Consider the following 55878-nt stretch of genomic DNA (forward strand, 5'->3'; position numbering starts at 1 on the left):
GTCTTGCCATCATGGCTCCGAATGAAGGCCGCGCGCGCAGGCGGTTGAAATAGTCGGCAACCGGACCTTCGCTCGGTTGATCGAACTTGGCAACCATCGCCCAGCCGGAGCAATGTCCGATGATGATGTCGGCAATTGTGAAGGTGTCGCCCATGACGAAGGGGCCGTCTCCCAGGCGCTTCTCAAGGGTCTTCAGAGCGGTGTCAAACTCCCTCTTGCAAACCGGCTTGATCGCCGTGACACGGATGTCCTCCGGATGAATGAAGCTGTTCTTTGCAGCGGTCCAGAGTGCGCCTTCCAGTTCATCGACAGCAAACTGGGTGAAGCTATCCTGCCGGGCCCGGCCGATGGTTCCGGCCGGAAAGGTCAGCTTGCCGTGCTTGTCGGCGAGATAGGTGCAGATGGCAACGGAGTCGGTCAGAACGGCATCTCCGTCGATCAGGACGGGAATCTTGCCGGACGGGTTAAGGGCCCGCACCTCCTCGGAGCGCGGATTATGCGGAATCAGCTCATAGGGCTCACCAAGCTCTTCCAATGTCCACATCACGCGCATGACTCGCGACTGAGGATGGCCGATCACCTTGTACATCTGAAATCCTCTCCCTATTCGCCGCTCTTTGTGAGGGCTTGTGCCTGAAAGATTCCACCGGCACTGCGATGGGGTCTCAGGCTTTGTGTTGATTTTTCGCTCACGCTTTTCAAGGCGGGGATGATACGGTGGTCCGCGCTCTCGATAAATTCGACGAGAGCCCGCGTATCTGCGTCCTGTTTGGTATCCCGGAGGCTTAAAAGGTGGCCGATCATCGCGACGTCGCACCAGAGGCTGTCCGTGGCTTCAATCGGCGTCCAGATCGCCTTTGGGCCTGTTAAACGACCCCTGAAGGCGGCCGCTTGCCGATCTTCCGGCCCGCTATCCCGTCCCCATTCCCCGGTGGAGACGAGCAATTCCACGAAACCTTCTGCTCCGAACTGCCAATCAGCAAAGTAGATCGCATGGGGAATGCCGTTGCGAGATACGTAGCCTTGGGGAAAGCAGGCTGCCGGATCACAGCACGGGCACCCTCCGGAAGGGTCGCTACCCAGTTCGATGGTGAATTCCGCCTGTGCCATTTTCCGTTTGCCGATCAGGTGCCCGTCGCTCAATCCTAGAACAGGAAATAGCGCTGGGCCATCGGTAGCACTTCCGCTGGTTCGCAGGTTAGCAACTCTCCATTCGCGCGCACTTCGTAGGTCTCGGGATGAACCTCGATCGCGGGGGTCGCATCGTTCAGCACCATCGACTTCTTGGAGATACCGCCACGTGTGTTTTTCACTGGCAGAACGAGGCTGTCGAGTCCGGCCTTGTCCTTGACGCCGTTATCATAGGCGGCCTTGGACACGAAGGTGACGCGGCTCTGTGTCATGGCCTTGCCGAAGGCGCCAAACATCGGGCGATAGTGAACCGGCTGAGGCGTCGGGATCGACGCATTCGGATCGCCCATGGGTGCCGCGGCAATGGTCCCGAGCTTCAGCACCATATCCGGCTTTACACCGAAGAACTTCGGGTCCCACAGCACCAGATCGGCCAGCTTCCCGATTTCGACTGAGCCGATGTGCTCGTCGAGACCGTGAGCGATCGCCGGGTTGATAGTGATCTTGGACATGTAGCGCTTGACGCGGAAGTTGTCGTTTTCGCCGGCTTCCTCAGACAGGCGGCCACGTTGGACCTTCATCTTGTGGGCGGTCTGCATGGTGCGGATGATCACTTCACCGACGCGGCCCATGGCCTGGCTGTCGGAAGCGATGATCGAGAAGGCGCCCATGTCGTGGAGAATGTCTTCCGCCGCGATGGTCTCCTTGCGGATCCGGCTCTCGGCGAAGGCAACGTCCTCGGGAATGGAGCTGTCCAGGTGATGACAGACCATGAGCATGTCGAGATGCTCTTCCAGAGTGTTGACCGTGTAGGGCCGGGTCGGATTGGTCGATGACGGGATGACGTTGGTCTCGCCGCAGACCTTGATGATATCGGGCGCATGTCCGCCACCGGCACCTTCGGTATGGAAGGCATGGATCGTACGGTTCTTGAAGGCCGCTGTGGTGTTTTCAACGAAACCGGATTCATTCAGGGTGTCCGTGTGGATCATGACCTGAATATCGTATTCGTCGGCAACCGAAAGACATGTGTCGATGGCCGCAGGGGTCGTTCCCCAGTCCTCATGCAGTTTCAGCGCACAGGCGCCTGCAAGGATCTGCTCTTCCAGCGCAGCCGGCAGCGACGCGTTGCCCTTGCCTGCAAAGGCCAGGTTCATCGGGAAGCTGTCCGCCGACTGAAGCATCCGGGTGATGTGCCAGGGACCGGGTGTGCAGGTGGTGGCGTTGGTTCCGGTGGCAGGGCCGGTGCCGCCGCCAAGCATGGTGGTGACGCCGGAGGTCAGAGCGTCATCGATCTGCTGCGGGCAGATGAAGTGGATATGGACGTCAAGCGCGCCGGCGGTGAGGATCTTGCCCTCCCCTGCGATAGCCTCTGTACCCGGACCGACGATGATGTCGACGCCGGGCTGAACGTCCGGGTTCCCGGCCTTGCCGATACCGACGATGCGCCCATCCTTCAGACCGACATCGGCCTTGACGATGCCCCAGTGGTCAACGATCAGGACATTGGTGATGACCGTATCTACGGCACCGGCGGAGCGTGGGTGCTGGGACTGGCCCATGCCGTCACGGATCACCTTGCCGCCGCCGAATTTCACTTCCTCACCGTAGGTGGTGAAGTCCTTTTCGACCTCGATGATCAGATCGGTGTCGGCGAGACGCAATCTGTCTCCGGTTGTCGGTCCGAACATGTCCGCATAGGCGGCGCGGGGCATCTTGTAAGGCATCCAATTTCTCCTGGTCGCATCAAGAGCGCGAGGCTCGTCCGCGCAAATTCAGTTGCCGAGGCCTTCGGCGAGTTCGTTCAATTCGTCCGTGCGCTTTTTGGTCAGAGTCGCGAGGCAGCCGTAGATCAGCATGGGTTCCATGGTTCCGCCGCGGGCTTGGAAACCGTAGGCCTCACAAGCCTTGTCCCTGTAAGGGATCCAGGCGCGCTGGGCATCGCGCAGAGAGTCCGCAGCACCTTTCAGACGGCCATCCAGATACTCGTCCATCTCGCGCATCCTGGTCATCGCGGCCTTGTAGGCGGCATTCAGCTCGGTATCGGCCGCCTGCCAGGATTGTTCGGCGCAATAGGTCATTTCCATCTGGTTCAGCGGATATCCGCAGTCGATTGCATCGGCAGCGCTCTGATCGAGTGCATTGCCGGAACCTGCAAGCAGGAGAGAGACTCCTATTGCCAATGCCAGTTGCCGGATGACTGCCATGGTCCACACTCCCTGACGCGTCAGAGCGCGCCCATGACCTTCTGGTTGAAACCGTAGACAGTGCGGTCGCCTCTATAGGGCACAAGCGTCACGGACCGCGTCTGACCGGGTTCGAACCGCACCGCGGTGCCCGCCGGAATGTCGAGGCGCATTCCGCGGGCAGTTTCGCGGTCGAAGGAAAGACCCGGGTTTGTCTCGGCAAAATGGTAGTGGCTTCCCACCTGAATCGGGCGATCCCCAGTGTTGGACACATCCATGGTGACGGTCTCAAGTCCGGCATTCAGCTCGATTTCTCCGTCTGCGGGGAAGATTTCTCCAGGGATCATTCTCCGCCCTCCTTGCGCCGTTTCACCCATGCAATGGTGCCGCCGATGGACAGCCCGAGGGCGAAGATGACCAGCGTCTCGATGGTGAAATAGCTGGCGGCATCCGTGTGGGGGTGGGCGTGTTCCTGCAGGCTCGGATGTGCCAGTGCGGAACCGGCGCAAGCGGTGAGTGCGACAAGGCCGGAAAGAATCGTTTTCATGAAATGCTCCCTTGAAAAATCAGCGGATCGGCTCGTGAACGGTGACGAGTTTCGTGCCATCTGGAAAAGTGGCTTCTACCTGCACGTCGTGGATCATCTCGGCGATACCTTCCATCACCTGGTCCCGCGTGATCACCTTGGCTCCTGCCTGCATGAGATCGGCGACCGTGCGTCCGTCGCGGGCGCCTTCAACGACGAAATCGGTAATCAGCGCAATCGCTTCCGGGTAATTGAGCTTCACGCCCCGCTCGAGCCGGCGGCGCGCGACCATGGCGGCCGTGGCAATCAGAAGCTTGTCCTTTTCACGCGGTGTGAGATTCAAAACGACCTCCCCTTCCAAGACGAATAATGTGTCAGCAGTGCCATACGCGGGGCAACTCAGCCGAACGATAGGTTTTCAGGAATGACATGAGACGAGACCGCAGGGCCTGACCGTCGTTGGCCACGAAGCGGGCAATCAAAAGACCGTTCCAGGCACTTGCGGCTGCATGAACCGATGCTTGCCCGGCGCAAGTCCCCAGAGCGGACCGGGCAAGGTCGATCCGGTCCTCGGCATCAACCGCGCAGTCGAAGAAGGTCGCAAAAGCAATCTTTCCGGCCGTTGTGGCGATGCCCTTGAGACTTTCGGTCGGGTCGCCTTCCAGGCGAACGTCGTCGGCAAAGACCAGCTTGCCGTCCCGGCGAATCCGCCAGCGGTCGCGATAGGAAAGCGTGTCCACCCTCTCGCCCATGGCACTTCTACCGAGCACCACGGATTCCAGTGCGAGGAGACGCGAATTGCCTGCGAGATCGGCGGTAAGCGAGCGGTGCAGGGCTGAAGCGTTGAACAGGATCGCTTCCTGTGGCAGCCACTCGAGCGTGGCCCCTGCGGCAACGGTCAGTCTTGTCGCGACACTACCCACTCCTGAGGTCCGTCGGTAGGCACGCTCTGCCGTCTGGGTCGTGACGAGGGCATGGGCATCTTCACCGAGTGAGGCTTCGTAAGAAAGCCGGTCACCGCCGGTGATGCCGCCGGCCGTGTTGATCAGGACCGCGGCAGGAACGCCATCGTAGACCTTGGGCAGCCGTACCTTGGCGGAGCCACTCTGGTAGAGGTCATCAAGCCGGGTAGCGGTGCCGTCGAACTGGTAAGAGACTCGCGCAGCACCCTTCACGCGCTGCATTGGCGCGCTTACGTTGTTCGAATGTTTGCCGTCATCGGCGTCGAACATCTGGAGACTGCCCCACCCTATTGTCGTTTGCCGGCACTGTGATCCGGTGCATTCGGCGCCAACTTGAAACTGCCGACCGATGGATTGCAAGTGGCCGGATGACGTAGATCGCCGTAAGCTGTTGTTTGCCCGGCGTTGATGCAAAGCAAAGGCCACATGGGGCGGTCAGCAATCGGGATGCGACAATCTTAGAGTCAGCTTATTCGGTGCGTAGTCCTCGGCCTGCTGATGGACGTCGTTTTGCCTAAAATACATGCATGTTGCGCTTTTATTAGGCCCTTGCAACTTCCCCGTAGGCGGGGAAAATTTTGCATGTGGCCGGTCTCTCGGCTATGGATATTGCCCAAGGGGCAAGTTGGAACCATCAGATCAGGGCCTGACCAAGCGAGGGTATCCGTGTTCGCAAATGTAATTGGCAGCCTATCGCGCGGCATGAGTGCGCTTGTCCTCATCGCTGCGAGTTGTCTGGTCACTGCGCCTGCTGTGGCCGAGATCGGCAGCTACATCGTCGTGGATGCCAAGACCGGTGATGTGCTGGATGAAAAGGACGCCACGCGTCAGTGGTATCCTGCGTCGCTGACCAAGATGATGACCGCCTATGTCGCCTTCAAGGCGATCAAGGAGGGCCGGGCAAAGCTCACCTCGACCGTGACACAGTCGGCGAACTCCTTGTCAGAGCCGCCGAGCAAGATGGGGTTCAAGGTCGGAACAACACTAACGGTCGATGCGGCCTTGAAGATCATCATGATCAAGTCGGCAAATGACGTCGCGGTCGCCTTGGGTGAAGCGATCGCCGGGTCCGAAGCTGCATTCATCGCGATGATGAACGCCGAAGCCCAGCGACTTGGCATGCGCGATACGGTTTTCGTCAATCCGCATGGCCTGCCGGATAATCGTCAGGTATCGACGGCCCGGGACATGGCGATTCTGGCCATGGCCTTGCGCGAAGATTTTCCCGAAGCTCGCAATTACTATCGGCATCCCGGACTGAAATTCGGGAAGAAGACCCTGCGCTCCGCAAATCGGGAGTTCCTGTTGCGTGTGCCGGGGGCCGACGGCATGAAGACCGGTTTCATCTGTAATTCAGGCTATAACGTTGCTGCATCGGCGACGCGCCGAGGGCGCACTATAATAGCGGTTGTTCTTGGCGCCGCGTCGGGGCTTGAGCGTATTGCCTTCACCCGTGAGGCTCTCGACAAAGGGTTCAAGAAGCGATCCGGCTCCGCGAACGTCGCGACCATGCGCGGCAAGGGTGGAAATCCGCCAGCCGATAGATATTGCAAGCGCAATGCGAAGCCCGGTGCGGAGGGCATCATGGCCCGCTACGACATGAAGAACAGCAGGAGCAATCTCTTGTCGTTCGGTGCGGGGCGGGAACCAGGCAGCGTGATCATTCCCGGCCTGCGGACGTCAACCGGCGACAAGGAGCTCCCGGGCGGTTCCGTCAAGCTTCCAAATGGCAAGATCGACTGGGGCAAGGTCATGGATCGTACGATCGGCCCGGTTCGTGTCGCCTATGCACCGATTGTCGTGACCACCGGGGTGCCGGCAGGCTCGACCGCTCCTGCTGCTGCGGACAACGTCATGGCCGCGCCGGTCGTCGACGAAAGCGTGCCTTTGCCGGTTGCCAATCCGGTGAGGTTGGTCTCCGCATCTGAAGCCCTCCCGGAAACTGCCACGGAAAGCGCACCGGCGGGGAAGGTTTCAGCCAATGATAACCGGGCGCCTGGCTCGTTGTTCCGCAAGGGCGCCGGATTTTCTGTCCCGGTGCCGCAACCCAGTCCATCCAATTGATGCAAGGTATGCACCGGACCGGTTCTTAAAGAATTATTAACTGTAAAACTTGACAATGCGGACACCATTTCGGCTGCCCGTACCGCCACAGTCTCGCCCTGACCGTGTGCTCTCGTGCAGTGACCGGATGCTAGGACTGCAGTCGGTTGAATGCCGTGATTTCCGCAGGAGTTGTCTTGGAATGATGATCGAACCGAAAAGCTCTGCGACAATCCTTGCCCTCGCTGATCTGGCCGATCTGTCTGCCAAGCAGCTCGAGGAAGGCCGTTCGATTGAAGAGGTCATCGCGACCCTGCGCTCGGCGGCAGAAGCAGTGCGTAGCGTCATCGATCCGAGCGACCGCTTCCCTCCGAAGGAAGCCTCCGAGGAAGATATTCTTGATGCCGATATGGCTGCCACTGACAAGGCAGACGAGGCCGAAAGCACGCCCGACGAAATATCTGCCTGAGCGCGATCTCGCGCTGGGCTGCCATTGAAAACCACCCGCCCGATCTATAGGTGTTGAGCCGATACCGCCGGAATGACCCGGCGACGATCCAGGGTGCCCGCATGACCGATCCCAGCTCTTCCGAAAAACCGCAGCGAGGCCCAAAGCCGCCGATACCGCTTTCGGTGATCACCGGGTTTCTCGGATCCGGGAAGACAACCCTGCTCAACCGGATCCTGAAGGATCCGGCCATGGCCGATACCGCTGTCATCATCAACGAGTTTGGTGAAATCGGCCTCGATCACCTGCTGGTCGATCAGGCGAGTGACGGCATTCTTGAGCTTTCCTCCGGCTGCCTGTGCTGCACGATCCGCGGCGATCTGGTCAACACGCTGGAAGACCTGCTCCGCCGCATCGACAACGGCCGGATGGATCGTCTTGCGAGAGTGGTCATCGAAACCACCGGTCTCGCCGACCCTGCTCCGATCCTGCATACGATCATGCTCCACCCGTATCTTGTGATGCGCTATCGCCTTGAGAGTGTTGTTACCCTCGTGGACGCCATCAACGGACTTGAAACAGTCAATACCCACGGGGAGGCACGCCGGCAGGTTGCCGTTGCAGACCGTCTGGTGCTGACCAAGACCGATCTTGTCGAGTCGGATGAGCAGAAGGAGGCGTTTTCACGGTTGAAGGATCGCCTCGCGGATCTGAACCCGGGCGCGCGGCAGCTGGACGGTGCGACCGGTGAAGCCGTGCCTGCGAAATTGTTCGATGCCGGCCTTTATGACCCGGCAACCAAGATCCCCGATGTTGCCAAGTGGTTGAACGCGGAAGCTTATGAAGGCGGTCATGGCCATCATCACCACGAACATGGGCATGGAGCCGAGGCCCACGGACACCATGATCACGGCCATCACCATCACGATGTGAATCGTCACGATGACAAGATCCGCGCCTTCACGCTGGCGACCGACCGACCGATCCCGGCGTCCGCTCTGGAGATGTTCATCGACCTGTTGCGCTCGGCGCACGGTCCCAAGTTGCTCCGGGTTAAGGGAATTGTCCAGATTGCCGAAGACCCCGAACGCCCGGTGGTGATCCACGGCGTTCAGCACGTCTTCCATCCGCCTGCGACGCTGGAAGCCTGGCCGGACAGCGATCGCCGTACGCGGATGGTTTTCATCACCTATGATCTGCCCGAGGGGTTCGTTCGAAGGTTGTTCGAATCCTTTTCCGGCGCGCTTTTGCCCGACACGCCGGACTCCAAGGCGATGACCGAAAACCCTCTCGCGATCTCAGGCTTCACCAGCCCGCTCAGGGATTGAGGCGAGCCGGGTTCGAAGCGGTCAGGTGCCTGGTTTTGCAACCTTGCGGATGAGGCCCTCTTGCGCGGTTGAAGCGATCAGCTTGCCGTCGCGCGTGTAGAGCGTTCCGCGGTTCATGCCGCGCGATCCGGCGGCCGTCGGGGTGTCCTCGGAATAGAGCAGCCATTCGTCCGCGCGGAACGGCCGGTGGAACCACATTGCGTGGTCCAGGCTCGCGGCCTGAATGTCCGGGCTGAAGACCGATTTGCCATGCGGGAACAGCGAGGTGTCCAGAAGCGTCATGTCCGAGGCGTAGGCCAGGACACATTGATGGATTCTCTGGTCGTCCGGCAGGGCTCCACTCGCACGGACCCATACGTATTGGGTCGGCGGAAGTGGTTTGTCGGAGAAATAGTGGGTCAGGTCGACCGGCCTCAATTCGATCGGGCGTTCGCGCTCCCAATAGGTCCTGATATGCGCCGGCGCGACTTTCAGGAACTTGTCCTTCAGCTCCTTTTCGCTCGGAAGCTCTTCCGGCATGGGAACCTTGGGCATGTCGATCTGGTGTTCCAGGCCTTCTTCCTGAACCTGGAAGGAGGCGGACATGGAGAAAATCGCCTTGCCATGCTGGATTGCGACCACGCGGCGGGTGGTGAAGCTGCCGCCATCACGGATGCGATCGACTTCGTAGATAATTGGGACCGAGGGATCGCCCGGACGCATGAAATAGCCATGCAGGGAATGAACGTTGCGGTCCTCGACTACGGTGCGGGAGGCCGCGACAAGTGCCTGGCCGATGACCTGACCGCCGAAGACGCGCTGCCAGCCGACCTGGGGGCTGCGACCACGGAACAGGTTGTGTTCCAGCGGTTCCAGGTCGAGAATTTCAAGAAGTGTGTCAATGGCCGTGTTCATCGGCGCGATCCCTGCTAAATAGGACTATTGAGGACAAGCTTTATGGTGCCATGCGGGAATGGCCTTACGGTGACTTGGACGTGCCTTGACGTTTAAGTCAAGTTACCCATACGGAATGGGTGTGAACAAAGCCCGGGAGAACGAGATGGCCAAGGCGGCTGAAAAGGACACCATGTATGACGTAGCCATCGCTGGCGGCGGCTACGTTGGCTTGTGTCTTGCGCTGGCGCTGAAGAAGGCTGATCCGGCCATGGGCGTCGTGGTCATCGACCCCAAGCCGATGCATATCCTCAACAAGGATCCACGCGCTTCGGCAATTGCAGCGGCCGCAAGCCGCATGCTCGATCAATTGGGCATCTGGCAAGGTATCAAGGACAAGGCGCAACCGATCCATGAGATGATCGTTACCGACAGCAAGTTGCGGGACGTCGTGCGCCCGGTGTTCCTGACATTTGGCGGCGAGGTGACCGACGGCGAACCGTTTGCTCACATGACTCCCAACGGTGTGATGCTGCCTGCGCTTTATGACGCATCAAAGTCGCTCGGCGTCGAGTTCGCCGCACCGGACAGCGCGGCGACTTTCCGCACGTCTGCAGACAACGTGACGATTGAGCTCGCAAGCGGCGGCACGATCAAGGCGCGCCTCCTGGTCGCGGCCGATGGCGTGCGCTCCAAGCTCAGGGATCTTGCCGGCATCCGCACCAACCATTGGGACTATGGCCAGTCCGGCATCGTGACGACGGTCAAGCATGAGCGGCCTCACGACGGCCGTGCTGAAGAGCACTTCCTTCCTGCCGGTCCGTTCGCCATCCTGCCGCTGACCGGCAATCGGTCGTCACTGGTGTGGACCGAAAGCACTGCCGACGCGAAGCGTCTGGTCGAGAGCGACGATTTCACCTTCGAGCTTGAGCTGGAGCGGCGGTTTGGCCTTCATCTCGGCAAGCTGGAGCTGGACGGCCCGCGCAACGCCTACCCGCTTGGACTGACGCTGGCGCGAGATTTCATCAAGCCGCGCTTTGCCCTCGCTGGCGATGCGGCCCACGGTATCCATCCGATTGCGGGACAAGGCCTGAACATGGGTTTCAAGGACGTGGCCGCCCTCGCCGAAGTGCTGGTTGAGGCCCGGCGGCTTGGTCAGGACGTCGGAGCCTTCGACGTTCTCGAGAGATACCAGCGTTGGCGCCGGTTCGATGCGTTCCAGATGGGTGTCGTTACTGATGTCCTCAATCGTCTGTTCTCCAACGACAATGATGTGCTGCGTGCTGCACGCGATTTCGGGCTTGGCCTCGTTGAACGCATGCCTGGTCTGAAATCCAGATTCATCAAGGAAGCGGCCGGTTTTGCGGGTCCCTCACCAAAGCTTCTCTCGGGTGAACCAATCTAACGGAGCCGCCGGCACCACCCATGTCTGATGAAAGCCTGATGTTTACAAAACCCCGGACAGTCCTGATGACGGGGTGCTCTACTGGCATTGGGGCCGCCGCCGCCCGCCTTATGCGTGGTCGGAACTGGCGTGTTTTCCCCACTGCGCGCAAGTTGGAAGACGTGGAAAGGCTCAAGCAACAGGGGTTTGAGGCGTTTTTGCTCGACTACGAAAAGCCGGATACGATCAAGTCCGCGCTTGATGTGGTTCTCGAGAAGACGGATGGCAAGCTCGATGGCCTGTTCAACAACGGCGCCTACGCTATTCCGGGTGCGCTCGAGGATATTCCGGTCGAAGGCATGCAGGCGCTGTTTCAGGCCAATTTCTTCGGCTGGCATGATCTGACCCGTCAGGTGGTGCCGGTGATGCGTGCGCAGGGATCCGGAAGGATCGTGCAGTGTTCCTCTGTCCTCGGCTTTGTGGCGATGAAGTACCGCGGCGCCTATACGTCATCGAAATTTGCCCTTGAGGCCTACTCGGATACCCTGCGCCAGGAGCTCAAGGGAAGCGGCATCGAGGTCTCGCTTATCGAGCCGGGCCCGATTGCCACGAATTTCACGAGCAATGCCCTGCTGAATTTTGATCGCTGGATCGGGTCTGAAGGTCTGATTACCTCAAACCATCGTAGGACCTATGAAAAACGCCGGGTGCGAATGGAAAATGGAGAACCCGGACCGTTCAAGCTTCCGCCGGAAGCGGTGGTCAAGCCGTTGATACACGCGCTTGAGGCGAAAAAACCGAAGGCGCGCTACTATGTCACGATCCCGACGTCAGTGCTGGGTGTGGCAAAACGGTTCCTGGGTACCCGGACACTGGATCGAATTTTGATCAGGGCCGCGGATTCCGAGGAATGAGACAGGGGTCCGGCAGGACCATCAATTGGGAATTGGAAATGGCTGAAATGTGGGATTTGGCGGTCAAGATCGGCATGGGCGCCGTCCTGATCGTTCTTTTGCTGGGCGTTTGGAACATGTTTCGGGGCGGTCCGGGAAACCGCTCGCAAAAGCTGATGCGCTGGCGTGTCGGCCTTCAGTTTCTGGTGGTTGTCCTCGTGATGTCCGGGCTCTACTTCTTCGGCCAGGGACGTTAACGGGGGCATCATGGTCGTTCTGAACAAGATCTACACAAAGACCGGCGACGACGGTACGACGGCGCTGGGCTCGGGAGAGCGCCGGCCGAAGAACGATCTGCGGATCGAGGCCTATGGCACTGTCGACGAGACCAACTCCGTCGTCGGCTTGGTGCGCCTTCATGCCGCCGAGACGGATGCGGAACTCGATGCAGTGCTGGGCCGCATACAGAACGATCTTTTCGATCTTGGGGCGGACCTTGCCACGCCGGATACAGGTGAAGACCTCGGCTACGAACCCCTGCGTATAACCGACGCGCAGGTGTCTGCGCTCGAAGAAGCTATCGATCGCTTCAACGCGGATCTGTCGCCCTTGCGTTCTTTCGTGCTTCCCGGCGGGACGCCGGCCTCTGCGCATCTTCATCTGGCACGCACGGTCTCCCGCCGCGCGGAACGCCTGATGGTCGAACTGGCCGGGCGTGAGAAGGTGACCTCCGCGGCGGTCAAATACATGAACCGTCTGTCGGACTTCTTCTTCGTGGCATCCAGATATCTGAATGCCAAGGGCGACGGCGACGTGCTATGGGTGCCGGGACAGAACCGCTGACGTGAGCGGTTTGCCAACGCGGAGCCGGCCTTATGTTCATCCCCCTTCACGACCATAACGGGCTGGCACATGTCACGCGGCCGGTGGTCACCTGGGGGCTGATAGCAGCCAATGCGATCGTGTTCTTCGTCTATCAGCAGGCAGGCCTGAGTGATGTCATCAACGCATCGGCCTATTCGTTCGGCCTCATTCCGTCGGTTTTCTTCGACCTCAAGGATTTGACGCCGGAACTGCAAGTGGTTCCCGAGGGGGCGACCATCGTCACCTACGCCTTTCTCCATGGCGACTTCATGCATCTGGCCGGCAACATGCTTTTCCTATGGGTCTTCGGCGACAACGTCGAAGATGCGATGGGGCATGTGCGGTTCGTGATTTTCTATCTCGCCTGCGCGGCGGCGGGGGGACTTGCCTATTCGCTGGCCAATTTCGGATCCGATGTTCCTTTGGTCGGGGCGTCAGGAGCCGTTGCCGGCATTGTTGCCGCTTATCTGATGCTGCATCCGAAGGTGAAGATCTGGATCCTGGCCTTGGGGCGTCTGCCGCTGCGGTTGTCGGCGCAATGGGTGCTTGGCGCCTGGGTGGTCTACCAGGTGGCGAATGCGCTCCTGTCCCAGACGGGAAATGTGGCGTGGTCCGCGCATATCGGCGGGCTGATCGCCGGCGCACTTTTGATCATCCCTTTGCGGCGTCGCGGGGTCCCCCTGTTTGACCGCGGGCTTTGACGAAACAGGCCTCTTAATTCCGTCAGGTCAGGATCTCATTCCGTCCCTTTAGCAATTCTGCCAAGTTCCCTTGCGCCATCGTTGACAGCGGCAAGCCGGATCTTTACCGTCCCGCGGCATGCGCAGGAATTGGCTGAAAACCGCCATTTACGCCACTTGGCTGTTTTGTCGGCAAAGCCTGATATTGCGGCGCGGCATAAAATGCCGCCCTAGCGGAGGTTGAACCTTATGAAGATCCTTGTGCCCGTGAAGCGGGTAATCGACTACAATGTCAAAGTGCGCGTGAAGCCGGACGGGTCCGGAGTCGACCTGGCGAACGTCAAGATGTCGATGAACCCGTTTGACGAGATTGCCGTTGAAGAAGCCCTGCGACTCAAGGAAGCAGGCAAGGCAACCGAAGTGATCGTCGTTTCCGTTGGTCCCCAGCAGGCGACCGAGACCCTGCGCACGGGCCTGGCCATGGGCGCCGACCGCGGCATCCTCGTCAAGACTGACGACACCACCGAACCGCTCGCTGTCGCAAAGATTCTTAAAGGCATCGTCGAAGCTGAAGAGCCGGGTCTTGTGATCCTCGGCAAGCAGGCGATTGACGACGACTGCAACCAGACGGGCCAGATGCTCGCCGCCCTGCTCGGCTGGGCGCAGGGTACGTTCGCTTCCAAGGTCGACCTCGGTGAAGGCACCGTGGACGTGACCCGCGAAGTCGATGGCGGTCTGCAGACCGTAAAGCTGAAGCTGCCGGCGATCGTGACCACGGACCTGCGCCTCAACGAGCCGCGCTATGCGTCCCTGCCGAACATCATGAAGGCGAAGAAGAAGCCGATCGACGAAAAGGCCCCGGCCGACTTCGGCGTCGACACCGCGCCGCGCCTGACGGTTCTGAAGACCGCCGAACCGGCAGCTCGCCAGGCTGGCGTCAAGGTTGGTTCCGTGGCCGAACTGGTCGACAAACTGAAGAACGAAGCCGGCGTCCTCTAAGGACCCGTCACAGGAGGATAAACACCAATGACGACACTTCTTGTGGCCGAACACGCTGGCGGCGCTCTGAACGATGCCACTGCCAAGGCCCTCACCGCAGCCGTAGCAATGGGCTCTGATGTTCACGTGCTGGTCGCCGGCAAGGACGTCAAGGCCGTAGCCGACTCAGCTGCCAAGCTTTCCGGCGTTTCCAAGGTTCTTGTCGCCGACAACGACGATCTTGCTCATCAGCTTGCCGAACCAATGGCCGCGCTGATCCTCGATCTGGCCGGTGGCTACGACGCGATCCTGGCTCCCGCAACGGCCAACGGCAAGAACATCCTGCCGCGTGTTGCAGCGCTGCTCGATGTCATGCAGATCTCGGACGTTACCGCTGTCATCGACGCCGAGACCTTCGAGCGCCCGATCTACGCCGGCAATGCCATCCAGACCGTCAAGTCTTCCGATGCGAAGAAGGTCATCACGGTTCGCACGTCGACCTTCGCAGCTGCTGAAGCCGCCGGATCGGCCGCCATCGAAGACGCTGCAGCTCCCGCTGCTTCCGGCTTGTCCGAGTTCGCGGGTGAGGAACTTTCCAAGTCGGACCGGCCGGAACTGACCTCCGCCAAGATCATCATCTCGGGCGGCCGTGCTCTCGGTTCGGAAGAGAAGTTCCAGGAAGTCATCATGCCGGTCGCCGATGCGCTTGGTGCCGCCGTTGGTGCATCACGCGCTGCTGTCGACGCTGGCTACGCCCCGAACGACTGGCAGGTCGGCCAGACCGGCAAGGTGGTTGCCCCGGATCTCTACATTGCCTGCGGTATTTCCGGTGCCATCCAGCACCTGGCCGGCATGAAGGACTCCAAGGTGATCGTTGCGATCAACAAGGACGAGGAAGCGCCGATTTTCCAGGTCGCGGACTACGGTCTTGTTGCTGATCTCTTTGACGTTCTGCCGGAGCTGAAGGCAGCTGTCGAATAAGCCTTCGGGCAATAAATGATGCTTCCTCGGGGCGGAAATGCAATTTCCGCCCCGAGGTTCTTGCCGTCTCGCGCCAGACTTGCCAAAAATAGCCCGGCAGGCGGTTAGTGTGACCGTTATTCAAGGATCGGAATGGACGATGGTGGTCGAAATCAAAAAAATCGGCGTAATTGGCGCGGGCCAGATGGGCAGCGGGATCGCGCATGTCTGCGCACTTGCGGGCTACGACGTGGCGCTGAGCGATATTTCGATGGACCGCATCGAATCCGGGTTGGCCAACATCAACGGCAACATGGCACGGCAGGTCCAGAAAGGTCAGATCTCTGAAGACGTCCGCAGTGCCGCCCTTGACCGGATCTCCCCGGCAGAAGACCTGGATCTATTGAGCGACGCAGATCTCGTTATCGAATCCGCCGTCGAGAACGAGCAGGTCAAGCGCAAGATCTTCTCGCAACTGTGTCCGATCCTGAAGCCGGAAGCCATGCTCGCGACGAACACGTCGTCGATCTCGATCACGCGTCTCGCAGCGTCCACCGACCGTCCGGAGCGTTTCATCGGCATCCACTTCATGAACCCGGTTCCGATCATGGAACTGGTCGAACTGGTGCGCGGTATCGCAACGGAAGACGAGACCTTTGAAGCCGCAAAGGGCTTTGTTGCCAAGGTTGGAAAGACGATTGCGGTAGCGGAAGATTTCCCGGCCTTCATGGTCAATCGTATCCTTCTTCCGATGATCAATGAGGCGATCTACACGCTCTATGAAGGCGTTGGTTCCGTCGAATCCATCGATACGGCGATGCGCCTTGGTGCGAACCATCCGATGGGCCCGCTGCAGCTCGCCGACTTCATCGGGCTGGATACCTGCCTGTCGATCATGCAGGTGCTTTACGAAGGCCTTGCCGACACCAAGTACCGTCCGTGCCCGTTGCTGGTGAAATACGTGGAAGCAGGTTGGCTCGGCCGCAAGACCCAGCGCGGTTTCTACGACTATCGCGGCGACGTTCCGGTTCCGACCCGCTAATCCGGATTTCATGAATCTCGCACGTTATTGCCTGACCAACGCCGGGGCTGATCCGTCTGCCGTGGCGCTGGAGGTGGTCGGTGCCGGCGGAGCGCTGCTTGAGCGCTGGACGTTCGGCGAAATCGAGGATGCGGTTCTTCGGATCGCCGCCGGTCTTCAGGCTGCTGGCCTGAGACGTTTCGATCGCGTTCTGCTGCGACTGGGCCATTCAAGCGATTTCCCGTTGCTTTACTTCGGAGCGATTGCCGGCGGCTTCGTTCCGATACCCACCTCCGAAATGCTGACCGCGTCTGAAGCAGGGGCCATTCTTGTCGATAGCGGCGCGACCGCTGTTATTCATGACGCCAAGACGGTGCTGCCCGAGGGCGATTTACTGTCGCTTGGGCCGGACCGTATAGCTGCGATGAAATCCGGTCCGCGCGGCGACTACGCCGTCACCGAGGCGGACGACCCGGCGTTTCTCATTTATACCTCCGGTACCAGCGGAACACCGAAGGGTGTCCTCCACGCCCAGCGAGCCGCTTCCGGCCGCTACCCCATGTATCAGGGCTGGTACGGTATTTCCTCTGACGATCGTTTGCTTCACGCCGGGGCATTCAACTGGACCTACACGCTCGGTGTCGGTCTGATGGACCCTTGGGCCAATGGCGCAACCAGTATCGTCTATGATGGTCCGCGGGACGCCGAAGTCTGGCCTGAGCTTCTCGACAAGAGCGGGGCGACGTTGTTTGCCGCCGTTCCGAGCCTGTACCGGCGCATCCTGAAATATTCCGATGTGAGTGCCTCGTCCTTTCCCGAATTGCGGCATGGCTTGACTGCCGGAGAGGCCTTGCCGGCGGACCTGCACAGGACCTGGACGGAAAGGACCGGCCGGCCGCTCTATGAGGCGCTCGGTATGAGCGAGATCTCTACCTACATCTCGAGTGGCCCGGATGTTCCAACGCGACCCGGTTCGCCGGGCAAGCCTCAGGCCGGTCGAAAGGTTGCCATTCTCACCGAGGCCGGAGCGGGTGAGGAGTTCGCGGCAGTCGGCGAGGCCGGGTTGCTCGCGGTTCACTGCAGCGAGCCGGGTCTGATGATCGGCTACTGGAACCGGCCGGAAGAGACGGAAGCGGTGTTTCGTACCGGTTGGTTTCTGACTGGCGACCGTGCCCGACAGGATGAGGACGGCTACTTCTGGTACGAAGGCCGGGCCGATGACTTGATGAACGCCTTCGGCTACCGGGTGGCGCCTGAAGAGGTCGAGCGGGTAGTCGGCGCTCATCGGGCCGTTTCAGAGGTCGCGGTGACAGCCGTCGAAATGCGGGCCGGCGTAAGCCTGATCACGGCGTTTGTGGTTCCGGTCGATCCGAATTTCCGCGACGAGACCGAGCTGGCGCAGTGGGCCGCAGAAAATCTGGCGGAGTACAAAAGGCCCAAGGCCTACAGGTTCCTGGACACGCTGCCGCGAACGCCTTCGGGAAAGGTCCGGCGCAAGTCCCTCCGATTGGCCGAAGTTTAGCGGTTCCGGAAAGGATCTGTTAAGGCAGTCTTAACGGATCTTAACTACGCTTGCGAAATCTCTAGGAGGTTTCATGGATTCGATCGCACTCGCCAGCGCATATGTTGCAACGACCCAGGCACAGACCGGGGCGGCGATTCAGACCGAGATCATGAAGATGGCCGCTGCGCAGGAAGCCAGCGTCGTCGCGTTGCTGGAAGCCGGAGCGCAGAGCCTGGAAGCGGCTCAGGCAGCTCCTGCTCCGGGCCTTGGACAGTCAATAGACGTTGCTGCCTGACTGAAATCCCGTTTGTGGTTAATAATTTAATGCAGATGCCCATAAGGCATTATTGCAAGTAAAATCATACGCCTATGAATTTATGGATAAAACTTTAGTCAATATTGAATCTCATCATTCAAAGCATGTGAAGCCCGTTTTTATTCGCTGTCTTTATTGAGATCTTTGCGGCCACTTTTTGAGTCATAGTTTCCTCTGCGCAATCTTACCCAGCAGAGGGAGAGCTTCATGCCAGAAGGAATTGGCTATGGCAGCCCTCCGAGGCTGGTTTCGGTTGAAACCGGCTTCGGGAAAGGACAGGCAAGCGCCGCTGATACGCTTCAGCGGCAAAATGCCCGTCAGGAAGAGGTCGTTGCGAAAGCAATAGAGCAGCAGTCCGAACGGAGCGGAGAACGCGCTGACCGGCTCGCTCGTCAGGCCGACCAGGTCGAGAACCGGAGTGACACCCGGGTCCAGCTGGCGGGGCTTGGTCAGCGGGTAGATATAAGCGTCTAGGCAGGTCGCCGCTCAACGGACAAACAGGAGTACGTGAATGCCCAGCATTTCGGGTGAATCATCCGCCGCCTACAGCGTGAACGCAAACAGGGCGGAGTTCGCAAGCAGTGCAATTCGACAGGCCAACGAGCAGGACCGTCAGGTTGCCGACCGTCTGGAAGAGGCTCAGGAAACTACGCAGCAGACCCGTCGTGAGGCTCGTCAGATTCCGGGTCTGGGAAATGCGGTAGACATCACCGCCTGAATGATCTGCGGACCAGAAAATGCCCTCGGCTCACGTGCCGGGGGCTTTCTGTGCTCCAAGCGCAGCATTGATCAGTGCCTTTGCGTCGCCCGACGCCCATTCGGCCGGACCATACATCGTGCCGACTTCGCAGCCGTCCGGTCCGACGAGTATCGTTGTCGGAAGTCCCGTTGCACGGCCTTTTGCCCTGAGGTCGGTCATCATCTTGTTCGATGAATCATGGAAGAACCTGAGATGAGACACACCGATCTCGTCCAGGAAGGCTTTCGGTTTTTCGCTGCCGCCCCTGTCCAGATTTACAGTCACAACCTCGAATGTCTCGTCGCCCAGGTCGGCCTGAAGTTCGTCCAGAGCGGGCATTTCCTTTCGGCACGGCGCGCACCAAGTTGCCCAAAGGTTCATGAGGATGGTGCGGTCCTTGAAGTCCGCAAGGCTTGTTGGTGTATTCTCGGGCGTATTGAAGCTGACCTCCGACAAGGGCAATGGACCCTGGGCAGGCAGGAAAGCGGCAACCTCACCTGTCGCAAGCGGCTTGATGGCCTCTGCTATATCGAGCGAGAGGGCGCAGCTTTGCCCGCTGTTTGAGTTGCCATTTGGGCCAACGATCACGTATACCGCCGCTACAGCGGCCAATGCGCCTGCCATACCCAACGCGGCCAGACGCCGGGTCGGGCGGTGTGCGGGTTCGGTCGGTTTCGTCATTCTTCTAGACCTCGCAAGGGGCACCTCTCAGGGGACAGGGCATGAGCAATCGTATGTGGGGCGGCCGGTTCGCCGAAGGACCGGATGCCATCATGGAGGAGATCAACGCCTCCATCGACTACGACCGCAAGCTATATAGGCAGGATATCGCGGGTTCGAAAGCCCATGTGGCCATGCTTGCGGCTCAAGGAATCGTTACGGCGGACGATGCCGCCCAGATCGCTCAAGGTCTAGACACGATCCTGTCAGAGATCGAGAACGACGAGTTCAAGTTCTCCCGTGCGCTCGAAGACATTCACATGAACATCGAGGCGCGGCTGGCCGAGTTGATCGGTCCGGCTGCGGGACGTCTGCACACAGCTCGTTCGCGAAACGATCAGGTTGCGACGGATTTCCGGCTCTGGGTTCGCGACACGCTCGATACGCTCGATGAACAGCTTACCGACCTGATGAAGGCCCTTGCGGACAAGGCGGAAGTCCACGCCGGGGACGTGATGCCGGGTTTCACGCACCTTCAGTCCGCACAACCGGTAACGTTCGGCCATCACCTCATGGCCTACGTCGAAATGTTCGCGCGTGACAGAAGCCGCGTCCGGGACGCCCGCAAGCGCATGAACGAGAGCCCGCTCGGCTCCGCAGCGCTCGCAGGGACGTCTTTCCCGATCGACCGCAAGGCGACCGCAGAAGCCCTTGGCTTCGACCGTCCGACCGCCAACTCCCTTGATGCGGTGTCTGACCGTGACTTCGTCATCGAAGCGCTCTCCGCGGCCTCGATCTGTTCGATGCACCTTTCGCGCCTGGCGGAAGAAATCGTGATCTGGTGCTCGGCCCAGTTCGGTTTCATCAAGCTGTCGGACAAGTTCTCGACCGGTTCGTCCATCATGCCGCAGAAGAAGAATCCGGATGCGGCGGAACTGGTGCGCGCCAAGACCGGCCGCATCTATGGCTCGCTACAGGCGCTTCTGACCATGATGAAGGGGCTTCCGCTGGCCTATTCAAAGGACATGCAGGAAGACAAGGAACAGGCCTTCGACGGTCTGGCCAGCATCTCGCTTGCCCTGGCCGCAATGACCGGCATGGTCAAGGATCTGGAGCCGGTCACCAAGGTGATGAAGAAGGCTGCCGGATCGGGCTATTCGACGGCGACGGACCTTGCCGATTGGCTGGTTCGTGTTCTTGGCCTGCCGTTCCGCGATGCCCACCATGTGACCGGCAAGATCGTCGGTCTGGCCGTGGAGAAGGGCATTGAGTTGCACAAGGTTTCCCTCGAGGAGATGCAGGCTGTCGAGCCCAAGATCACCAAGGAAATCTACTCGGTTCTTTCAGTCGATAAGTCGGTTCGTTCGCGGACCAGCTATGGCGGCACCTCGCCCGTGAATGTCCGCAAGCAGGCGCGCCGCTGGCAGAAAGAACTGGCAAAGGGCTGAGGACCTTGATCCTCGCGTGATCGACACAAATCCGTAGTCGTCCAAAAGATGCTCTGGCGGGCTTGCCGTCAGGCATCGGTCATGCGAGGAGAGACTGTCGAACATGTTGGAACGGATGCGCGGCCCATGGCAATTGACTTCAAGGCTATGAACTCCAAAGCGGCACTCATCGGGGCTGTCGGACTATGCCTCGCGGTGGCCCTGTCGGGCTGCGGGCGCCGGGGCAGTCTCGAAGCTCCTCGTGCTGCATCGCCTTCGCTCGATCCTGCCGTTGCCGCCTCCCCGGAGCCGACACCGCAAAAATCCGGCTTTATCCTGGACGCCCTGATCTGACGGGCTGAGTTATCGAGGACTATCGTGCATCATTTTGAGTTTCGCGGCGGCAAGCTTTTCGCCGAGGATGTGCCGATCGAGAAGATCGCCGCAGAAGTCGGTACGCCCTTCTACTGCTATTCTTCCGCGACGCTCGTGAGGCACTATCAGGTCTTCAAGAGTGCCTTCGAGGGTGTGGACTCGCTCGTTGCCTTTGCGGTCAAGGCGAACTCGAATGTAGCAGTGCTCAAAACCCTTGCCGACCTTGGCGCCGGAATGGATGTGGTGTCCGAGGGTGAACTGCGCCGTGCACGCGCCGCAGGTGTTCCGGGCAGCCGGATTCTCTTCTCGGGTGTCGGCAAGACCGAAGGTGAGCAGGCCTATGCCCTGGGCGAGGAAATTCTCTGCTTCAACGTAGAATCGCTTCCCGAACTTGCCCAGCTGTCCCGGGTTGCCGGGGAAGTCGGCAAGACGGCCCGGGTATCGCTGCGCATCAATCCGGATGTCGACGCCAAGACCCACTCGAAAATTTCTACCGGCAAGGCGGAAAACAAGTTCGGCATCGCATGGCAGGACGCGCGCAAGGCCTATGCCGAAGCAGCGAGCCTTCCTAACATCAAGGTGACCGGGATTGACCTTCATATCGGGTCGCAGATCACGGATCTTGAGCCCTTCGATTCCGCGTTCTCGCGACTTGGCGACTTGGTGAGAGACCTGCGTTCAGACGGTCACGGCATCGAGCATGTCGACCTTGGCGGCGGACTCGGTATTCCCTATGTCGTCGACAACGATCCGCCGCCCCATCCAGACGCTTATGCCGAGGTGGTCAAGAAGCATGTCTCCAGGCTCGATTGCCAAGTGATCTTCGAGCCGGGCCGTCTTATCGCCGGCAACGCAGGGATTCTGGTCACCAAGGTTGTCTATGTGAAGCATGGGCAGGCAAAGAACTTCGTCATCGTCGATGCGGCGATGAACGACCTGATCCGTCCGACACTCTATGAAGCGTTCCACGAGATCGGTCCTGTCAACGAACCGGATGTGAATGCCCCGCGAATCAAGGCTGACGTGGTTGGCCCCGTCTGTGAAACGGGCGACTACCTGGGTCAGAACCGGGATCTGCCGGAAGTACACGCAGGTGAGATGCTTGCCGTCTACTCGGCCGGTGCCTATGGAGCGACGCAGTCGAGTACGTACAATTCGCGCCTGCTTATTCCGGAAGTGCTGGTAAAGGATGGCGAATTCGCCGTCATCCGCGAACGGCAGACCTATGAAGAGCTTCTCGGCCTCGACAAGGTACCCGACTGGTTCACTTCTTCTTGAGCCAAATTCTGTCCTTTGGTTGTTTCGACAACTTGCCGTATCCGGTCTGATGCCTCACCTTATGAGGGGTGAGGCACGATTGGAGGCGCACCCTTGGACCGTCACGGCACACCCGGGAGCACCGGGGACCATGAGACTCCGGAGGAACGACGCACGTTTCTGCAGCAAGCAGAGCGTCGACTGAACACGCTTGTGGCTCGTAGCCGGGCCGCCTTGTTCGTTGAGCGCGTTATCCGGGCGGCATTTCCCCTTTTCGTCGTCATCTCCCTGTTTGTCGGTTTCTCGCTGGTCGGCGGCTGGATTGTTCTGCCGTTCTGGCTACGTGTTGTTGGGGTGGCTGCCTTCGCCTCCGCCGCCCTTTGGTCTGCGCGAGCACTTCCCGCCATCAGATGGCCTGCCCGCGACGAAGCGGTCCAGCGAATAGAAAGAAATTCAGCGTCTGCCCATCGCCCCATGACTGCGGTCGGGGATGACCTGGCCATGGGCGAACACGATCCGGCGACGGCAGCGCTTTGGCGGCTGCACAAACGGCGGATGGCCGATGCATTGAAATCAATGCGGGCAGGTGCGCCATCCCCCCGCACCTATCTTCTCGATCGTTTCGCCCTTCGTGTCTTCGCCGTCATGCTTCTGGCAGTCGGCCTGATTTCAAGCGGTTCAGACAGGGTCAGTCTGTTGGGTTCGGCGTTTCGTGCCCCGGTTGATCTCGAAGCTGTTGCGAGCCGTCTCGACGCTTGGGTGACACCACCGATCTACACGGACCGCCCGCCGGTCTACCTGACCGGAGAGAGCGCCGGAATGCGGGACCCGATGGTTCCGATCAAGGTGCCGCAGGGGTCAATCTTCGTCGTCCGGAGCCAGGGAAATGATGGCTTCCGTATGGAAGTCACGGGTGGGATCAACGCCGCAGAGGAAACAGCTGACCTCTCCGAGGCAGAGCAAGCGGCAGGGCTTCCCGTCGAGCGGCAGGCCGTGCTGACATCTTCCGGGCGCGTGATCCTTTATTCTGGCGAGACGCCAGTGACGGCGTGGACCTTCGACGTGCTCCCGGATCTGGTGCCTGAAATCCGTCTCACGAACGATCCGGAGCCGCAATTGTCCGGAGCGCTTAAGTTTTCCTATCTCGTGAAGGACGACTACGGCGTTATCGCAGCCGAAGCCAATATTCAGCCAACACCGGAAACAGGCGCCAAGTCTGCTAATCCCCGTCCGTTGGTGGAAGCGCCCCGGTTTCCGTTGTCCCTGCCAGCTCGCTCGTCCACGGCCAAGACCGGAGAAACGATCCGGGACATCACGTCCCATCCCTGGGCCGGGTCCGAAGTCGAACTGGTCATGACCGCGCGAGATCAGGCTGGTCAGGAGGGGATGTCGAAGCCCCACGTCTTCACATTGCCGCAACGACCGTTTCGCAAGCCTCTGGCCAGAGCCGTGGTCGAACAGCGGCGCGAGCTGGCACTGGACGCGAACAATCACTCACGCGTGCTGACCGCATTCGATGCCTTGCTGCTTGCGCCAGAGAAATTCGAGGTTCCGACGAAGGACTATCTCGGGGTCCGTTTTGCATACCGGCAGCTGGTGAATGCGCAAACTGACGACGAGCTCAGAGAGCTCCTGCCCTTGCTTTGGGATCTTGCCCTGACCATTGAGGATGGCGACCTTTCACTTGCAGAGCGCGCGTTGCGCGATGCGCAGGAGGCGCTTCGGAAGGCGCTTGAAAACGGAGCGAGCGAAGAAGAGATCGCAAAGCTGACGGAGCAGTTGCGCCAGGCCCTGAACGAATACATGCAGGCACTGGCCGACCAGATGCGCCGCAATCCGCAGGCGATGCAGCCGTTCAACTCGCAGCAGCAGCAATCCCTGAATTCGCAAGATCTCAACGAGATGCTGAATCGTATCGAGGAACTGGCGCGCATGGGCTCGCGGGATGCGGCGCGCGAACTCCTGGCCCAGATGCAGCAGATGCTGGAGAACCTTCAGGCAGGCAGACCTCAGATGTCACCGGAGGGCATGACCAGCGAGATGATGGAGATGCTGAACAAGCTCAGCGAAATGATCCAACGTCAGCAACAGCTCATGGACCAGACCCATCAGTTCAACCAGCAGCAACAGCGTCAGCAGCAGCAACAACAGCAGGGTCAATCAGGCCAGCGCGGGCAAGGTGGTCAACAGCCTATGACCCCGGAGCAATTGGCCGAGATGCTGAAACAACTGCAGCAGGGCCAGGGTGATCTTGCACAGCAGCTGCAGCAGCTCATGGACCAGCTTGGCCAGAATGACCGCGGGCAGAATGGCGAGTTGGGAGAGGCGGGCGAAGCCATGGGCCAGGCCCAGCAGTCGCTTGGTGATGGACAGGGCCAGGAGGCGGTCGGTCAACAAGGCAATGCGCTGGACGCGTTGCGCCGCGGCGCGCAGGGCATGGCGGAGCAGATGATGGGTCAGGGAGAGGGACCCGGCATGGCCCAGGGAAACTCGCCGCTCGATGAAGATCCGCTTGGCAGGCCACGCCGCACTGAAGGTCCGGATTTTGGCAACCGGGTGAAGGTGCCCGACGAGATTGACGTGCAGCGCGCACGACGGATCCTGGAGGAACTGCGCCGCCGATTCTCTGATCCCTCGCGGCCAAAACTCGAACTTGATTACCTGGAGCGTTTGCTGAAGCGGTACTAAGGTGTCGGCAGCCTCGCAAGCATGCAAAAAAGCCCCGGATCATCCGGGGCTTTGTTCATCTGTCTTCCAGTCTGGCGGTTCAGCTTGCGTAGCGGCGAAAGTCTTCCGGAACGACGCCCGCAATGGCGTTGCGAACCGCGCGGCGGATATCCGCAAGCGAGAAAGGCTTGGTTATGACGTCATGGACCAGAGCTTCCAGTCCATTGGCTCTTTCACGCTGATCGGCAAAGCCCGTCATGAGCAGGATAGGAAGGGCCGGGTAATCGCGTGCGGAATGTAGTGCGAGGGCAATCCCGTCCATCACCGGCATCTTGATGTCGGACAGCAACAGATCGAACGCACCCTTCTCCCGTGTCAGGATCTCGACCGCCTCGGCGCCATCCTCTGCAGGCGTAACCTTGTGACCGTCGAGTTCCAGAGCACGCTGCACGAAGCTGCGGACCGCCTCGTCATCTTCCGTCAGAAGAATGCGAGCCATGCTTAGTCTCCTTCGTTCTCTCCCGCCGCTCCGGTCTCCTCCCCCGGTACGACGTAGCCGATAAACGGAAGCTGCCGCCAGGCATGCCCCATGTCCATGCCATAGCCGACAACGAATTTGTCGGGACATGCAAAGCCAACATAATCAGCAGAAATGGCAGCTTTGCGGCGTTCCGGCTTGTCGAGCAGTGCTACAATCTGAACCGATTTCGCGCCGCGTTTTGTCAGACGCTCCTTGGCGAAGTGCAAGGTTCGTCCGGATTCCAGGATATCATCGACCAAAAGGATATCCCGGCCGTTAACATCGCTCTCTACATCGCGCAAAATACGGATATTTTCCGACCCGACCGTCCCGGCGCCATAGCTTGAAAGATGCATGAACTCCATTTCCGGCTGCAGGCCGGCGCGGTGCATGGCGCGCACAAGATCTGCCGCAAAGATGAAGCTTCCCTTCAGAACAGCCACGACCAGCAGCTTCTCCGGCTTGGTCTCGGCGATCGAGTGCGCAAGATCGGCGATCCTTGAGGAAATGGCATTCTCATCGAAGAGCGTGTTGATTTGGACGGTCATGTTATTCGAGTACTACCTGACGTTGGCCGCGGTCTACGAAGCGGACTTGAATGTCTGCCGCTTCAGTTGGCGGATCCGTAAGAATGGTCCGGAAACGGGTTTCATCCAGACCCTTCAGCAATTTCGTTCGTGGCTCCACGGTCCAGGCATAGATCTCCTGAAGGTCGCCGCCCCTGAGGGACAGCCGCACCGCGGGAACCGGCGTGTTTTCAGGCTGTATATTGCGGATTGAGCCCTCGACCACAAGCACCGGTTTTCCTTCCTCGATTTCGCGGAACGTTCTCAGGTCGCGAAATTCCAGTCCTCTCAGGTTTACTTCCAGGCCGACTGCTTCGAAAAGACTGGCCAGATCAGGGGCGTTCTTCACGATGCCGTCGCGCAGGAGCACTACCGAAGCGCAGATGGCAATCGACCCTGCAAAGAGTGCAACTCCGGCAACGCGCCGATAGTTCCGCCGGGCAAGCCAGTTGATGATCGCACCGATGCGATTGCGCTTGAACTTGTTCGGATTGACCTTGATTTTCGGGCGATTGGCCATCGTCTCGATGTCGATGGTCGGATCGCCTTCTTCGTCCTCGTTATCGTCAGGTTTCGCCGCGCGGCTGTCCGGTTTTGCCGGCTGCTTCGCAGTCGCGGCCTTTGGCGCGGGAGTGGGCTCGTCGTCGCCTTCGTCCTCGTCGTCCACGCCCTCGGCAGTTGCGTTTCCTGCCTGGCCTTCTTCGTCGGCTTCGTCAGCGGCCCAGTTGGCCTCGTCTTCATCGTCGACGGGCTCTTCAATCGGAACTTCGTCGGGTTCCTGTTTCGGAGCAACAAACCAGCGATTTCCACAGCGGGCGCATTTCACGCTCCGCCCTTCCGTGCCCAGTATGGCCGGTTTAATGTCGTAGGAAGTGCTGCAGTCCGGACATTTGATCTTCATCCACGAAGACCCTTCGCCTCTATGTGGTATGACGGCCGTCAAGCTCCGGCCGAATGGTCGGATCCGGCATGGAGTTCAAGTTAGGCGAGCAGCCGCAAGCCGCCATCCCCTTTAATGTCTACAGGACATTTATATGTTTAATGAAGCGTTAACGAGCAAGGGTTAGCGTGCGGCCTTTCCAGGGAGGACACAGGTGATCCGCTTCGAAAACGTCGGCTTGAGATACGGCATGGGTCCGGAAATCCTGCGCGACCTGACGTTTCGCATCGAACCCCAGTCCTTTCAATTCCTCACGGGTCCCTCTGGAGCGGGCAAGACCAGCCTCATAAGGCTGTTGTTCATGTCTTTGCGTCCGACCCGCGGCTTGATCCGCGTCTTCGACCGAGACTTGTCGATGATCAGCAAGTCGGAACTGCCGGAATTGCGCCGGAAAATTGGCGTCGTATTCCAGGACTTTCGCTTGCTCGACCACCTGACCACATATGAAAACGTGGCCCTGCCGCTTCGTGTGGGCGGCAAGGAGGAAAGCGAATACCGGTCTGACGTGGTGGAGTTGCTCAAATGGGTTGGGCTGGGTGATCGGATGCATGTCCTGCCGCCTGTTCTGTCGGGTGGAGAAAAGCAGCGTGCGGCCATTGCACGGGCGCTGATCACCCGCCCGGAGGTCCTGCTTGCCGATGAGCCGACCGGCAACGTCGATCCGCCGCTTGCGCGGCGCCTCCTGCGGCTGTTCATAGAACTCAACAAGCTCGGAACCTCCGTTATCATCGCCACTCACGACCTTGCCTTGCTCGAGCAGGTAGAGGCCCGCCAGATGGTTCTGGCTGATGGGCGGCTCGAGATATTCGACTGAGGCGGCCAATGGAAAAAGACCAGAACAAGAGCAAGACACGTGGTCAGCCTACGAGTTCGGCGCCCAAGGTCCGGGCTGTGCGCAAACCCTCGAAGCCGAAGCTGCCGGTACGAATAGGTTCGCGCAAGAAACCGGCGAAGGTGGAGGGTGACGCGAAACTAAGGCCGACGGGGCCGATTGTTCCGCCGCAATCGGTTGCAGGCCGAGCGCTGACGCTAGTGGTTGCGATCATGAGTTTCCTCGCGTGTCTTACGATCGGCGGGGTTTCGATCGTCTGGGATGCGGCCAACGACTGGCAGAACGATCTTGTGCGGGAAGTGACCATCCAGATCCGTCCGGTAGATGGTTTCGACATGCTGCGCGAGATCGACAAGGCTGTTGCTCTGACCCAGGAGTTTCCCGGCATCGGAAGCGTTCGGGCGCTCTCGGACGACGAGACACGTAGCCTGCTGCAGCCCTGGCTTGGCGAAGGTCTGGAGCTGGAAAGCCTGCCTGTTCCACGGCTGATCCAGATCACAGTCGCTGACCCGGACCTTCTCGATCTTAGTCAGCTGAAATCGGCCTTGCAGCAGGAGGTGACGGGAGCCAGCCTGGATGACCATTCGGTCTGGACGTCGCGACTTTCAGCGATGGCGGGTGCTGTCGTGCTTGGGGGATTTGCAATCATGGGCCTCGTGTTCGGGTCCATGGTCTTGAGCGTGGTCTTCGCGACCCAGGCTGCGATGGCAGGCAACAAGGACGTCGTATCCGTGCTTCATTTCGTAGGTGCCGAAGACAGTTTCATTGCCCGCGAATTCCAGCGCCATTTCCTCGTTCTCGGACTGAAGGGCGGGATATCGGGAGGCGTCATTGCATCCGGGGCGTTTCTGCTTCTTGATGTCATGACGCGACAAAGCGTCGGGAATGCCGGATCAGACCAGCTGTCAGCCCTTTTCGGCAGCGTTTCAGTAAGCCTTCCCGGATATCTGGGCGTGGTCGCGGTTGTTTTTCTGGTTGCTGTCCTGACCGCTTTGACGTCAGGATTGGCCGTGAAAGCGCATCTGAAACGTGTGGATTGACGCAGCTCAACGTGCTGTCCCGAAAAAAACCGATTCTCTTGTGATACTGAAAGACGTTGAAGACCATGGAAAGGAGCCGGCCGAGGTGAGAACCGCGTCTGGTGAAAACGAACATGCCGGACCCGTCTGCGATGGTCCGTTAGCCGCTGTCCCTAAACGGGGACACGGGCGGTGGCGTCATCGTTCCTTGCTGATGATCTTTGCACTGGGCTTCGTCGGTCTATCGGTATCCTTTCTGAATTTCGCCGGAACCGTAGGAGCGAGTTCCGCGCCGGATGATCCACGTGCAGATGCAATCGTTGTTCTCACCGGCGGCACCGAGCGCGTTGAACGTGCTGTCGCGCTCCTCGTCGAGGGGCGGGCAAGCCGGCTCCTGATTTCTGGTGTTCATCCGGGTACGACACAGCAGCAAATCGCGACGATGACATCGGGAGATCTCCCTCTGTTCGAATGCTGCGTGGATCTGGACCGGGTTGCGCTCAACACGACCGGCAATGCTCTGGAGACCGCGAGCTGGGTGCAGGAACATGGTTTCCGTTCCCTTCTGGTGGTCACGAGCGCATACCATCTTCCGCGTGCAAGTCTTGAGCTTGCCGAGGTACTGCCGAATGTGGAACTCGTTCCCTATCCTGTCTATCAGCCGCGGCTCGATCTGCGATCATGGTATCGAAGCCCCAAGACAATCCGGCTTCTCTTGAGGGAATATGTGAAGTATACCCTCGCTCGTCTCAGGATTGTTGTCTCTCGCGGCTCGGGTATGTTTTCAAACACGTGAACCGCTACATGGGCAGATAACTACAAAGCTGCAGCTGCCAGGTCTCATGCTCTTCTTGCGCTCTTCGATCTTCCAGATCCTCTTTTATGTCTCGACCTTCTTGATGATGGTCCTGTTTTCGCCGGTGCTCATCCTGCCGCGCAAGATGGGTTGGTGGGTGGTCCATTTCTGGTCCCATTTCAATATCGCCCTGTTGCGGGTCGTGGTCGGGCTGGATGTCGAAGTCCGGGGACGGGAGAACATTCCCGAAGGCGGATACATCGTCGCGTCAAAGCATCAATCGGCTTGGGAAACGTTCGCGCTGATCCGCGAATTTCCAGACCCTACCTTTATCTTGAAGCGGGAGTTGCGCTGGATTCCGATCTTCGGCTGGTATACGGCCAAGTTCGATCAGATTCCGATCAACCGTGGACAAAGGTCTGCGGCACTTGCAGCGCTCAAGGTGTCCGCGGACGAAGCGATCTCTGCGGGCCGACAAATTCTGATTTTTCCTGAAGGAACGCGCAGGCCAGTCGGCGGAGAGCCCAAGTACAAGTTCGGGGTCGCCCATCTTTACCGCGATCTCGAGTGTCCCGTTCTGCCTGTTGCGCTCAATGCTGGCGTCTTCTGGCCGCGGGCATCCTGGATGGTCTATCCGGGCAAGGTGATCGTCGAGATCCTGCCGCCGATCCCGCCGGGTATGGCGACCGACGCGTTTTACCGCCGGATGGTCGATGATATCGAGACTGCGTCCGTTCGTCTTTGTGAAGAGGCCCGAAAGCAGAAACCGCTCTCGCCGGTTCTGGCCAAACTTCCACCGGTTCCTGCCACGGACGCCTAGGGCCGGGACAGTTCGGCCAACCTTGCTGCAAGCCAGCTTACACCGTGATCGCGGATGCCGATTTCGGCGAAGTGAGCTGCGGTGTTGAGCACGTATTCCGGATTGCGGCCTGACTGACCGACGGCACCCGTGACGATGCCCAACTGGTCCTCCAATGGCAGGGCGCCTGCATATTGCGGATGGGTCCGATCCACCATGTACGTCAGCGCTTCGACCTGTTGCCCGGAAGCCAGCGTGATTTTCCGCCAGGCCTCGACATAGACCATCGTGACCTGCTCGCGTGCCCGCAGGTACCCGATTGTGTCGTCGCGGTTCGACGCGCGCACCCGATAGGCCATTCCGCGGCAGGACCCGCCGCGGTCCAGACCAAAGACGAGGCCGGGCCTTTCCCTCGTCCCCCTGTGAACCCAGGAATAGACGCACAGAGAGCGATGGGCGCCGCGCAGAAGCGCCTGTTCCGAGGTCTCATGGACGAAGCCCGGGTTCCACATCAATGAACCGTAGCCAAATACCCAGAAATCGCTCATATCATTCCTCAACCGCGGAAGTTTCGCCGCTCGCATAGCAACGCCGCCGTCGCGATGCAATCCGATACGGAACATGGTACGGACCCGAAACAGGTCGCTGACAAGGGAGAAACTGTTTGGACGCCGGACCGAAGCGGAACCTGAAGCTGCGTTACGGGCTTCTTGGTGGAGCTGTGATTTTCGTTATCTTTGCCTGGTGCGCGGCCTGGTTCTACCTGAGCACCGCCCTCAAGGAACAGATCGCTACCGCTGTTGCCAAACCGATCGGACCGGGGCAAGTGATTTCGTGCCCGGATTTGTCCGTTGCCGGCTTTCCGTTCCGGTTTGAAGTCTCCTGCACCGAGCCTGCCCTTTCCGTTCAGCCCGCCGCCACTGTTGAGGTCGCGGGGCTGAGAACGGTTTCGCTCGTTTACAAGCCGTGGCACCTGATTGCCGAATTCGCCGCACCGCTGACCGTGACTGACCATGCGAACGGCATGAACCTTCTTGCGAAATGGCAGACTGCCCGGTCCAGCCTGATCTTCGGGACTGACCGGCTCAAGCAGTTCGACCTTTCGGTAGAGGATCCTGCGATCGGCCCGTATGCCGCTGACGATATCGCTGTTACCGCGGACAAGGCGGAAATTCATACGCGGCCACTTCCCGGAGGTTCGGAAACGCTTGAAGCCTTCGTCTCGCTTGATCGACTGTTGGCACGCCAGAATGGCGTCCAGCCGTCTGTCATCGACGTCAGGTTCCATGTTCAGCTGCCGAATGGGATGCAGCTCATGCAAGGGGCTGACCTCATGTCCTTGGTGAACGGCGATGAACGGATTCCGGTCAAGCTCGTGTGGGCGTCCGTCAGGGATGAGCAGAGCCAGGCAGAACTGTCGGGCGATCTGGAGATCGATCTACTCGGATACATGCACGGCAAGGCCACATTGACCGTGGCCGGATCCGAGAACCTTGCAAGGCAAGCCATCATCATGTTCCCGCAAGCGGAAAACACGGTGCGCCTCGTCGAGGGAGCTGCAATGTCATTCGGAGAACGATTTAAGGACGAGAACGGGGTCGAGAAAATCCGTTTGCCGCTTACCATCCAGAATGGCCGAGTAAGCGTCGGACTTGTCCCGTTAATGGTGCTCCCGCCGGTGTTTCTCGGCGGGAGGTAATTCCTTTTGATCGATCAGGAGTTGGCTACGCGATCGATCGGGATGATGTAGCTCTTGACACGGTCCGGTTCGGCGATCTTTTCGTAGAGGGCAACCGCTGGCGTCTCGCCGCTCGGCACCAGCCAACGAAGGTGCATCCAGCCGCGCTTCTTCCCTTCCACCTCAAGATGCTCGATCATCTTGCGGCCGATGCCCTGATTGCGAAAGTCGGGGTGAACGTAGATATCGTCCAGTTGGCCGATGCGCAGACCGGTAATCAGTTCCGGCAGGTCGAAATAAACCGCGAATCCAATCAGGGTTTCACCCTGGAATGCACCGATCACTTCCGCTGTCTTGTCGGCCAGGATGCGCTCGGCATAGTACTCGTCGGGCCGACGCGGTGCTCCGCGCTTGAGAGCCTGGGCATTCTCGGCGATCAGCGGAGCCAGCTTGTGGGCCTCTTGCGACGAAAGAGCCTTGATTTCCGTTTTGCTCATAGGATCTCCGGATCAAATACGGTGATTGCAAGTGAACGCAAGATGTCCTGAAAAGGGTCAGACAATCAAGGGTCGGCTGCACCATTTCCGTCTCGATCATAGTCGCATATAAGGTGGCAAGTGACGTGCCTTTCCCAGAGGCAGAAGCGTCGTCCGGAGCTTAGCCGAAAGGGTTGGAAATGCAGGATCAGGCACTTCGTCTGAAGGCAACCGTGGTTGGCCTGAGTGCTGTCTTGATGTGGGCGACCCTGGGCCTGTTCGGGGCCGGCTCGGGAAGCGTGCCGCCTTTCCTCCTGAATGCCATGTGTTTCGGCCTGTCCGGCTCTCTGGCGGTGGCCTGGCTGGCGATGAAGGGAAAACTCGGACTTCTGAGGCAGCCACCCAAGGTTTGGGCCTTCGGCACCATCGGCCTGTTCGGCTTTCATTTCTTCTATTTCACGGCGATCAGGAACGCTCCGCCGGTCGATGCCAACCTGATCAATTACACATGGCCGCTCCTCATCGTCCTTTTTTCCGCGTTGCTTCCGGGGGAGCGCCTTCGGGTCCATCATGTCATCGGAACCGTTCTGGGCCTGTCAGGTGCGGCGCTTCTGATTACCGGCGGTGAGGGTCTTTCGCTCGATACAGGGGCGAGCCTCGGCTATGCCGCCGCCGTCGCATCGTCGCTGTTCTGGTCGTCATATTCCGTTTTGTCACGGCGGTTGGGAGACGTGCCGACGGAAGCCGTCGCCGGGTTCTGCATCATGACCGCCCTGTTGTCAGGCCTGTGTCACTTGTTGCTTGAAGAGACGGTTTTGCCCGCCGCGCCGACAGAGTGGCTGTCGGTCGTAGCGCTCGGGCTCTTTCCTGTCGGTCTTGCCTTCTTCACCTGGGATGTGGGCGTCAAGCGCGGGGACATCCAGGTGCTTGGCGCTGCCGCCTATTCTGCGCCGCTTCTCTCGACGCTATTGCTGATTGCCTTCGGTTTCGGGGCCTTCACACTACCCGTGGCGCTGGCTTGCGTGGCGATCACACTGGGGGCCGTGATCGCGGCCAAGGACATGATCTTCAGGAAGCGTGTTGCCAAGGAACCGTCCGTGCCCGGCTGAGCCAAAAGGCGAGTGGAAAACCGTCTTGCCAGCAGCTAGCTTGCTGCACAGCAACATAGCCAAGGACCTGGGGAGCCATCCGTCAATGACCACAGCACTTAAGCCGCGCCGCTCGGCCCTCTACATGCCGGGTTCCAATGCCCGTGCTCTCGAGAAGGCCAAGACCCTCGACGTGGATTGCCTGATCCTCGATCTCGAGGATGCGGTAGCTCCCGACAGCAAGGCAATGGCGCGCCAGCAGATCGTCGACGCCGTCAAGGGGGGCGGCTATGGGGACCGCGAGGTCGTTATCCGGGTCAATGGCCTTGATACGCCGTGGGGTGATGAAGATCTGAAGGCAGCCATAACGGCCGGTCCTGATGCGGTTCTCGTGCCCAAGGTCAACGGACCTGAGGACCTTCAGCGGGTCGCGCATCGGCTGGCGGTCGGTCAGGCACCGGCGTCGCTCAAGCTCTGGGCAATGATGGAAACACCGCTCGCCATGCTCAATGCTGCTGATATCGGTGCGTGCGGTCGCGACCCGGAAGTGCGGCTTTCCTGCTTTGTCATGGGCACCAACGACCTAGCCAAGGAAACACGGGCACAGCTCAATCCGGGACGCGCGGTCATGATGCCCTGGTTGATGACCTGCGTCGCCGCAGCGCGGTCTGGCGGGATCGATATTCTCGACGGCGTCTACAATGCCTTCAACGATATGGAAGGCTTTTCGGCGGAGTGCGCGCAGGGAGCTGAAATGGGGATGGATGGCAAGACCCTGATTCATCCAAAGCAGATCGAGGCGTGCCACGCCGCCTTCAGCCCCTCAGACGAGGAAATCGCCTGGGCGCGCAAGATCAACGATCTGTTCGCCCTGCCGGAAAATGCCGACAAGGGTGCAATCCAGGTGGACGGCAAGATGGTCGAGCGCTTACATGCGGAGATGGGGCTGCGGGCGATCGCGATTGCCGATGCCATTGCGGCCCGTTCGACATCCTGATCGAGGCGACATGAAACTCTACAGATTCATCACCGGACCCGACGACAGCGAGTTCTGCCATCGGGTCACCCAGGCCCTGAACAAGGGCTGGGAACTCTCCGGCTCTCCTTCCTTGACCTATGACGCCGAGCGCGGCCGTACCATGTGCGGCCAGGCGGTCGTCAAGGAGGTCCCGGGCGACTATTCGCCGGATATCAAGCTCGGCGACTACTGATCCGTCAGAAATGAAAAGGCCCCGGAGTGTTGCTCCGGGGCCTTTTCGTTAGGTGGGTATGAAGCCGGTTTAAAGGGCAAACATGTGGTTGTCCCAGGAGACGCCGGCGGGGCGGGCAAGAACGTCAGGATAGTTTGCCGGTTCTTCAAGGAAACGGAGTCCGCCGGTTCCATCCGAGATCAGGAAGGCGCTTTCATCGATGGGAGCAAGGCCACAGCCGTCAATGACCTGCTGTGCCCCCAGGAACGCACCGTCCGCCGCCGACCAGAACAGAATCTGTCCTCCGCGCGGGGCGGATGTTGCTACGACGTCACCGGATCGGTTGGCGACAACAGAGCCGATATAGCTCTGAAGTCCACCTGCGATTGGCGCGGGGATCTCGGTGAGGAGCGGACCGCTGTCACGGGTCATGCGCGCCACCAGCGGCGGCACCTCGGCAAGGTCGCCCTCGTACTGGCCTCCGACCCAAACCTGGCCGCTTGCGTCCATTGCCATGTGGCGCAGGGACAGTTTGTGCAGGTCCTGGCCAAGCGCATGATTTGCAAGCAGGTCGCCGGTTGCCAGATCCATGTAGACCACTGACGGGCTCATCGTCTCGATATTCAGCTTTTCGCGGGGCTGCGAGGGATGGGTCTGGATGCCGCCATTCGCAATGACCAGCGTGCGCCCGCTATCGGTCAGAAGGAGATCATGCGGCCCGATGCCGCCAGTGTCCAACTCGCCGATCCTCCGAATGTCGCGGCCGCTGACGTCATAGACGCCGATGACACCGCGCACTGCCTCGTAGTCATTCTCGACGGCATAGACGAGGCGACCGTCTTCAGAGAAACAACCATGGCCGTAGAAATGACGGCCGGGCATTGACGTCAGTATCAGAGGCTCGCTGCGATGGTATGGATCGACAAGGAGCGCAAATGTGCCGGGCCTGCGGGCAAATGCCATGATCCGTCGGCGGTCCGGCGATATCGCCATGCCGTGCCCTCGTCCGGGCAGCGGTACCTGCGCCAGTGTCTGTCCTGCATCATCAAAGATCGCCAGCGCGAAGTTGCCCTCCGGGGTCCGGAGCGCGCTTGCAAACAGCGGTGCGTCAAGCTGAGCGGGATCAAGCAATGCGCCCGCTATTGCGGAGGTTGAAAGACTGGTCGTTCCCAGTGCAGCCAGTCCACCAAGGCCAGCCAGAAACGCGCGCCGGGAAAAGGCGGTCCTATCAGTCGCCATCCAACGCATTGAAGCCTCCCGACAGGCCGAGAGCGCCTGCGAGTTCAAGCGCGATTGTGTCGCGCAGCGAGTTGACGATGATCGTCAGCAGGCTGAGCTTCTTGTAAACATCAGGGTCTTGAAGCGACTGGCGGATCGGTTGGTCCATCGTGTCTAGAACATTTAGTCCGTTGTCGAATTCAAACGCGACGGACTGTGGAATCCATTTGAAGTCGTCATCGAGGACCTGCTCGAAGCCGGCTGCATCGAGAGCCTGGCGAATCCCTTCAAGTTCCGCTGAAACATAGGTAGAGCCGTTTTGAGATCGCGAAAACGGGAAGCGGTTTCCACGCGCCTTGCCGATCTCCGCTCCAAGGGCGGGCAGCAGTTCCTGGTCCTTCACGACAATGAGGCCTGTGACCAGCGCATTGAAGATCGTCTCGATTGCCTCCTTGGAGCTTCGGATTTGCGAGTCGTCGCGGGGATTGAGCAACGCGTCGGAAAAGCCTTTGTCGTCATTCCATTCACGCTCCAGATCCGCGGCAATATCTGCAACGTTCTGAGCGATTGCCACCGCATAACCGCAGACCAGATCGCGATTGTCGCCGGACTTTCCAAGACTGACCGCGCCATCCTTGTCGAAGGCAATCAGTTGCAGGGCTGTCAGGCCTTGAAGCGCAACACTTTTCTCGCGCAGGGAGGAGGCCTCGGTCAGTCCCTGATCCTTCGCCGCGAACGCCTTGCGGATCTGTCGCTGGGTGATGCCGCGCGGGTCTGGCATGAAGGCAAGACTGTCGAGCCGGTGATCGTCGATGAGGGGCCCGAAACGAAGGAAGCTGATACCGCCAAAAGCGCTGACAACGTCGCCATAGGCTGAAGCGAAGGCGGCTCTTTTCTGGTCGGTTCCAGTGTCGCACAGGGCTTTGACTGCACGGGGCATGGCTGCTGTTTTTTCCGCGAAAACAGCGAATGCCGGGCGGATATATCCCTCGATACTGCTTTTCACGTGCGGTGCGTAATCCTCAATCGCCTGTGCCGGCAGAGATTGGATGCACATGCCTGTGAGGATTGCGACGGACAACGATAGTTTTCGCATCAGAGCGACTCCAGAAAGCGGATCAGCGCGGCACGGTTTGCGGGTTCCAGAGCTGTCACGGCGTCGCGTGCAACCTGGGCTTCGCCGCCGTGCCAGAGAATAGCCTCGAGCAGGTTACGCGCTCGCCCGTCATGAAGGAAGCGGGTGTGGTTGTTCACGGTCTCGGTCAGCCCGATGCCCCAAAGCGGCGGCGTGCGCCATTCGCGCCCCGTAGCGTCTCCGACCGGCCGGCCATCGGCCAGCCCCTCGCCCATGTCATGCAAAAGCATGTCGGTGTAAGGCCAGATCAACTGGAACTGATGAGCCGGGTTGGCCGCCTTGCGGCTGGTGACGTATTTCGCCCGGTGACACTCGGCGCAGCCAATGGTGTGGAAGACTTCCTTGCCCTTCAGAACGACCGCGTCGCCGACGTCACGGCGGGCCGGTACGGCCAGGTTTTCCGAGTAGAAGGTCACCAGGTCCAAAACGGGATCCGGCGCCTCGGTCGGACCAAGACGCTCCTGTTCGCCGTGGGGCATTGCTCGGCAGGCTTGCTGGTTTTCCGTGCAATCGCCCCATGGGGCCGGCTTGTCTGGTGATCCGATGCCGATGTCGCCCGAGAAAGCATCGGCGCTTTGCGCACGCACGGTCGCGTTCGATGCCTTCCAGCCGAAACGACCGATGGTCAATGCGCCGGTCGCGACGTCCCGTACCCGGCTGACCTTGCCCGAAATGCCGTTTCCGTCGGTGTCGTCGGGATCGGCATTTGCCTCGATGTCGCCAGGATGAATGGCCTCCAGCAGGCCCATGCCGATCATGGGCGGCGCGACGCGCGGGGAGATCAGGACATCCTCGTGTAGCGGTCCGTAGCCGAGATCGCGGATCACATATGTGGGTTCCTGCAGAATTGCCGCAGGCTCACCATTGAGCGGAACTTCGATGTCTTCCAGTTCGATATCGAAGCGTCCTTCGCCCGGAAGACCGGGCACTGCGAAGGCCTGGAATTGACCGCCATAGGTTGGCTCCGGGATGCTGAGCACCTCCTTCGAGGCAAGTAGGGCCTGGTGTTCCGCTGTCTGAGGAGGGATGGACAACCGGAGGAACAGGGAGACGGCTTCGTCGCCCGGACGAGGTGGCCTCCCACGGCCATCCTTCAAGTGGCATCCCTGACAGGAGCGGGCATTGTAGAGCGGGCCGAGACCGTCGGATGCCTGCGTCGACGAGGGCGACGACGCCCACATCTTCTTGAAGAGGCCGTTTCCGACCTTGAAGAGCTGTTCTTCCTCGAAGGTGAGGTTTGCGGAAGAGTGGGAGAATGAATCGCGGCCGACCCGCTTGCGCGACGTGGCCGCGCCGCCCGGCATCTGCTCGAATTTCTCTGGCGCGGAGTAGGCGGTCGCTGGGCGCGTCACCCTCTCGACCCGGCTGCGGTCTTCTTCGCTCAGGTCGTCGCGATGTGGCAGTTGAGAGGCGTTGCTTGCGGCCGCGCACATGCATAAGAGCATGGCGGCGATGGCTGGCAGGCCCCGTCTGGGGAACGTCATGATACTTCGTAACCGATCGGTTCGCGTCGCTGTACGATGCCGTTTGCCCCAATTCCCGAACGGCATCAAGGATGGTTCGGCGGACTGCCCGACACTGCGTCCATTGGTCCGCCGAACGATCTGTCTTATTCGAAAACAGCACCCGGGTTATCGAGGCTGTCGGAGCCTTCGAATGCGATTTCGTCCAGCTCGAGAACGGCCACGACGCGTTCGATGGTCTTGGTCTGGTCAACCAGAGCATCCACCACGGCCTGAATGACCGCGTTGCCCTCGTCATTCCCTTCGCCGATCATCTGATCGTAGGCTTCACCGCCTTCGGCGCGTGCCTTCATGGCTTCGGCTGCTGCGAGCGTTGCGTCCAGCTTTGCCTTCATTTCTTCAGCAAGCGCAGCGTCTTTCGCGGCGATGAGATCGGCGACGGAAGCGCCCGATACACCGTTGCCGTTCACTCCCTTGTAGCTGCCGAAATAGACGTTCCGGATACCAACGATGTCGTTGTAGTGCGACATGTGAGTGTTGTCGGAGAAACAGTCGTGTTCTTCTTCCGGATCGTGCAGCATCAGGCCGAGCTTGATGCGCTCGCCGGCCAGTTCGCCGTAGGAGAGCGAGCCCATGCCGGTCAGGATGGTTGCCAGACCGCCCGCATCGCCCTTGCCTGCGAGATCTTCACGCGCAGCGCCGCCTTCGGCCCACGCTGCAACCATCTCTTCCAGATCGGAAATCAGGAGTTCGGTTGCTGCCTTGAGATAGGCGATACGGCGTTCGCAGTTGCCGCCGGTGCAGTTGGCCGGATCGAAGTCGGTTGCAGGGCGGTTGCCAGCGCCGGCTTCGGTTCCGTTCAGATCCTGGCCCCAGAGCAGGAATTCGATCGCATGGTAACCGGTAGCAACATTGGCCTCGACTTCGCCGGCCTCCTGAAGCTGGTCTGCGAGGAGTTCGGCGGTGATGTTGGTCGCATCGATGGCTTCGCCGCCGACTTCCAGCTTCGGGTTGGCGATGACGTTTGCGGTATAGAAGGCGTTTTCCTCGGACTCTTCGCCGTATGACGTGTCGACATAGTCGATCAGGCCCTCGTCAAGCGGCCATGCATTCACCTTGCCTTCCCAATCGTCGACGATCGCATTGCCGAAACGATAGGCTTCGGTCTGCTGATACGGATTTCTGGCTGCGACCCATGCAGCGCGCGCGGCGGCGAGGGTTTTCTCGGACGGGTTGGCGATCAGTGCGTCGATGGCACCCTGCAGATTCTTGGCAGTTGTCAGGGAATCTGCGAATGCGGCTTCGGCAATATCACCATAGGTGTCGAGAACTTCGGCTGGTGACGCGGCCATTGCCGGCAGAGCGAAGAGGGCGGTGGCGGCCATCAGGCCGAACTTGATCGATTTCATATGCAGTTCCTCGTTAATCGGTATGACCGCCCGAGAGGCGGTCCAGTGGTCAGTGTCGGTTTTGGCTGCCAAAACGCTTGAGCGGGCAGTCATCCAGGATCAGGGTGTCAGGATCTACTGTCCCCAGCCGGAGCCCGCAGTCCTGAAGGGCGAGAGCAAATTCGGTGGCCGCGAAGACCGTTTCGTTCAGTCCGGCCTGTGAGACGAGGACGTTTGCGATGGCTTCGAGAGTATTCGTGTCACCAACCTGGGCGACCGCAACCAGCGCCGTGACGAGGCATTCGTCCTGGCAGAGTTTGGTGCAGTCGTAAGGGAAGAGGCAGAAGTGCCTGGCGGCGTGCTTGTTCAGGGCGCGTGCATAGCAGGACAGTTCGGAGATCGGTTTGCGGGCCCGGTCGCTGCCGAGTTCCGCAGAATAGAGATCCCAGGCCATCTCCCAACAGCGGATGTCGCCGGTCGAATAGCCGCTCAAATATCGCCGCATGCCTTCAACCACGAGCCATTCCGCTCGTCTTTCAATGTCGATAGGCATCGCCATGGCGGTCATGCCGGGGTCTCCTGACGTCTGAGGCGTCCAAAATCTCCTGACGGCAGAAATCATTTTATGAGTATCAAAGTCAAGTATAAATCCACGTAAAATCAATATATTAGAAACGTTCTAAAATTTGGAACCAAGCGTGCAACGCGGACGTTACCGAAAGAGATAAGAGTAACCTCTTGTGAAAAGGGGTTCTGTTATCATTATTTGCATAGAGGAGGCGTGGCCGCGCTCCAGTGGACGGAACATTGAAACCAGGCGGCCGGCGGCCAGAGTTGGCATTGATGAATTTGGACGATACTTATGCTCACTGCTCTCAAGCACTTCATACGCGAGATCACACTTGGAAACAGCGGCAAGGTCACCTTTGCCGAAGACGACAAACGTCTTGCGGCGGCGGCCCTGCTGTTTCATCTGATAGATGTCGATGGCGTAGTCGAGGATAGCGAGAGCACGAAACTCAGAGAGATCCTTCAGACCCGCTACGAGTTGAGTGATGACGAGACGACGGAGCTGATCAAGGCAGCGAAGCAGCGCGACAGCGAAGCGGTCGATCTCTACGGCTTCACGTCGGTACTCAAGCGAACCGCCGATGAAAGAGAGCGGCTCGAGATCGTCGAGATGATGTGGGAAATCGTCTACTCGGACGGACATGTTCACGAGTTCGAAGACAACACTATCTGGCGGGTTGCCGAGCTATTGGGCATTTCGACTCGAGACCGGATGCTGCTTCGCCAGAAAGTTGCCAAGCTCGCTCCCGAGCCGGATGAAGCCGGGTAAGAGTGCGCTGCAAAATTCCTCGACGGCGCAGAGGAATGCGTTAAACTAGATCACCATGAGACTCGAAACACACGCGCGGTCCTCAAGGCCAAAGATCCTTGTTGTTCTCCATCAGGAAAATTCGTCGCCCGGGCGCGTCGGACAGGAACTTGTCAAACGAGGTTTTGGCCTCGATATCCGCAAACCTCGTTTTGGCGACAGCCTTCCGGGCACCATGGACAATCACGCGGGTGCCGTGATTTTCGGCGGGCCGATGAGCGCGAACGATCCAGATGCCTTCGTGCGCAAGGAGATCGACTGGATTGACGTACCGCTGCGCGAGGAAAAGCCTTTCCTCGGCATCTGCCTGGGCGCACAGATGATGGTCAAGCAGCTTGGTGGCAAGGTTACCGCGCATCGCGATGAGCTGGTCGAGATCGGATATTATCCTCTGAAGCCCACGGATGCCGGAAAGTCACTCATGGAGTGGCCTGACAAGGTCTATCAATGGCACAAGGAAGGCTTCACTCTTCCCGGCTGCTGCGAACTGCTGGCTACCAGCCCGACCTACCCGCATCAGGCGATCCGGTATGGTGCGAATGCCTTCGGAATTCAGTTCCATCCGGAACTTACCCACTCGATGATGGTTCGATGGACCACCAAGGGCGCACCTCGGCTGGAGCTCCCGGGCGCCCAGCAGCGACGGGATCACTTCGCGGGAAGATTTGTTCATGATGCGGCGGTCCGGAGTTGGTTGGACCGATTCCTCGATATCTGGATCGGGACCGCTGAGCGTCCAGCCATGCACATGCCTCGTATGAGTGCTGCGGAGTAGATGGTCCGGCCCATCCAACGCACTTCCCGTCGTAATCGCTTGCGATCCGGCTAGCTTCCAGACCTGAAATGAAAAAGCGCGGGCTTCCGAGAAGCCCGCGCTTGCCTGTTTTGCAGTAACTTGATCAGCCTTCGAAGACGATCAGCAGATCCTTGGCGTCGATCTGCACACCCGGGGCGACGAGTACCTCCGCGACGATGCCATCGCGTTCCGCATGAAGCGCGGTTTCCATCTTCATGGCTTCGATGGAGACAAGGACGTCGCCGGCAGATACCTGCTGGCCAGCCTTGACCGCCACGGTCGAAATCACGCCGGGCATCGGAGCGCCGAGATGGTTTTCGTTGTCCGGATCGGCCTTGCGCTTTGCGGCTGCGCCCGCAGCGCCGTGGGCGCGGTCCGGAACCTTGATGATGCGCGGCTGACCGTTGAGTTCGAAGAAGACCTTCTTTTCGCCGTTCTCGTCCGTCTCACCAAGGGCCTGGCACCGAACGACGAGGCTCTTGCCCGGCTCGAGGTCGACAAGGATCTCGTCGCCAGCTTCAAGGCCATAGAAATAGACCGGAGTCGGCAGAACCGAGGTTGGGCCGTATTGCTGCTGGGCCTTGTCGAAGTCCTGAAAGACCTTCGGGTACATCAGATAGGCGGCAAGGTCGGCATCATCTATCGAACGGCCGGTCGCGTCTTCTGCCTTCTTGCGTTCAGCATCAAGGTTTGCGGCCTTTAGCAGTGAGCCGGGGCGAACGGTAATCGGCTTTTCACCCTTCAGAGCCTTCTTCTGCAAGGCTTCCGGCCAACCGCCCGGAGATTGGCCAAGGTCTCCGCGAAGCATCTGCACGACAGAGTCCGGGAATGCGACGTCCTTCGACGGATCTTCCACGTCCGCAACCGTCAGCCCCTGGCTGACCATCATCAGGGCCATGTCGCCGACGACCTTGGACGATGGGGTCACCTTGACGATGTCGCCGAACATCATGTTGACGTCCGCATAGGTCTGGGCGACCTCGTGCCAGCGCGACTCAAGGCCCAGCGAGCGCGCCTGTTCCTTCAGGTTGGTGAACTGGCCACCCGGCATTTCATGGAGGTAGACTTCCGAGGCCGGGCCCTTCAGGTCGCTTTCGAAGGCGCGATACTGGGTGCGCACGGCTTCCCAGTAGAACGAGATCTGACGGATCGTGCCGGTGTCGAGGCCGGTCTCGCGATCTGATCCGCGCAGGGCCTCGACGATCGAGCCAAGGCACGGCTGTGACGTCAGTCCGGAGAAGGCGTCCATGGCGGCGTCAACGGCATCGACGCCGGCTTCCACAGCGGCCAGGACCGTCGAGGCTGCAATTCCTGACGTGTCATGGGTGTGGAAGTGGATCGGCAGATCCGTTTCTTCCTTGAGCGCCTGTACGAGTATGCGGGCCGCCTGCGGCTTGAGAAGTCCTGCCATGTCCTTGATGCCGAGGATATGGGCGCCAGCTGCTTCAAGCTCCTTGGCGAGGCCGACATAGTATTTCAGGTCGTACTTCGGACGCGCGCTGTCCAGCATGTCTCCGGTATAGCAGAGGACGCCTTCGCAAAGCTTGTTGGCTTCAATCACCGCGTCCATCGAAACGCGCATGTTCTCGACCCAGTTCAGGCAGTCGAAGACGCGGAACAGATCCACGCCGTTGTCCGCTGCCTGCTGAACGAAGAACTTCACCACGTTGTCGGGATAGTTCGTGTAGCCGACGCCATTGGAACCGCGCAGAAGCATCTGAAGCAGGATATTCGGTGCCTTCTCGCGGATCAGGCGCAGCCGCTCCCACGGGCTTTCGGTGAGGAAGCGCATGGAAACGTCGAAGGTCGCACCGCCCCAGCACTCAAGCGAGAACAGGCTCGGCAGGCCGGCAGCATAGGCATCGGCGATGCGCACGATATCGTTGGTGCGCATGCGGGTGGCCAATAGCGACTGGTGGCCGTCGCGCATGGTGGTGTCTGTGACCAGCGTGCGGGTCTCAGCCTTCATCCAGTCGGCGAACCCCTTCGGTCCGAGCTGATCGAACAGCTGTTTCGTACCGGCGGGCTTCCCATCGCCGAAATCTGGCACTTCCGGCAGCATTGCGTCCTGCGCCGGACGGGCGCGATTGCGGGTTTCCGGGTGTCCATTGACCGAAACATCGGCGATATAGGTCAGGAGCTTGGTTGCGCGGTCCTTGCGCCGGGTCTGCTCGAACAGCTCAGGCGTGTCATCGATGAATCGAGTCGTGTAGTCGTTCGCCCGGAACTTCGGGTGGTCGATGATATTCTCGAGAAAGACCAGGTTGGTTGCGACACCGCGGATACGGAACTCGCGCAGGGCACGGTCCATACGCTTGCAGGTTTCCTCCGCGGTGGGGGCCCAGGCCGTCACCTTTTCCAGAAGCGGATCATAGAAGCGCGTGATGACAGCGCCGGAATAGGCCGTCCCGCCATCGAGGCGAATCCCGAAGCCGGTTGCACCACGATAAGCGGTGATACGGCCGTAGTCCGGAATGAAATTCTGCTCCGGATCTTCGGTCGTGATACGGCATTGAAGGGCGTTGCCGTTCAGGCGGATCTTGTCCTGCGCCGGTACGCCGCTCGCCTCCGAGCCGATCTTCGCGCCGCCAGCGATCTGGATCTGTGCCTTGACGATGTCGATACCGGTGACTTCCTCGGTGACCGTGTGTTCGACCTGAACGCGCGGATTCACCTCGATGAAGTAGATCGAGCCAGTGTCCGCATCCATGAGGAATTCGACTGTGCCTGCGCCGCGATAGTCGACCTGGCGGCCGATCTTGAGGCCGTATTCACACAGCTCTTCGCGTTTGGCGGGATCCAGGTACGGCGCGGGCGCACGTTCGACCACCTTCTGGTGACGGCGCTGGATCGAGCAGTCGCGTTCGAACAGGTGTACCAGACCGCCCTGTCCGTCACCGAGGATCTGTACTTCCACGTGGCGCGCACGCTGAACAAGCTTTTCGAGGTAGATTTCGTCCTTGCCGAAGGCGGCTTTCGCTTCGCGCTTCGCGGCAACCACTTCGCGGACAAGCGTCGCTTCATCCGGGATGACGCGCATGCCGCGGCCGCCACCGCCCCAGGAAGCCTTGAGCATGACCGGGTATCCGATCGTGACGGCCTGCAGCTTGATGTTGTCCATGTCGTCCGGCAACGGGTCGGTCGCCGGCATGACCGGAACGCCTGCCTCAATCGCCAGGTTGCGGGCTGCGACCTTGTTGCCAAGGCGGCGCATGGTTTCCGGCTTCGGCCCGATGAAGACGATGCCAGCTTCGGCACAGGCTTCTGCAAATTCCGGGCTTTCCGAGAGGAAGCCGTATCCCGGGTGGATGGCGTCGGCGCCGGACTGTTTGGCTACTCGTATGATCTCGTCGATGGCCAAGTAGGCCTCGATCGGGCCCAGGCCCTTGCCAACCTGATAGGCTTCATCTGCCTTGAAGCGGTGCAGGGCCAGCTTGTCCTGCTCCGCAAAGATCGCGACGGTCTTCAGGCCAAGCTCATTGGCGGCGCGGAAAACGCGAATTGCGATTTCGGAACGGTTTGCGACGAGTATCTTGCGAATTGCCAAAAGCATCCCTCCCAATCTTCCGTTGCTGCGGTGCGCAGATACGGCCAAGGGCGTTCTACTTGGATGTAAGCGCCAAGGAAAGGGGCAGGACTTATGTCCTATTCATTTTTTGAATATGTCTTTTGCTTAAACGAACAGTCTTAGTGTCCTGACAGATTTTACAAGCATCTGAAATCAATAAATAAAATGACGAATGGGCAAGAAAATTCCTGAACTGGAATATCGCAACGCCGAAATCAGGCCTGACTCGCCTCAAGCTGAACCCAGGCGTCTCAAAACCGGACAAAACGGTAAACGCGACCGGTATTGCTCGCAGTGTTCCGTTCCCCCAGTCCGACGCGCCTTGCATTCCGGGCATGATTCCGATGCCAGTTCGCCGGAGATCAAAACCGAAACATTCGGGAGTCAGCGATTCGTTTGCCGATTGTTCCTGTCCTGTTTCAAAGGTAAATTATCGTTCCGGCTATTGCCTTGCCGCCGACACCTTCCGGCAACCAAGAATCCTGCTTGACACGGTCTGGGCGCTGTCGCGCGGGATTTGACTCAAGACTCTGACAAGATTCAGCATTTTGTATGTCACTGCGCCGGGGTGCGCAGATCTCGTATAGAACGAAAACGGAATCGATCTGAGTCGCCGATTCGGTCGTTGTTTGTTCCAGAGTCGTTCTCTTGGGCGTGGAAACCGCCACCGGAGCGCAGCTGAAAAGAGGGCGACAGAACAGAAGGCTGTGTGCTAGACAGCCCGCAACTTCGAGATCGAAAGACCCGTTCACGGACGCTCCGAAAGAGCCGCAATTCCTTAAGCCCCCATGCCACGCCCCAGCTACATGCCATTGCCGCCAGCAATGAGATCCCGAACCGTTACGGCGGTGCTCGGGCCGACGAATACCGGCAAGACCCATCTCGCCATCGAGCGCATGCTGGGTCATCAGAGCGGTTTGATCGGGCTTCCATTGCGCCTGCTGGCAAGGGAGGTCTACGGCCGGATCGTCGACCGGGCCGGCGAGGACGCGGTTGCCCTGATCACGGGCGAGGAAAAGATCCTGCCCAAGGCGCCGCGTTATTGGGTTTCTACCGTCGAGGCGATGCCACTCGACTTGCAGACGGACTTCGTCGCCATCGACGAGGTGCAGCTTGCGGGGGATCTGGACCGGGGGCATGTCTTCACCGACAGGATCCTGAACCTGAGAGGACAATCCGAGACATTGCTTCTGGGCGCTGCAACGATCCGGCCGCTCCTGGAGAAGCTGCTTCCCGGTCTCAATGTCATTACCCGGCCCCGCATGTCGGTGCTGACCTATGCCGGCTCCAAGAAGGTTTCGCGGTTGCCGCCACGCTCCGCAATCGTCGCCTTTTCCGCAGACGAAGTGTACGGCATCGCCGAACTTATCAGGCGTCAGCGCGGCGGGGCGGCCGTGGTGCTCGGATCTTTGAGCCCCCGGACTCGAAATGCCCAGGTCGAGCTGTTCCAGAATGGCGACGTCGAGCACCTTGTCGCCACGGATGCCATCGGCATGGGCCTGAACCTGGACGTAGACCATGTCGCCTTCGCCGGAAACCGGAAATATGATGGCTACCAGTACCGTCAGCTGACTGCCGCCGAGATGGGGCAGATCGCCGGCCGCGCCGGTCGGCACACCCGCGATGGGACTTTCGGCGTGACCGGTCGGGTCGATCCGCTCGACGATGATCTTGTGGAGCAGATTGAAAATCACCATTTCAACAGCTTGAAGGTGCTGCAATGGCGCAACAGTCAGCTTGATTTTTCGTCAGCCGACAGTTTGCGCCGATCGCTCGACAAGCCGCCGCAGGAAGACGGATTGGCCCGGGCTCCGATCGGTGACGATGTGACCGCGCTGGAGAACCTGCTGCGGGATTCCCTTGTTTCTGGCATGGCAAAGGGCCAAAAAGCGGTCGAATTGCTTTGGGATGTGTGCCAGGTGCCTGATTACCGGAAGATCGCTCCGGCCAATCATGCAGAGCTTTTGAACACGATTTTTACCCATCTCATGCAGGACGGGGCGATTGAAGACGACTGGTTTGCGCGTCAATTGGCCTTCGCAGACCGCGTAGATGGTGATATCGACACACTGGCGAACCGGATCGCCCATATCCGGACATGGACATTTGTCGCGAACAGACCCGATTGGCTGGCCGATCCGGCCCACTGGCAGGGTGTGACGCGCGGCATTGAAGACAAGTTATCTGATGCGCTGCATGAGCGGCTGACCCAGCGGTTTGTGGACCGGCGCACCAGTGTTTTGATGCGACGTTTGAGAGAGAACGCCATGCTGGAAGCGGAAATTACGTCGAGCGGTGATGTGCTCGTAGAAGGACAGCACATCGGGAATCTGCTCGGCTTCCGGTTTGCCCCTGATGCAGCTGCAGAAGGACCGGATGGAAAGACGGTTCGTGCTGCTGCACAGAAAGCCCTCGCGGCCGAGATCGAGAGCCGGGCTGACAAGCTGTCGCGTTCGGAGAACTCTGACTTCGTTTTGACGTCGGATGGATCGATCCGCTGGCGCGGCGAGGCTGTGGCCAAGGTGGTGGCTGCTGAGGAAGTGTTGGCTCCCTCGGTTCTGCTGCTTGCCGACGAACAGCTGAGCGGTCCCGCTCGCGAGAAGGTGCAGGATCGTCTCAATCTCTGGATCAACGCGCAGATTGAGACTCTTCTCAAGCCTCTTGCCGATCTGAAGGCTGCCGAAGGCCTGGAAGGTCTGGCACGCGGCGTGGCGTATCGTATTGTCGAGGGGCTTGGCATTCTAGAGCGTCAGGAGGCCTCCGACGAAATCCGCCAACTCGATCAGGACATGCGCGCGTCCCTGCGCAAACACGGCGTACGTTTTGGTGCCTACAACATCTATGTGCCCGCGCTGCTCAAGCCGGCCCCGAGCCAGCTTCTGGCGCAGCTCTGGGCGCTGAAGCACGGTTCGCTGGACATGAACGGTATCAGCGATCTGCCGCAGCTGTCCGCGTCGGGCCGTACCTCGATCCCTGTCGATGAGACCATCGACAAGGCGCTCTACAAGGTCGTCGGTTTCCGTGTCTGTGGTCCGCGCGCCGTTCGCGTCGATATTCTGGAACGCCTCGCGGATCTTATTCGTCCGCTTGTTGCCTGGAAGCCGCTTGATGCTGAAGTGTCTCCGCCCGATGGTGCGATCGCTCAGGGCGGTGGTTTTACCGTCACCGTGGCGATGACTTCGCTGCTTGGCTGTGCCGGTGAAGACTTCTCGGCCATTTTGAAGTCGCTCGGGTATCGTTGCGAAACGCGTGAGGAGCAGCGTCCGGTCGCCGCCAAGGCCGAAGAGCCGGCTGGCGAAGCAGCCCCGGTTGCCGAAGCCCCGGTTTTGACCGAAGAGGCAGCAACGGCCGAGGCTTCTGCCGATGAAGCCGCGGCTGCCGCGACCACCGACACAGAAGCGCCTCCGGCCGATGCAGAGATGGAAACCGTCACCATCGAGATCTGGCGTCCGGGACGTGCGGACCGGCGTCCGCGTCAGCGTGGCCAGGAAAATCGTCGTGGCGGTGACAACCGCAACAAGGGCGGTCAGGGCAAAGGCGAAAAGCGGCATGGCGGGCCAAAGGGCGCCGGCAAGGGCCGTGGGCCGCAGCGGTCCTTCGGTAACGATCAGAGCCGCTCCGACCGTGGCCCCAAGAAGGACAAGCCGATCGATCCGAACTCGCCCTTTGCGGCGCTTATGGCGCTGAAGCAGGGCATGGACAGCAAGGACAAGTCCTGAGTTCCTCAGGTGACATCGCGCCGGGAGGTATTGGTTCCCTGCGCGTCGACAAGTGGCTCTGGTACGCCAGGGTCACGAAATCCCGGTCCCTGGCACAGAAGCTGGCGACCGGTGGCCATGTCCGGATCAACCGCGACAAAATTTCCTCTGCCAGCAAGACGGTGAAGCCAGGCGATGTCCTGACGATCACGCTTGAGCGTCGCATCCTGATCCTGAAGGTCGTTGCGCTCGGCAGCCGGCGCGGCCCTTTTTCCGAAGCCAGTCTTCTTTATGAGGACATGTCTCCACCGGTGCCAAAAAAGGAAGCGCCTCCGCCCGTTCCGGCACAGCGCGAACCTGGCGCAGGACGCCCGACAAAGCGCGATCGGAGGCGTATGGACGCCTTCACGGACACCGACTGAAAAGAGAATCCGCATAGCTGTCTGTTTGAGGAACGGGTTTGCGCTCCTGCTCGCAAACGGCGTTTCGTTACGCTTGCGCCAGCCTTCCAAAAGAGCTACCCAACGCGATTAGATGAAACTGCTCAGCGCCGTTCTGCCCAAGCAGAGGGACCGGGCAGCGAAACGGCCGTCATTTAGAGGATTGCGATGACCTACGTCGTCACCGACAACTGCATCAAGTGCAAGTACACCGATTGCGTCGAGGTGTGCCCGGTAGACTGCTTCTACGAAGGCGAGAACATGCTCGTGATCAATCCGGACGAGTGCATTGACTGTGGCGTGTGTGAGCCCGAGTGCCCGGCTGAAGCGATTCTGCCGGATACGGAGCCCGGCCTTGAGAAATGGATCGAGCTGAACTCTGAGTATGCGGCCAAGTGGCCGAATATCACCGAGAAGAAGGACGCGCTTCCCGAGGCCGAGGAATTCGATGGCAAGGAGAACAAGCTCGAGCAGTACTTCTCCCCTGAGGGCCCTTCGGACAGCTAATACCGGGCAACTGACATCTTGCAGGCGTGGGAGCGGTCGCGGCCATGACCGCTCATCACCAGACATCCCGATTGGCTATGCAATCGGCGCATTCCTGCTGTGCGCGGGGCATAAATGCTTGCGTGCTTTAATTTTTCAAATTTATGTGTTATATTTGCCAGATAGTCGTTCAACCACAGGCTAATCTCCCCGCTTCGGAGGAAATTTGGCAGGTGCAGTCCCAAGCGGATTGTCAGCAGGACCGCATGCTTTCTATGACTGACCAAATCTTTAGAGTGGAATTTTACGGCTGACCACCCAGACGTGCCGGATATCAACAGACCTTCCAATGGGAAAGGTTATCGGGATCTGCGCGCGTCACGACAAGAACATTGCGCCGCCGGGAGCGGCTCAACTGGGTCCGCTGGACCAGCAACTGCGCAGGAGTAGTAACGAGAATGGCAACTGGTACGAAGAAGGCCGCGCAGCGTCAGGGATTTAAGACCGGCGAATATATCGTCTATCCGGCTCACGGTGTGGGCCAGATCACTGCCATTGAGGAACAGAGCGTCGCGGGCCATAGCCTCGAACTGCTCGTGATCGTGTTCGAGAAGGACAAGATGACCCTTCGCGTTCCGGTCGCAAAGATCGCTTCCGTAGGTATGCGCAAGCTGGGTGATCCGGCAGCTGTCAAGAAGGCCCTGGAGACCGTGCGTGGACGTCCGCGTGTCAAGCGCACCATGTGGAGCCGCCGTGCGCAGGAATATGAGGCAAAGATCAACTCCGGCGATCTGATCGCGATCTCCGAAGTTGTCCGCGATCTCTATCGTTCCGAGAACCAGCCTGAACAGTCCTACTCCGAGCGTCAGCTTTATGAAGCTGCGCTGGATCGTATGGCCCGCGAAATTGCAGCTGTCGACAAGTGCTCCGAAACCGAGGCCGTCAAGCAGATCGAGCAGAACCTCGCCAAGTCTCCGGCTCGGCTCAAGGCAGCCGCCGCGGCAGCTGCCGAAAGCGACGATGAGGACGGTGATCAGGAAGAAGCTGCATAAGCTTCTTGCGACATTTGATCGTCGATCAGGAAAACCCGGCCTCGTGCCGGGTTTTTTGTTCTTGTGAGACCAGTGGTCGTTCACGGATTTGTGCGCGGCGGGTCCATTCTTGGAAGATTGGAAGTGATCTAAACTACACGGGACTACGTAATCCTTCTGACTTACAAACTGGAGCGGCGAACCATGTCCACTTCCCAGGTCGAAAGACGTCAGATGGTCAGGGCGGCGATGAAGGCGCCCTATCTCACTCGTGAGGAAGAGCACGACCTTGCGGTTAAATGGCGGCACCAACGTGACAAACGGGCCCTTGATCGCCTGACATTGGCGCATATGCGTCTCGTGATTGCGGTCGCGTCAAGGTTCCGAAACTTCGGCCTGCCCCTTGGCGATCTGATCCAGGAAGGTCATGTCGGTCTTCTGGAAGCTGCGGCACGATTTGAACCTGAGCGGGAAGTTCGTTTCTCGACTTATGCCACCTGGTGGATCCGGGCGCAGATCCAGGACTATATCCTGCGTAACTGGTCCATCGTTCGCGGCGGCACCTCCTCCAGCCAGAAGTCACTGTTCTTCAACCTGCGCCGCCTGCGTGCGAAATTGTCCGGGAATCAGTCGTCCCTGACGGATTCCGAACTGCACCAGAAGATTGCCGATGCAATCGGAGTGAAGGCGGCGGACGTGGCGTTGATGAACGCACGCCTTAGCGGCCCGGACACGTCGCTGAATGCACCGGTGGCTGAAACCGATGGTTCAGGGGCAGACAGACAGGACTTCCTGGTCTCGGAAGACCCGACCCCTGACGAGGTTGTAACCCAGAGTATCGATGACGAGCGCCGTGCGAAATGGTTGCGATCTGCCCTGAGGGTTCTGTCAGAGCGCGAGCTGCGGATCGTTCGCGAGCGCCGGCTTTCGGACGATGGCGCCACATTGGAGGCGTTGGGTCAGAAACTCGGAATTTCAAAGGAGCGGGTCAGGCAGATCGAAAGCCGGGCCATGGAAAAACTGAAAACCGCCCTGCTGGAAAAGCAACCCGATCGGGCCGCCTATTCGATCTAGGCGTACCCGTAAGCAGCAAGACAAAAACGTTGGCCCCATCCGACACATGGCACCGGGTCCGGTCAGGCTTCAGTCCACCACGAGCTTGACCGGTGTTCCCGGTGCCAATCGTTCGTCAGCCTCAAGACCATTCAAGACAAGGAAGAACTGCAGCCGGCGTGAAGGGTCGACCCCGTTCATTCCGATCGCCAGTTTCTGCGGTGTGTCACCGGCCTGGGTGCGGGTTACCTTGAGCCGCAGAGATCGCAGGCGCGCCCGTTCGGTTGGTGTGAGCTGGCGGAAGCTGTCGATCGTCTGCCGGAATTCCTTGTCAAAATTCGTGTTCGGATTTCGGCTGGCAAAGATGAAGCGATAGCCGGTGCGGCCAATGCTCAGAACCGCGATTCGGAACGACCAGCCCTGTGTGATCGCAGCCGCAACAACGCCGGGCAACCCGTTGATGGTGGTTTCGCGGACGCTCTCCGGAAGCAGGCCGTTGATCCAGCCCGATGTCATGTAGTCGCTCAGCGAGTCATAGACGCTCAGGTCGGCACCATCAAAGCGCATGGCCGTTCCATCGCCATTGCTGGCAAGAACCGCTTCGGGCGAGTTCTCCAGCAAGTAGCCACCGGGAACCTCAAAACCGATGCCGAGGGCCTTGTGCAGGAAGGCGCGCCCGCGCACGAAGCCCTCAAGAGGGTCATCTCCGAACAGCATGCCTTCGATCTGTCCAAGATAGCGGTCCCGGTCGCGCTCTCCGATCCCCGGAGCGCCGATCTGTCGCGCCGACTTGATGGCTAGACTGACCCGCTCTGGGGTTGTGGGGTGCGACGAGAGGAAGTCGGGCGCACTGGCCTTGTCATTCTGCGCTGTCTGATAGGCGGAGAACGCAGACATGGACTGGAGAAAACGCGCGGCCGCATAAGGATCGTAACCAGCCTTGGCGAGGGTCCTGACACCCACCACGTCGGCCTGAAGTTCCTGGACCTGGGAAAACCTGGCGAAGGACAATTGCGACGAGACAATCGCCGCCCGTGCGGTTTCGGTATCCTGCACGACATCCGTCAGGATCCTGTTGGCCAGCTCACGCGCTTCGGCACGCTGCTGGCGCTCGATTGCGTGGTTGGACGTTACATGGGCCATTTCGTGCGCCAGCACCGCCGCCAGTTCGGAGGTGTCGTTGGCCAGTGCGAGCAGACCGCGCGTCACGTAGAGATATCCGCCGGGAAGAGCAAATGCATTGATGGCCGGCGAGTTGAGGATGGTGATCCGATAGCTTTGCGACGGATCTTCCGACGCGGCCACCAGGCGTCCGACAACGCTGGCAACGGCACGCTCCGCACCCGCGTCCTTGTAGACCCCGCCATATGTTGCGACGACGCGCGGATGTTCACGCGCGCCGATGTCCTCGGCAAGGTTGGGCCGCAAGGCCCCCGGCGCGATGAGTCCGACCTCGGTGGAATTGGGGCCAAGCAGCTGGCAACCGGCCAGCAGAAGCAGGGACGCCAGGCCGAGCGCCGCCGTGATGCGCCTGCCGTGTGGCAAAGAGCGGCCTGCGGACGTTCTCTGTCCGCCCGTCAGTCTGTCACCGGTCTTGCTCGCATCTCGCGCAGTCACGTTACTTCCCTCTGCCATCAAGGATTTCCAGCTGACCCGGGTGCGACAGCCGGATCAGGGGGCCATCCCGGACCTCCACATATCCGCGAATGCGCACCGCACGGCCAGCAAGGTCATCCATCGAGACGCCTTTCTTTTCAAGGGCCGGAACAAATGCGGGCTCGTCCCCGATCGAGAGAATCGCCGTAAGGTCGCTTTTCCAGTGATGCCCGAAATTCAGATAACGAGTACGTGCCGTTTTTCCAAGAGAAACAATCCGTCCTTCGATGAGCACATGCGTTCCGGCTTTCTCGATAAGCATCTTCGGCGCCCTCGTCGAATATACCTTCTGGGCTTCCCATTGTCCGAGCCGGCCGTCCCGGGCGGATTGCTCTGCCGCGAGGAGAACCTCCGCACATGGGGCGTTCGCAAGGGTCGGATCAGCAACAGCCATCCCCTTTGCCAGAAGATCGGCCTGAAGCAGGGTCATCGATGTTCCGGTATCGTCTGCGAAAACGATCCAGGCCGGTACCAGGTTCCAACGGTTGGCCGGACCTGCCGGATATGCGCGCAACGACGTTGCCTTGCCATTGAAGCCGGATGCGTATTTGTCAAACCCGGGAACGAGGTCGGTCAGGAACATACGTTGACCGGTAGCATCAATGAAATCGCCTCGGCCTTTTCCTGCGGCGCGGACTTCAATCCCTGCCGCATCGGGCGGAATGCATGGGTGCGCCGCTTGCGAGCTGGCTGTGGCAGGATTAGCGACCGTAAATAGGGTGACAGCAGCAATAAGCGGCGTCCTAAAGCGCAACGCATTGGCCGCGAGCGGCCAGGCACGCTTGTCTTCGTTGACGTGTTCGAACCGCGCGCACGGTTTCAAATCATTGGCTCCTGGCAGTCCCGCGTTCAGCGCCAGCTTATCCCGTTTCCAGTCAGGGATAGAGGCCAAATACGGTCGGCAGAAGGCAAGCGGGCAAGCAATGCGAATTTGGGAAAATCGGCCTGTGACCTGCGCTTGGGCTCGCAAATCCTCAATCTTCATGGTAATTGCAAGTCCATGGTCCCGTAGCTCAGCAGGATAGAGCATCAGATTCCTAATCTGAGGGTCGCGCGTTCGAATCGCGCCGGGATCACCAACTTTTTCAATACCTTATCATTCATTATCGAGTCACGATTTTCGCTCATGTAAGCGCAATGCAAGTGACAGTGAGCTCAATACGGCTACAAGGCACATCGTGTTTTCCGGGACTGGATGATCTTCTCCAACACCGAACGGCCTCATTCAGCCCTTGAGCAAAAATCTCCCAGAGAGGCATATTGGGCTGACAGGAACCTGAAATTGGCGGCATGAAAACCAATCCGGATACACCTTAAATCCGGCGCTGAGCTGTCCGGAAAACCGGGACCACGTCACTGCCCAAAAGCGCCGCGGCCCCGTGGCTCGCCTCCGGCGATTTGGTGGAGCTTGAACCGAGATTAAGACGCCTCTCGGGTCATTG

General features: G+C 59.7%; 57 protein-coding genes and 1 tRNA gene (1 of these 58 running past the window's edge). 35 read left to right on the forward strand and 23 right to left on the reverse strand.

The window, feature by feature from the left end; genetic code table 11:
• The 8 genes in view from ACN0SY_RS11900 to ACN0SY_RS11935 are tightly spaced (at most 48 nt apart) and all read right to left on the reverse strand, a layout consistent with a single transcriptional unit that may run on beyond the window.
• Positions 1-589 carry the 5' portion of a glutathione S-transferase family protein gene (locus ACN0SY_RS11900; protein ID WP_417687352.1) on the reverse strand. Its footprint begins 17 nt before the window's first position, so 589 of the gene's 606 nt are visible here — the first part of the coding sequence; the start codon lies at positions 587-589; its stop codon lies beyond the left edge, outside the window.
• 14 nt (positions 590-603) lie between these two features.
• On the reverse strand, positions 604-1110 hold the full coding sequence (locus tag ACN0SY_RS11905) for a hypothetical protein (RefSeq protein ID WP_417687353.1): 507 nt from the start codon (positions 1108-1110) through the stop codon (positions 604-606).
• Positions 1111-1145: 35 nt separating this feature from the next.
• Positions 1146-2858, reverse strand: coding sequence for an urease subunit alpha (ureC, locus tag ACN0SY_RS11910; RefSeq protein WP_417687354.1), 1713 nt, complete (start codon positions 2856-2858; stop codon positions 1146-1148).
• A 48-nt stretch (positions 2859-2906) separates the two neighbouring features.
• Positions 2907-3338: a lysozyme inhibitor LprI family protein gene (locus ACN0SY_RS11915; RefSeq protein ID WP_417687355.1), complete on the reverse strand. Its 432-nt coding sequence runs from the start codon at positions 3336-3338 to the stop codon at positions 2907-2909.
• A gap of 20 nt (positions 3339-3358) precedes the next feature.
• Positions 3359-3664, reverse strand: coding sequence for an urease subunit beta (locus ACN0SY_RS11920; RefSeq protein WP_417687356.1), 306 nt, complete (start codon positions 3662-3664; stop codon positions 3359-3361).
• Positions 3661-3864, reverse strand: a complete 204-nt coding sequence (locus ACN0SY_RS11925) for a hypothetical protein (protein WP_417687357.1) — start codon at positions 3862-3864, stop codon at positions 3661-3663. The genes ACN0SY_RS11920 and ACN0SY_RS11925 overlap by 4 nt, the downstream gene beginning before the upstream one ends.
• A gap of 19 nt (positions 3865-3883) precedes the next feature.
• Positions 3884-4186, reverse strand: a complete 303-nt coding sequence (locus ACN0SY_RS11930) for an urease subunit gamma (RefSeq protein ID WP_417687358.1) — start codon at positions 4184-4186, stop codon at positions 3884-3886.
• 31 nt (positions 4187-4217) lie between these two features.
• Positions 4218-5075 (reverse strand): urease accessory protein UreD, encoded by an 858-nt coding sequence (locus ACN0SY_RS11935; protein WP_417687359.1) that lies wholly within the window; start codon positions 5073-5075, stop codon positions 4218-4220.
• 396 nt (positions 5076-5471) lie between these two features.
• Between ACN0SY_RS11935 and ACN0SY_RS11940 the strand changes: the two genes are divergently transcribed.
• The 3 genes from ACN0SY_RS11940 (at position 5472) to ACN0SY_RS11950 (ending at position 8624) form a co-directional block, all read left to right on the forward strand.
• The gene (locus tag ACN0SY_RS11940) at positions 5472-6869 is read left to right on the forward strand and encodes a D-alanyl-D-alanine carboxypeptidase family protein (protein WP_417687360.1); all 1398 of its coding nucleotides are present in this window, start codon (positions 5472-5474) and stop codon (positions 6867-6869) included.
• 181 nt (positions 6870-7050) lie between these two features.
• Positions 7051-7317 (forward strand): hypothetical protein, encoded by a 267-nt coding sequence (locus ACN0SY_RS11945; protein ID WP_417687361.1) that lies wholly within the window; start codon positions 7051-7053, stop codon positions 7315-7317.
• Between the two features lie 101 nt (positions 7318-7418).
• The gene (locus ACN0SY_RS11950; RefSeq protein ID WP_417687362.1) at positions 7419-8624 is read left to right on the forward strand and encodes a CobW family GTP-binding protein; all 1206 of its coding nucleotides are present in this window, start codon (positions 7419-7421) and stop codon (positions 8622-8624) included.
• A gap of 21 nt (positions 8625-8645) precedes the next feature.
• On the opposite strand, the gene tesB is transcribed toward ACN0SY_RS11950, so the two are convergent.
• A complete protein-coding gene (gene tesB / locus ACN0SY_RS11955; RefSeq protein WP_417687363.1) occupies positions 8646-9518 on the reverse strand; it encodes an acyl-CoA thioesterase II in 873 nt (290 codons plus the stop codon).
• Positions 9519-9663: 145 nt separating this feature from the next.
• Here tesB and ACN0SY_RS11960 point away from each other — a divergent pair, with 145 nt between their 5' ends.
• The 12 genes from ACN0SY_RS11960 (at position 9664) to ACN0SY_RS12015 (ending at position 18815) form a co-directional block, all read left to right on the forward strand.
• On the forward strand, positions 9664-10902 hold the full coding sequence (locus ACN0SY_RS11960; RefSeq protein WP_417687364.1) for a ubiquinone biosynthesis hydroxylase: 1239 nt from the start codon (positions 9664-9666) through the stop codon (positions 10900-10902).
• Positions 10903-10967: 65 nt separating this feature from the next.
• The gene (locus ACN0SY_RS11965) at positions 10968-11795 is read left to right on the forward strand and encodes an SDR family NAD(P)-dependent oxidoreductase (protein WP_417687365.1); all 828 of its coding nucleotides are present in this window, start codon (positions 10968-10970) and stop codon (positions 11793-11795) included.
• Between the two features lie 38 nt (positions 11796-11833).
• Positions 11834-12031 (forward strand): twin transmembrane helix small protein, encoded by a 198-nt coding sequence (locus ACN0SY_RS11970; protein ID WP_417687366.1) that lies wholly within the window; start codon positions 11834-11836, stop codon positions 12029-12031.
• A gap of 10 nt (positions 12032-12041) precedes the next feature.
• Positions 12042-12617, forward strand: coding sequence for a cob(I)yrinic acid a,c-diamide adenosyltransferase (locus ACN0SY_RS11975; RefSeq protein ID WP_417687367.1), 576 nt, complete (start codon positions 12042-12044; stop codon positions 12615-12617).
• A 32-nt stretch (positions 12618-12649) separates the two neighbouring features.
• The gene (locus ACN0SY_RS11980; RefSeq protein ID WP_417687368.1) at positions 12650-13339 is read left to right on the forward strand and encodes a rhomboid family intramembrane serine protease; all 690 of its coding nucleotides are present in this window, start codon (positions 12650-12652) and stop codon (positions 13337-13339) included.
• A gap of 228 nt (positions 13340-13567) precedes the next feature.
• Positions 13568-14317, forward strand: coding sequence for an electron transfer flavoprotein subunit beta/FixA family protein (locus ACN0SY_RS11985; RefSeq protein ID WP_417687369.1), 750 nt, complete (start codon positions 13568-13570; stop codon positions 14315-14317).
• Positions 14318-14344: 27 nt separating this feature from the next.
• A complete protein-coding gene (locus ACN0SY_RS11990; RefSeq protein ID WP_417687370.1) occupies positions 14345-15277 on the forward strand; it encodes an electron transfer flavoprotein subunit alpha/FixB family protein in 933 nt (310 codons plus the stop codon).
• A gap of 139 nt (positions 15278-15416) precedes the next feature.
• Positions 15417-16298, forward strand: a complete 882-nt coding sequence (locus ACN0SY_RS11995; protein ID WP_417687920.1) for a 3-hydroxybutyryl-CoA dehydrogenase — start codon at positions 15417-15419, stop codon at positions 16296-16298.
• 10 nt (positions 16299-16308) lie between these two features.
• Entirely contained in the window at positions 16309-17799 is a 1491-nt protein-coding gene (locus tag ACN0SY_RS12000; RefSeq protein ID WP_417687371.1) for a class I adenylate-forming enzyme family protein, read from the forward strand.
• Between the two features lie 73 nt (positions 17800-17872).
• Positions 17873-18076, forward strand: a complete 204-nt coding sequence (locus tag ACN0SY_RS12005; RefSeq protein WP_417687372.1) for a hypothetical protein — start codon at positions 17873-17875, stop codon at positions 18074-18076.
• Between the two features lie 228 nt (positions 18077-18304).
• Positions 18305-18571, forward strand: coding sequence for a hypothetical protein (locus ACN0SY_RS12010; protein WP_417687373.1), 267 nt, complete (start codon positions 18305-18307; stop codon positions 18569-18571).
• A 37-nt stretch (positions 18572-18608) separates the two neighbouring features.
• Positions 18609-18815: a hypothetical protein gene (locus ACN0SY_RS12015; protein WP_417687374.1), complete on the forward strand. Its 207-nt coding sequence runs from the start codon at positions 18609-18611 to the stop codon at positions 18813-18815.
• Between the two features lie 30 nt (positions 18816-18845).
• Here the strand turns inward: ACN0SY_RS12015 and tlpA are convergent, their stop codons facing one another.
• Positions 18846-19517 carry a thiol:disulfide interchange protein TlpA gene (gene tlpA / locus ACN0SY_RS12020; RefSeq protein WP_417687375.1) on the reverse strand — a complete coding sequence of 224 codons (672 nt, stop codon included), beginning with the start codon at positions 19515-19517 and terminating at the stop codon, positions 18846-18848.
• Between the two features lie 41 nt (positions 19518-19558).
• On the opposite strand from tlpA, the gene argH reads away from it, so the two are divergent.
• The 4 genes from argH (at position 19559) to ACN0SY_RS12040 (ending at position 25243) form a co-directional block, all read left to right on the forward strand.
• The gene (argH, locus tag ACN0SY_RS12025; protein ID WP_417687376.1) at positions 19559-20944 is read left to right on the forward strand and encodes an argininosuccinate lyase; all 1386 of its coding nucleotides are present in this window, start codon (positions 19559-19561) and stop codon (positions 20942-20944) included.
• A gap of 126 nt (positions 20945-21070) precedes the next feature.
• On the forward strand, positions 21071-21277 hold the full coding sequence (lptM, locus tag ACN0SY_RS12030; protein WP_417687377.1) for an LPS translocon maturation chaperone LptM: 207 nt from the start codon (positions 21071-21073) through the stop codon (positions 21275-21277).
• Between the two features lie 24 nt (positions 21278-21301).
• Entirely contained in the window at positions 21302-22576 is a 1275-nt protein-coding gene (lysA, locus tag ACN0SY_RS12035; protein ID WP_417687378.1) for a diaminopimelate decarboxylase, read from the forward strand.
• 93 nt (positions 22577-22669) lie between these two features.
• Complete coding sequence (locus tag ACN0SY_RS12040; RefSeq protein WP_417687379.1) at positions 22670-25243, forward strand: TIGR02302 family protein; 2574 nt, start codon at positions 22670-22672, stop codon at positions 25241-25243.
• A 79-nt stretch (positions 25244-25322) separates the two neighbouring features.
• On the opposite strand, the gene ACN0SY_RS12045 is transcribed toward ACN0SY_RS12040, so the two are convergent.
• From ACN0SY_RS12045 to ACN0SY_RS12055, 3 genes are read right to left on the reverse strand one after another with little or no spacing between them, the layout of a single operon-like run.
• Positions 25323-25721 (reverse strand): response regulator, encoded by a 399-nt coding sequence (locus ACN0SY_RS12045; RefSeq protein WP_417687380.1) that lies wholly within the window; start codon positions 25719-25721, stop codon positions 25323-25325.
• Positions 25722-25723: 2 nt separating this feature from the next.
• Positions 25724-26290 (reverse strand): hypoxanthine phosphoribosyltransferase, encoded by a 567-nt coding sequence (gene hpt / locus ACN0SY_RS12050; RefSeq protein WP_417687381.1) that lies wholly within the window; start codon positions 26288-26290, stop codon positions 25724-25726.
• Position 26291: 1 nt separating this feature from the next.
• Positions 26292-27209, reverse strand: coding sequence for a zinc-ribbon domain-containing protein (locus ACN0SY_RS12055; RefSeq protein ID WP_417687382.1), 918 nt, complete (start codon positions 27207-27209; stop codon positions 26292-26294).
• A 193-nt stretch (positions 27210-27402) separates the two neighbouring features.
• Between ACN0SY_RS12055 and ftsE the strand changes: the two genes are divergently transcribed.
• The 4 genes from ftsE (at position 27403) to ACN0SY_RS12075 (ending at position 30715) form a co-directional block, all read left to right on the forward strand.
• Entirely contained in the window at positions 27403-28062 is a 660-nt protein-coding gene (gene ftsE, locus ACN0SY_RS12060; protein WP_417687383.1) for a cell division ATP-binding protein FtsE, read from the forward strand.
• An 8-nt stretch (positions 28063-28070) separates the two neighbouring features.
• Complete coding sequence (locus ACN0SY_RS12065) at positions 28071-29120, forward strand: cell division protein FtsX (protein ID WP_417687384.1); 1050 nt, start codon at positions 28071-28073, stop codon at positions 29118-29120.
• 193 nt (positions 29121-29313) lie between these two features.
• The gene (locus ACN0SY_RS12070; protein ID WP_417687385.1) at positions 29314-29895 is read left to right on the forward strand and encodes a YdcF family protein; all 582 of its coding nucleotides are present in this window, start codon (positions 29314-29316) and stop codon (positions 29893-29895) included.
• Between the two features lie 46 nt (positions 29896-29941).
• On the forward strand, positions 29942-30715 hold the full coding sequence (locus ACN0SY_RS12075) for a lysophospholipid acyltransferase family protein (protein ID WP_417687386.1): 774 nt from the start codon (positions 29942-29944) through the stop codon (positions 30713-30715).
• On the opposite strand, the gene ACN0SY_RS12080 is transcribed toward ACN0SY_RS12075, so the two are convergent.
• Positions 30712-31242 carry a gamma-glutamylcyclotransferase gene (locus ACN0SY_RS12080; protein WP_417687387.1) on the reverse strand — a complete coding sequence of 177 codons (531 nt, stop codon included), beginning with the start codon at positions 31240-31242 and terminating at the stop codon, positions 30712-30714. The two genes, ACN0SY_RS12075 and ACN0SY_RS12080, sit on opposite strands and share 4 nt — an antisense overlap.
• 116 nt (positions 31243-31358) lie before the next feature.
• Here ACN0SY_RS12080 and ACN0SY_RS12085 point away from each other — a divergent pair, with 116 nt between their 5' ends.
• Positions 31359-32393, forward strand: a complete 1035-nt coding sequence (locus ACN0SY_RS12085) for a DUF2125 domain-containing protein (protein ID WP_417687388.1) — start codon at positions 31359-31361, stop codon at positions 32391-32393.
• A 14-nt stretch (positions 32394-32407) separates the two neighbouring features.
• Here the strand turns inward: ACN0SY_RS12085 and ACN0SY_RS12090 are convergent, their stop codons facing one another.
• On the reverse strand, positions 32408-32869 hold the full coding sequence (locus tag ACN0SY_RS12090) for a GNAT family N-acetyltransferase (RefSeq protein WP_417687389.1): 462 nt from the start codon (positions 32867-32869) through the stop codon (positions 32408-32410).
• A gap of 179 nt (positions 32870-33048) precedes the next feature.
• Between ACN0SY_RS12090 and ACN0SY_RS12095 the strand changes: the two genes are divergently transcribed.
• The 3 genes from ACN0SY_RS12095 (at position 33049) to ACN0SY_RS12105 (ending at position 35147) form a co-directional block, all read left to right on the forward strand.
• Entirely contained in the window at positions 33049-33957 is a 909-nt protein-coding gene (locus tag ACN0SY_RS12095) for a DMT family transporter (protein ID WP_417687390.1), read from the forward strand.
• Between the two features lie 85 nt (positions 33958-34042).
• Positions 34043-34933: an HpcH/HpaI aldolase/citrate lyase family protein gene (locus ACN0SY_RS12100; RefSeq protein WP_417687391.1), complete on the forward strand. Its 891-nt coding sequence runs from the start codon at positions 34043-34045 to the stop codon at positions 34931-34933.
• Between the two features lie 10 nt (positions 34934-34943).
• Complete coding sequence (locus ACN0SY_RS12105) at positions 34944-35147, forward strand: DUF1737 domain-containing protein (RefSeq protein ID WP_417687392.1); 204 nt, start codon at positions 34944-34946, stop codon at positions 35145-35147.
• A 69-nt stretch (positions 35148-35216) separates the two neighbouring features.
• Here ACN0SY_RS12105 and ACN0SY_RS12110 read toward each other — a convergent pair whose 3' ends face one another.
• The 5 genes from ACN0SY_RS12110 to ACN0SY_RS12130 all read right to left on the reverse strand — a co-directional run bounded on the left by ACN0SY_RS12110 (position 35217) and on the right by ACN0SY_RS12130 (position 40898).
• Positions 35217-36374, reverse strand: a complete 1158-nt coding sequence (locus ACN0SY_RS12110) for a DUF1513 domain-containing protein (RefSeq protein WP_417687393.1) — start codon at positions 36372-36374, stop codon at positions 35217-35219.
• Positions 36355-37440, reverse strand: a complete 1086-nt coding sequence (locus tag ACN0SY_RS12115) for an imelysin family protein (RefSeq protein WP_417687394.1) — start codon at positions 37438-37440, stop codon at positions 36355-36357. The genes ACN0SY_RS12110 and ACN0SY_RS12115 overlap by 20 nt, the downstream gene beginning before the upstream one ends.
• The gene (locus tag ACN0SY_RS12120) at positions 37440-38963 is read right to left on the reverse strand and encodes a di-heme oxidoredictase family protein (RefSeq protein WP_417687395.1); all 1524 of its coding nucleotides are present in this window, start codon (positions 38961-38963) and stop codon (positions 37440-37442) included. Before ACN0SY_RS12120 ends, ACN0SY_RS12115 begins: the two co-directional genes overlap by 1 nt.
• Positions 38964-39088: 125 nt before the next feature.
• On the reverse strand, positions 39089-40351 hold the full coding sequence (locus tag ACN0SY_RS12125) for an imelysin family protein (protein ID WP_417687396.1): 1263 nt from the start codon (positions 40349-40351) through the stop codon (positions 39089-39091).
• A gap of 49 nt (positions 40352-40400) precedes the next feature.
• Positions 40401-40898, reverse strand: a complete 498-nt coding sequence (locus ACN0SY_RS12130; RefSeq protein WP_417687397.1) for a hypothetical protein — start codon at positions 40896-40898, stop codon at positions 40401-40403.
• A gap of 294 nt (positions 40899-41192) precedes the next feature.
• Here ACN0SY_RS12130 and ACN0SY_RS12135 point away from each other — a divergent pair, with 294 nt between their 5' ends.
• Positions 41193-41669 carry a TerB family tellurite resistance protein gene (locus ACN0SY_RS12135; protein ID WP_417687398.1) on the forward strand — a complete coding sequence of 159 codons (477 nt, stop codon included), beginning with the start codon at positions 41193-41195 and terminating at the stop codon, positions 41667-41669.
• Between the two features lie 55 nt (positions 41670-41724).
• Positions 41725-42483 carry a glutamine amidotransferase gene (locus tag ACN0SY_RS12140; RefSeq protein WP_417687399.1) on the forward strand — a complete coding sequence of 253 codons (759 nt, stop codon included), beginning with the start codon at positions 41725-41727 and terminating at the stop codon, positions 42481-42483.
• 124 nt (positions 42484-42607) lie between these two features.
• On the opposite strand, the gene pyc is transcribed toward ACN0SY_RS12140, so the two are convergent.
• Positions 42608-46057: a pyruvate carboxylase gene (gene pyc / locus ACN0SY_RS12145; protein ID WP_417687400.1), complete on the reverse strand. Its 3450-nt coding sequence runs from the start codon at positions 46055-46057 to the stop codon at positions 42608-42610.
• 839 nt (positions 46058-46896) lie between these two features.
• Here pyc and ACN0SY_RS12150 point away from each other — a divergent pair.
• From ACN0SY_RS12150 to ACN0SY_RS12170, 5 genes are all read left to right on the forward strand, one after another.
• On the forward strand, positions 46897-49791 hold the full coding sequence (locus ACN0SY_RS12150) for a helicase-related protein (protein ID WP_417687401.1): 2895 nt from the start codon (positions 46897-46899) through the stop codon (positions 49789-49791).
• A 29-nt stretch (positions 49792-49820) separates the two neighbouring features.
• The gene (locus tag ACN0SY_RS12155) at positions 49821-50192 is read left to right on the forward strand and encodes an RNA-binding S4 domain-containing protein (RefSeq protein ID WP_417687922.1); all 372 of its coding nucleotides are present in this window, start codon (positions 49821-49823) and stop codon (positions 50190-50192) included.
• A gap of 186 nt (positions 50193-50378) precedes the next feature.
• The gene (fdxA, locus tag ACN0SY_RS12160) at positions 50379-50717 is read left to right on the forward strand and encodes a ferredoxin FdxA (RefSeq protein WP_417687402.1); all 339 of its coding nucleotides are present in this window, start codon (positions 50379-50381) and stop codon (positions 50715-50717) included.
• A gap of 437 nt (positions 50718-51154) precedes the next feature.
• Positions 51155-51748: a CarD family transcriptional regulator gene (locus tag ACN0SY_RS12165; protein ID WP_417687403.1), complete on the forward strand. Its 594-nt coding sequence runs from the start codon at positions 51155-51157 to the stop codon at positions 51746-51748.
• 183 nt (positions 51749-51931) lie between these two features.
• Positions 51932-52801: an RNA polymerase factor sigma-32 gene (locus ACN0SY_RS12170; RefSeq protein WP_417687404.1), complete on the forward strand. Its 870-nt coding sequence runs from the start codon at positions 51932-51934 to the stop codon at positions 52799-52801.
• Between the two features lie 69 nt (positions 52802-52870).
• Here the strand turns inward: ACN0SY_RS12170 and ACN0SY_RS12175 are convergent, their stop codons facing one another.
• Both ACN0SY_RS12175 and ACN0SY_RS12180 read right to left on the reverse strand, forming a co-directional pair.
• Complete coding sequence (locus tag ACN0SY_RS12175) at positions 52871-54415, reverse strand: M48 family metalloprotease (protein ID WP_417687405.1); 1545 nt, start codon at positions 54413-54415, stop codon at positions 52871-52873.
• Positions 54399-55019 (reverse strand): hypothetical protein, encoded by a 621-nt coding sequence (locus tag ACN0SY_RS12180; RefSeq protein WP_417687406.1) that lies wholly within the window; start codon positions 55017-55019, stop codon positions 54399-54401. Before ACN0SY_RS12180 ends, ACN0SY_RS12175 begins: the two co-directional genes overlap by 17 nt.
• A 419-nt stretch (positions 55020-55438) precedes the next feature.
• Here ACN0SY_RS12180 and ACN0SY_RS12185 point away from each other — a divergent pair.
• Positions 55439-55515 (forward strand) — tRNA-Arg (locus ACN0SY_RS12185).
• Positions 55516-55878 lie beyond the last annotated feature (363 nt).

This window comes from Roseibium sp., from assembly GCF_048261595.1.
GTDB lineage: Bacteria > Pseudomonadota > Alphaproteobacteria > Rhizobiales > Stappiaceae > Roseibium.

Bases quoted from the DNA above. Each gene is read 5' to 3' on its own strand.
- ACN0SY_RS12105 (WP_417687392.1), top strand. From the start codon at position 34,944: ATGAAACTCTACAGATTCATCACCGGACCCGACGACAGCGAGTTCTGC.
- ACN0SY_RS11915 (WP_417687355.1), bottom strand. From the start codon at position 3,338: ATGGCAGTCATCCGGCAACTGGCATTGGCAATAGGAGTCTCTCTCCTG.
- ACN0SY_RS12140 (WP_417687399.1), top strand. From the start codon at position 41,725: ATGAGACTCGAAACACACGCGCGGTCCTCAAGGCCAAAGATCCTTGTT.
- ACN0SY_RS12045 (WP_417687380.1), bottom strand. From the start codon at position 25,721: ATGGCTCGCATTCTTCTGACGGAAGATGACGAGGCGGTCCGCAGCTTC.
- ACN0SY_RS11945 (WP_417687361.1), top strand. From the start codon at position 7,051: ATGATGATCGAACCGAAAAGCTCTGCGACAATCCTTGCCCTCGCTGAT.
- ACN0SY_RS12010 (WP_417687373.1), top strand. From the start codon at position 18,305: ATGCCAGAAGGAATTGGCTATGGCAGCCCTCCGAGGCTGGTTTCGGTT.
- ACN0SY_RS11995 (WP_417687920.1), top strand. From the start codon at position 15,417: ATGGTGGTCGAAATCAAAAAAATCGGCGTAATTGGCGCGGGCCAGATG.
- pyc (WP_417687400.1), bottom strand. From the start codon at position 46,057: ATGCTTTTGGCAATTCGCAAGATACTCGTCGCAAACCGTTCCGAAATC.
- ACN0SY_RS12170 (WP_417687404.1), top strand. From the start codon at position 51,932: ATGTCCACTTCCCAGGTCGAAAGACGTCAGATGGTCAGGGCGGCGATG.
- hpt (WP_417687381.1), bottom strand. From the start codon at position 26,290: ATGACCGTCCAAATCAACACGCTCTTCGATGAGAATGCCATTTCCTCA.
- ACN0SY_RS12130 (WP_417687397.1), bottom strand. From the start codon at position 40,898: ATGACCGCCATGGCGATGCCTATCGACATTGAAAGACGAGCGGAATGG.
- ACN0SY_RS11920 (WP_417687356.1), bottom strand. From the start codon at position 3,664: ATGATCCCTGGAGAAATCTTCCCCGCAGACGGAGAAATCGAGCTGAAT.
- ACN0SY_RS12115 (WP_417687394.1), bottom strand. From the start codon at position 37,440: ATGCGAAAACTATCGTTGTCCGTCGCAATCCTCACAGGCATGTGCATC.
- ACN0SY_RS12135 (WP_417687398.1), top strand. From the start codon at position 41,193: ATGCTCACTGCTCTCAAGCACTTCATACGCGAGATCACACTTGGAAAC.
- ACN0SY_RS11905 (WP_417687353.1), bottom strand. From the start codon at position 1,110: ATGGCACAGGCGGAATTCACCATCGAACTGGGTAGCGACCCTTCCGGA.
- ACN0SY_RS12090 (WP_417687389.1), bottom strand. From the start codon at position 32,869: ATGAGCAAAACGGAAATCAAGGCTCTTTCGTCGCAAGAGGCCCACAAG.
- ACN0SY_RS12075 (WP_417687386.1), top strand. From the start codon at position 29,942: ATGCTCTTCTTGCGCTCTTCGATCTTCCAGATCCTCTTTTATGTCTCG.
- ACN0SY_RS11965 (WP_417687365.1), top strand. From the start codon at position 10,968: ATGACGGGGTGCTCTACTGGCATTGGGGCCGCCGCCGCCCGCCTTATG.
- argH (WP_417687376.1), top strand. From the start codon at position 19,559: ATGAGCAATCGTATGTGGGGCGGCCGGTTCGCCGAAGGACCGGATGCC.
- ACN0SY_RS12005 (WP_417687372.1), top strand. From the start codon at position 17,873: ATGGATTCGATCGCACTCGCCAGCGCATATGTTGCAACGACCCAGGCA.
- ACN0SY_RS12095 (WP_417687390.1), top strand. From the start codon at position 33,049: ATGCAGGATCAGGCACTTCGTCTGAAGGCAACCGTGGTTGGCCTGAGT.
- ACN0SY_RS11985 (WP_417687369.1), top strand. From the start codon at position 13,568: ATGAAGATCCTTGTGCCCGTGAAGCGGGTAATCGACTACAATGTCAAA.
- ACN0SY_RS11990 (WP_417687370.1), top strand. From the start codon at position 14,345: ATGACGACACTTCTTGTGGCCGAACACGCTGGCGGCGCTCTGAACGAT.
- ACN0SY_RS12180 (WP_417687406.1), bottom strand. From the start codon at position 55,019: ATGTTCCTGACCGACCTCGTTCCCGGGTTTGACAAATACGCATCCGGC.
- ACN0SY_RS12125 (WP_417687396.1), bottom strand. From the start codon at position 40,351: ATGAAATCGATCAAGTTCGGCCTGATGGCCGCCACCGCCCTCTTCGCT.
- ACN0SY_RS12165 (WP_417687403.1), top strand. From the start codon at position 51,155: ATGGCAACTGGTACGAAGAAGGCCGCGCAGCGTCAGGGATTTAAGACC.
- ACN0SY_RS12055 (WP_417687382.1), bottom strand. From the start codon at position 27,209: ATGAAGATCAAATGTCCGGACTGCAGCACTTCCTACGACATTAAACCG.
- tlpA (WP_417687375.1), bottom strand. From the start codon at position 19,517: ATGACGAAACCGACCGAACCCGCACACCGCCCGACCCGGCGTCTGGCC.
- ACN0SY_RS11970 (WP_417687366.1), top strand. From the start codon at position 11,834: ATGGCTGAAATGTGGGATTTGGCGGTCAAGATCGGCATGGGCGCCGTC.
- ureC (WP_417687354.1), bottom strand. From the start codon at position 2,858: ATGCCTTACAAGATGCCCCGCGCCGCCTATGCGGACATGTTCGGACCG.
- ACN0SY_RS11925 (WP_417687357.1), bottom strand. From the start codon at position 3,864: ATGAAAACGATTCTTTCCGGCCTTGTCGCACTCACCGCTTGCGCCGGT.
- ACN0SY_RS11950 (WP_417687362.1), top strand. From the start codon at position 7,419: ATGACCGATCCCAGCTCTTCCGAAAAACCGCAGCGAGGCCCAAAGCCG.
- ACN0SY_RS12175 (WP_417687405.1), bottom strand. From the start codon at position 54,415: ATGGCAGAGGGAAGTAACGTGACTGCGCGAGATGCGAGCAAGACCGGT.
- ACN0SY_RS12150 (WP_417687401.1), top strand. From the start codon at position 46,897: ATGAGATCCCGAACCGTTACGGCGGTGCTCGGGCCGACGAATACCGGC.
- tesB (WP_417687363.1), bottom strand. From the start codon at position 9,518: ATGAACACGGCCATTGACACACTTCTTGAAATTCTCGACCTGGAACCG.
- lptM (WP_417687377.1), top strand. From the start codon at position 21,071: ATGGCAATTGACTTCAAGGCTATGAACTCCAAAGCGGCACTCATCGGG.
- fdxA (WP_417687402.1), top strand. From the start codon at position 50,379: ATGACCTACGTCGTCACCGACAACTGCATCAAGTGCAAGTACACCGAT.
- ACN0SY_RS12015 (WP_417687374.1), top strand. From the start codon at position 18,609: ATGCCCAGCATTTCGGGTGAATCATCCGCCGCCTACAGCGTGAACGCA.
- ACN0SY_RS12070 (WP_417687385.1), top strand. From the start codon at position 29,314: ATGATCTTTGCACTGGGCTTCGTCGGTCTATCGGTATCCTTTCTGAAT.
- ACN0SY_RS12065 (WP_417687384.1), top strand. From the start codon at position 28,071: ATGGAAAAAGACCAGAACAAGAGCAAGACACGTGGTCAGCCTACGAGT.
- ACN0SY_RS12100 (WP_417687391.1), top strand. From the start codon at position 34,043: ATGACCACAGCACTTAAGCCGCGCCGCTCGGCCCTCTACATGCCGGGT.
- ACN0SY_RS12000 (WP_417687371.1), top strand. From the start codon at position 16,309: ATGAATCTCGCACGTTATTGCCTGACCAACGCCGGGGCTGATCCGTCT.
- ACN0SY_RS11935 (WP_417687359.1), bottom strand. From the start codon at position 5,075: ATGTTCGACGCCGATGACGGCAAACATTCGAACAACGTAAGCGCGCCA.
- ACN0SY_RS11980 (WP_417687368.1), top strand. From the start codon at position 12,650: ATGTTCATCCCCCTTCACGACCATAACGGGCTGGCACATGTCACGCGG.
- ACN0SY_RS12110 (WP_417687393.1), bottom strand. From the start codon at position 36,374: ATGCGTTGGATGGCGACTGATAGGACCGCCTTTTCCCGGCGCGCGTTT.
- ACN0SY_RS11975 (WP_417687367.1), top strand. From the start codon at position 12,042: ATGGTCGTTCTGAACAAGATCTACACAAAGACCGGCGACGACGGTACG.
- ACN0SY_RS12120 (WP_417687395.1), bottom strand. From the start codon at position 38,963: ATGACGTTCCCCAGACGGGGCCTGCCAGCCATCGCCGCCATGCTCTTA.
- ACN0SY_RS12080 (WP_417687387.1), bottom strand. From the start codon at position 31,242: ATGAGCGATTTCTGGGTATTTGGCTACGGTTCATTGATGTGGAACCCG.
- ACN0SY_RS11960 (WP_417687364.1), top strand. From the start codon at position 9,664: ATGGCCAAGGCGGCTGAAAAGGACACCATGTATGACGTAGCCATCGCT.